Annotated in this window: 56 protein-coding genes and 2 pseudogenes (2 of these 58 cut by a window edge); 39 read left to right on the top strand and 19 right to left on the bottom strand. The window is 50.0% G+C overall.

Annotated features, from left to right (window positions below; all coding sequences use genetic code 11):
* Positions 1–956 carry the 3' portion of a class II fructose-bisphosphatase gene (glpX, locus tag M2277_RS04785; RefSeq protein ID WP_280754275.1) on the top strand. It extends 19 nt beyond the left edge of the window, so only the last 956 of its 975 coding nucleotides appear in the window; its start codon lies off the left edge, out of view; the stop codon is at positions 954–956.
* A gap of 101 nt (positions 957–1,057) precedes the next feature.
* On the opposite strand, the gene M2277_RS04780 is transcribed toward glpX, so the two are convergent.
* The 3 genes from M2277_RS04780 to M2277_RS04770 all read right to left on the bottom strand — a co-directional run bounded on the left by M2277_RS04780 (position 1,058) and on the right by M2277_RS04770 (position 3,787).
* Positions 1,058–1,561 carry a hypothetical protein gene (locus tag M2277_RS04780; RefSeq protein ID WP_006212163.1) on the bottom strand — a complete coding sequence of 168 codons (504 nt, stop codon included), beginning with the start codon at positions 1,559–1,561 and terminating at the stop codon, positions 1,058–1,060.
* Between the two features lie 239 nt (positions 1,562–1,800).
* Positions 1,801–2,658, bottom strand: a complete 858-nt coding sequence (locus M2277_RS04775; protein WP_280754274.1) for a DegV family protein — start codon at positions 2,656–2,658, stop codon at positions 1,801–1,803.
* Positions 2,659–2,875: 217 nt separating this feature from the next.
* On the bottom strand, positions 2,876–3,787 hold the full coding sequence (locus tag M2277_RS04770; protein WP_006212161.1) for a J domain-containing protein: 912 nt from the start codon (positions 3,785–3,787) through the stop codon (positions 2,876–2,878).
* Positions 3,788–4,057: 270 nt separating this feature from the next.
* Here M2277_RS04770 and M2277_RS04765 point away from each other — a divergent pair, with 270 nt between their 5' ends.
* The 5 genes from M2277_RS04765 to M2277_RS04745 all read left to right on the top strand — a co-directional run bounded on the left by M2277_RS04765 (position 4,058) and on the right by M2277_RS04745 (position 9,538).
* Positions 4,058–4,807 (top strand): DeoR/GlpR family DNA-binding transcription regulator, encoded by a 750-nt coding sequence (locus M2277_RS04765; protein ID WP_063480411.1) that lies wholly within the window; start codon positions 4,058–4,060, stop codon positions 4,805–4,807.
* Positions 4,807–5,718: a 1-phosphofructokinase gene (pfkB, locus tag M2277_RS04760; protein ID WP_148246618.1), complete on the top strand. Its 912-nt coding sequence runs from the start codon at positions 4,807–4,809 to the stop codon at positions 5,716–5,718. The genes M2277_RS04765 and pfkB overlap by 1 nt, the downstream gene beginning before the upstream one ends.
* Before the next feature lie 83 nt (positions 5,719–5,801).
* On the top strand, positions 5,802–7,772 hold the full coding sequence (locus M2277_RS04755) for a PTS fructose transporter subunit IIABC (protein ID WP_280754273.1): 1,971 nt from the start codon (positions 5,802–5,804) through the stop codon (positions 7,770–7,772).
* A gap of 180 nt (positions 7,773–7,952) precedes the next feature.
* The gene (locus tag M2277_RS04750; protein ID WP_006212156.1) at positions 7,953–8,807 is read left to right on the top strand and encodes an MBL fold metallo-hydrolase; all 855 of its coding nucleotides are present in this window, start codon (positions 7,953–7,955) and stop codon (positions 8,805–8,807) included.
* Between the two features lie 125 nt (positions 8,808–8,932).
* On the top strand, positions 8,933–9,538 hold the full coding sequence (locus M2277_RS04745) for a YitT family protein (protein ID WP_006212155.1): 606 nt from the start codon (positions 8,933–8,935) through the stop codon (positions 9,536–9,538).
* A 51-nt stretch (positions 9,539–9,589) separates the two neighbouring features.
* On the opposite strand, the gene M2277_RS04740 is transcribed toward M2277_RS04745, so the two are convergent.
* From M2277_RS04740 to M2277_RS04730, 3 genes are all read right to left on the bottom strand, one after another.
* Entirely contained in the window at positions 9,590–10,258 is a 669-nt protein-coding gene (locus M2277_RS04740; RefSeq protein ID WP_006212154.1) for a bifunctional 2-keto-4-hydroxyglutarate aldolase/2-keto-3-deoxy-6-phosphogluconate aldolase, read from the bottom strand.
* A 58-nt stretch (positions 10,259–10,316) separates the two neighbouring features.
* Positions 10,317–11,279 (bottom strand): sugar kinase, encoded by a 963-nt coding sequence (locus M2277_RS04735; protein ID WP_280754272.1) that lies wholly within the window; start codon positions 11,277–11,279, stop codon positions 10,317–10,319.
* Between the two features lie 161 nt (positions 11,280–11,440).
* Positions 11,441–11,647, bottom strand: coding sequence for a DUF1657 domain-containing protein (locus M2277_RS04730; protein WP_006212152.1), 207 nt, complete (start codon positions 11,645–11,647; stop codon positions 11,441–11,443).
* Between the two features lie 153 nt (positions 11,648–11,800).
* On the opposite strand from M2277_RS04730, the gene M2277_RS04725 reads away from it, so the two are divergent.
* A complete protein-coding gene (locus M2277_RS04725; protein ID WP_006212151.1) occupies positions 11,801–12,661 on the top strand; it encodes a DUF421 domain-containing protein in 861 nt (286 codons plus the stop codon).
* A 169-nt stretch (positions 12,662–12,830) separates the two neighbouring features.
* On the opposite strand, the gene M2277_RS31690 is transcribed toward M2277_RS04725, so the two are convergent.
* Entirely contained in the window at positions 12,831–12,914 is an 84-nt protein-coding gene (locus M2277_RS31690; RefSeq protein WP_223260591.1) for a putative holin-like toxin, read from the bottom strand.
* A 367-nt stretch (positions 12,915–13,281) separates the two neighbouring features.
* Here M2277_RS31690 and M2277_RS04720 point away from each other — a divergent pair.
* The 3 genes and pseudogenes from M2277_RS04720 to M2277_RS04710 form a co-directional block, all read left to right on the top strand.
* Positions 13,282–13,404: pseudogene (locus M2277_RS04720) on the top strand (taurine dioxygenase); the annotation flags it as partial.
* Positions 13,405–13,451: 47 nt separating this feature from the next.
* Positions 13,452–14,366 carry a TauD/TfdA dioxygenase family protein gene (locus M2277_RS04715; protein WP_280754271.1) on the top strand — a complete coding sequence of 305 codons (915 nt, stop codon included), beginning with the start codon at positions 13,452–13,454 and terminating at the stop codon, positions 14,364–14,366.
* 42 nt (positions 14,367–14,408) lie between these two features.
* The gene (locus M2277_RS04710) at positions 14,409–15,416 is read left to right on the top strand and encodes an NrtA/SsuA/CpmA family ABC transporter substrate-binding protein (protein WP_280754270.1); all 1,008 of its coding nucleotides are present in this window, start codon (positions 14,409–14,411) and stop codon (positions 15,414–15,416) included.
* Positions 15,417–15,509: 93 nt separating this feature from the next.
* Here M2277_RS04710 and M2277_RS04705 read toward each other — a convergent pair whose 3' ends face one another.
* From M2277_RS04705 to M2277_RS04685, 5 genes are all read right to left on the bottom strand, one after another.
* Entirely contained in the window at positions 15,510–16,631 is a 1,122-nt protein-coding gene (locus M2277_RS04705) for a GerAB/ArcD/ProY family transporter (RefSeq protein ID WP_006212148.1), read from the bottom strand.
* A 29-nt stretch (positions 16,632–16,660) separates the two neighbouring features.
* Positions 16,661–16,864, bottom strand: a complete 204-nt coding sequence (locus tag M2277_RS04700; RefSeq protein WP_006212147.1) for a hypothetical protein — start codon at positions 16,862–16,864, stop codon at positions 16,661–16,663.
* Between the two features lie 14 nt (positions 16,865–16,878).
* A complete protein-coding gene (locus tag M2277_RS04695; protein ID WP_006212146.1) occupies positions 16,879–18,048 on the bottom strand; it encodes a Ger(x)C family spore germination protein in 1,170 nt (389 codons plus the stop codon).
* 2 nt (positions 18,049–18,050) lie between these two features.
* Complete coding sequence (locus M2277_RS04690; protein WP_063480405.1) at positions 18,051–19,508, bottom strand: spore germination protein; 1,458 nt, start codon at positions 19,506–19,508, stop codon at positions 18,051–18,053.
* Positions 19,509–19,696: 188 nt separating this feature from the next.
* On the bottom strand, positions 19,697–20,230 hold the full coding sequence (locus M2277_RS04685; protein WP_036643416.1) for a DUF2062 domain-containing protein: 534 nt from the start codon (positions 20,228–20,230) through the stop codon (positions 19,697–19,699).
* 236 nt (positions 20,231–20,466) lie between these two features.
* Between M2277_RS04685 and M2277_RS04680 the strand changes: the two genes are divergently transcribed.
* The 13 genes and pseudogenes from M2277_RS04680 (at position 20,467) to M2277_RS04620 (ending at position 31,836) form a co-directional block, all read left to right on the top strand.
* Positions 20,467–20,823: a PadR family transcriptional regulator gene (locus tag M2277_RS04680; protein WP_040680952.1), complete on the top strand. Its 357-nt coding sequence runs from the start codon at positions 20,467–20,469 to the stop codon at positions 20,821–20,823.
* The gene (locus tag M2277_RS04675; protein ID WP_148246624.1) at positions 20,820–21,500 is read left to right on the top strand and encodes a permease prefix domain 1-containing protein; all 681 of its coding nucleotides are present in this window, start codon (positions 20,820–20,822) and stop codon (positions 21,498–21,500) included. The genes M2277_RS04680 and M2277_RS04675 overlap by 4 nt, the downstream gene beginning before the upstream one ends.
* Positions 21,497–22,072: a DUF4825 domain-containing protein gene (locus M2277_RS04670; protein ID WP_148246625.1), complete on the top strand. Its 576-nt coding sequence runs from the start codon at positions 21,497–21,499 to the stop codon at positions 22,070–22,072. The genes M2277_RS04675 and M2277_RS04670 overlap by 4 nt, the downstream gene beginning before the upstream one ends.
* A gap of 8 nt (positions 22,073–22,080) precedes the next feature.
* Entirely contained in the window at positions 22,081–22,272 is a 192-nt protein-coding gene (locus M2277_RS04665) for a hypothetical protein (protein ID WP_148246626.1), read from the top strand.
* Between the two features lie 176 nt (positions 22,273–22,448).
* A pseudogene (locus tag M2277_RS04660) lies at positions 22,449–22,568 on the top strand (aldo/keto reductase); the annotation flags it as partial.
* 160 nt (positions 22,569–22,728) lie between these two features.
* Positions 22,729–23,577, top strand: a complete 849-nt coding sequence (locus tag M2277_RS04655; RefSeq protein WP_280754310.1) for a helix-turn-helix transcriptional regulator — start codon at positions 22,729–22,731, stop codon at positions 23,575–23,577.
* A gap of 292 nt (positions 23,578–23,869) precedes the next feature.
* Complete coding sequence (gene bglS, locus M2277_RS04650) at positions 23,870–24,640, top strand: beta-glucanase (RefSeq protein ID WP_280754269.1); 771 nt, start codon at positions 23,870–23,872, stop codon at positions 24,638–24,640.
* A gap of 189 nt (positions 24,641–24,829) precedes the next feature.
* Positions 24,830–25,708, top strand: a complete 879-nt coding sequence (locus M2277_RS04645; protein ID WP_006212135.1) for an AraC family transcriptional regulator — start codon at positions 24,830–24,832, stop codon at positions 25,706–25,708.
* Positions 25,709–25,842: 134 nt separating this feature from the next.
* Complete coding sequence (locus M2277_RS04640; protein WP_006212134.1) at positions 25,843–26,796, top strand: ABC transporter permease; 954 nt, start codon at positions 25,843–25,845, stop codon at positions 26,794–26,796.
* A 22-nt stretch (positions 26,797–26,818) separates the two neighbouring features.
* A complete protein-coding gene (locus M2277_RS04635) occupies positions 26,819–27,712 on the top strand; it encodes a carbohydrate ABC transporter permease (protein WP_006212133.1) in 894 nt (297 codons plus the stop codon).
* Between the two features lie 72 nt (positions 27,713–27,784).
* A complete protein-coding gene (locus M2277_RS04630) occupies positions 27,785–29,452 on the top strand; it encodes an extracellular solute-binding protein (protein ID WP_063480537.1) in 1,668 nt (555 codons plus the stop codon).
* Between the two features lie 102 nt (positions 29,453–29,554).
* Entirely contained in the window at positions 29,555–30,547 is a 993-nt protein-coding gene (locus tag M2277_RS04625; RefSeq protein ID WP_280754268.1) for an N-acetylglucosamine kinase, read from the top strand.
* The gene (locus M2277_RS04620; RefSeq protein WP_280754267.1) at positions 30,532–31,836 is read left to right on the top strand and encodes a 6-phospho-beta-glucosidase; all 1,305 of its coding nucleotides are present in this window, start codon (positions 30,532–30,534) and stop codon (positions 31,834–31,836) included. The genes M2277_RS04625 and M2277_RS04620 overlap by 16 nt, the downstream gene beginning before the upstream one ends.
* A 109-nt stretch (positions 31,837–31,945) precedes the next feature.
* Here M2277_RS04620 and M2277_RS04615 read toward each other — a convergent pair whose 3' ends face one another.
* Positions 31,946–32,974: a LacI family DNA-binding transcriptional regulator gene (locus M2277_RS04615; protein WP_148246633.1), complete on the bottom strand. Its 1,029-nt coding sequence runs from the start codon at positions 32,972–32,974 to the stop codon at positions 31,946–31,948.
* Between the two features lie 328 nt (positions 32,975–33,302).
* Here M2277_RS04615 and M2277_RS04610 point away from each other — a divergent pair, with 328 nt between their 5' ends.
* The 5 genes from M2277_RS04610 to M2277_RS31685 all read left to right on the top strand — a co-directional run bounded on the left by M2277_RS04610 (position 33,303) and on the right by M2277_RS31685 (position 36,407).
* Positions 33,303–34,352, top strand: a complete 1,050-nt coding sequence (locus M2277_RS04610; RefSeq protein WP_280754266.1) for a 2,3-butanediol dehydrogenase — start codon at positions 33,303–33,305, stop codon at positions 34,350–34,352.
* A gap of 265 nt (positions 34,353–34,617) precedes the next feature.
* Entirely contained in the window at positions 34,618–35,073 is a 456-nt protein-coding gene (locus M2277_RS04605; protein WP_280754265.1) for a MarR family winged helix-turn-helix transcriptional regulator, read from the top strand.
* Positions 35,074–35,136: 63 nt separating this feature from the next.
* Entirely contained in the window at positions 35,137–35,520 is a 384-nt protein-coding gene (locus M2277_RS04600) for a DoxX family protein (protein WP_006212125.1), read from the top strand.
* On the top strand, positions 35,517–36,014 hold the full coding sequence (locus M2277_RS04595) for a VOC family protein (protein WP_280754264.1): 498 nt from the start codon (positions 35,517–35,519) through the stop codon (positions 36,012–36,014). Before M2277_RS04600 ends, M2277_RS04595 begins: the two co-directional genes overlap by 4 nt.
* A gap of 177 nt (positions 36,015–36,191) precedes the next feature.
* The gene (locus M2277_RS31685; protein ID WP_327196586.1) at positions 36,192–36,407 is read left to right on the top strand and encodes a VOC family protein; all 216 of its coding nucleotides are present in this window, start codon (positions 36,192–36,194) and stop codon (positions 36,405–36,407) included.
* Between the two features lie 280 nt (positions 36,408–36,687).
* Here M2277_RS31685 and M2277_RS04590 read toward each other — a convergent pair whose 3' ends face one another.
* Positions 36,688–36,831 carry a hypothetical protein gene (locus M2277_RS04590; RefSeq protein WP_006212120.1) on the bottom strand — a complete coding sequence of 48 codons (144 nt, stop codon included), beginning with the start codon at positions 36,829–36,831 and terminating at the stop codon, positions 36,688–36,690.
* Positions 36,832–36,969: 138 nt separating this feature from the next.
* Here M2277_RS04590 and M2277_RS04585 point away from each other — a divergent pair, with 138 nt between their 5' ends.
* The gene (locus M2277_RS04585; RefSeq protein ID WP_280754263.1) at positions 36,970–37,734 is read left to right on the top strand and encodes an exodeoxyribonuclease III; all 765 of its coding nucleotides are present in this window, start codon (positions 36,970–36,972) and stop codon (positions 37,732–37,734) included.
* A gap of 100 nt (positions 37,735–37,834) precedes the next feature.
* Here the strand turns inward: M2277_RS04585 and M2277_RS04580 are convergent, their stop codons facing one another.
* A complete protein-coding gene (locus tag M2277_RS04580) occupies positions 37,835–38,734 on the bottom strand; it encodes a LysR family transcriptional regulator (RefSeq protein ID WP_006212118.1) in 900 nt (299 codons plus the stop codon).
* A 144-nt stretch (positions 38,735–38,878) separates the two neighbouring features.
* On the opposite strand from M2277_RS04580, the gene M2277_RS04575 reads away from it, so the two are divergent.
* On the top strand, positions 38,879–39,628 hold the full coding sequence (locus M2277_RS04575; RefSeq protein WP_036643402.1) for an SDR family NAD(P)-dependent oxidoreductase: 750 nt from the start codon (positions 38,879–38,881) through the stop codon (positions 39,626–39,628).
* A 217-nt stretch (positions 39,629–39,845) separates the two neighbouring features.
* Positions 39,846–41,036 (top strand): enoyl-ACP reductase FabV, encoded by a 1,191-nt coding sequence (gene fabV, locus M2277_RS04570; protein WP_063480392.1) that lies wholly within the window; start codon positions 39,846–39,848, stop codon positions 41,034–41,036.
* A gap of 363 nt (positions 41,037–41,399) precedes the next feature.
* On the opposite strand, the gene M2277_RS04565 is transcribed toward fabV, so the two are convergent.
* Positions 41,400–42,092, bottom strand: coding sequence for a GyrI-like domain-containing protein (locus M2277_RS04565; protein ID WP_280754262.1), 693 nt, complete (start codon positions 42,090–42,092; stop codon positions 41,400–41,402).
* Positions 42,093–42,189: 97 nt separating this feature from the next.
* On the opposite strand from M2277_RS04565, the gene M2277_RS04560 reads away from it, so the two are divergent.
* The 3 genes from M2277_RS04560 to M2277_RS04550 all read left to right on the top strand — a co-directional run bounded on the left by M2277_RS04560 (position 42,190) and on the right by M2277_RS04550 (position 48,673).
* Positions 42,190–42,693 carry a GyrI-like domain-containing protein gene (locus M2277_RS04560; protein ID WP_280754261.1) on the top strand — a complete coding sequence of 168 codons (504 nt, stop codon included), beginning with the start codon at positions 42,190–42,192 and terminating at the stop codon, positions 42,691–42,693.
* A gap of 205 nt (positions 42,694–42,898) precedes the next feature.
* Entirely contained in the window at positions 42,899–45,526 is a 2,628-nt protein-coding gene (locus M2277_RS04555) for a winged helix-turn-helix domain-containing protein (protein WP_280754260.1), read from the top strand.
* Positions 45,527–45,691: 165 nt separating this feature from the next.
* Positions 45,692–48,673: an S-layer homology domain-containing protein gene (locus M2277_RS04550; RefSeq protein ID WP_280754259.1), complete on the top strand. Its 2,982-nt coding sequence runs from the start codon at positions 45,692–45,694 to the stop codon at positions 48,671–48,673.
* Positions 48,674–48,870: 197 nt separating this feature from the next.
* Here the strand turns inward: M2277_RS04550 and M2277_RS04545 are convergent, their stop codons facing one another.
* Together M2277_RS04545 and M2277_RS04540 are read right to left on the bottom strand one after the other, a co-directional pair.
* The gene (locus tag M2277_RS04545) at positions 48,871–49,725 is read right to left on the bottom strand and encodes an AraC family transcriptional regulator (protein ID WP_280754258.1); all 855 of its coding nucleotides are present in this window, start codon (positions 49,723–49,725) and stop codon (positions 48,871–48,873) included.
* 137 nt (positions 49,726–49,862) lie between these two features.
* A complete protein-coding gene (locus tag M2277_RS04540; RefSeq protein WP_280754257.1) occupies positions 49,863–50,978 on the bottom strand; it encodes a DUF3626 domain-containing protein in 1,116 nt (371 codons plus the stop codon).
* A 243-nt stretch (positions 50,979–51,221) separates the two neighbouring features.
* Between M2277_RS04540 and M2277_RS04535 the strand changes: the two genes are divergently transcribed.
* The 4 genes from M2277_RS04535 (at position 51,222) to M2277_RS04520 (ending at position 55,738) form a co-directional block, all read left to right on the top strand.
* Positions 51,222–51,983, top strand: coding sequence for an SDR family NAD(P)-dependent oxidoreductase (locus M2277_RS04535; protein ID WP_280754256.1), 762 nt, complete (start codon positions 51,222–51,224; stop codon positions 51,981–51,983).
* 180 nt (positions 51,984–52,163) lie between these two features.
* The gene (locus M2277_RS04530) at positions 52,164–52,556 is read left to right on the top strand and encodes a VOC family protein (RefSeq protein WP_006212107.1); all 393 of its coding nucleotides are present in this window, start codon (positions 52,164–52,166) and stop codon (positions 52,554–52,556) included.
* A gap of 218 nt (positions 52,557–52,774) precedes the next feature.
* Positions 52,775–54,181: an MBOAT family O-acyltransferase gene (locus M2277_RS04525; protein ID WP_036643393.1), complete on the top strand. Its 1,407-nt coding sequence runs from the start codon at positions 52,775–52,777 to the stop codon at positions 54,179–54,181.
* Between the two features lie 12 nt (positions 54,182–54,193).
* Positions 54,194–55,738, top strand: a complete 1,545-nt coding sequence (locus M2277_RS04520) for a copper amine oxidase N-terminal domain-containing protein (protein WP_280754255.1) — start codon at positions 54,194–54,196, stop codon at positions 55,736–55,738.
* A gap of 103 nt (positions 55,739–55,841) precedes the next feature.
* Here the strand turns inward: M2277_RS04520 and M2277_RS04515 are convergent, their stop codons facing one another.
* The gene (locus M2277_RS04515) at positions 55,842–56,579 is read right to left on the bottom strand and encodes an MORN repeat-containing protein (RefSeq protein ID WP_280754254.1); all 738 of its coding nucleotides are present in this window, start codon (positions 56,577–56,579) and stop codon (positions 55,842–55,844) included.
* A 311-nt stretch (positions 56,580–56,890) separates the two neighbouring features.
* On the opposite strand from M2277_RS04515, the gene M2277_RS04510 reads away from it, so the two are divergent.
* Positions 56,891–57,671 carry the 5' portion of a diaminopimelate dehydrogenase gene (locus M2277_RS04510; protein WP_006212103.1) on the top strand. The gene runs 203 nt beyond the window's last position, so the window shows 781 of its 984 coding nt (coding positions 1–781); it begins with the start codon at positions 56,891–56,893; its stop codon lies off the right edge, out of view.

Here is a 57,671-nt window from a genome sequence, read left to right as displayed (position 1 = left end):
TGGAGCTTGTAAGAGTGACGGAGGAAGCGGCATTGCAATCCGCCCGGTGGACAGGAAGAGGAGACAAGAACAGTGCTGATGAAGCCGCTACGGTCGCCATGCGCAAGCATTTTGATTCCGCAGCGATGGATGGGGTTGTTGTCATTGGGGAAGGCGAGATGGATGAAGCGCCCATGCTGTATATTGGAGAGCGCGTAGGGAACGGCAAAGGTCCGAAGATGGATGTGGCCGTCGATCCTCTCGAAGGAACCGAAACGGTAGCAAACGGGCTGAATAACGCCCTGTCTGTGATTGCAGCCGCTCCTCAGGGAACCCTTCTGCATGCGCCTGATATCTATATGCATAAGCTTGCGGTAGGACCTGAGCTTGCAGGCAAGCTGAGTTTGGACGATCCCATTGCGGTTACGCTTCAAAAGGCATCTGAGCTGTTATCAAAACCGCTGTCGGAGATGACGGTCTCCATTCTGGATCGTGAGCGTCACAGCTCCATGATTCGAGACTTGAGGGAGTCCGGGGTAAGAATCAAGCTGCTGAGTCATGGCGATGTCATGGGTGCGATCGAGACCTGCACCGACAGCGAGGTGGATCTCTATGTGGGTTCCGGAGGAGCACCGGAAGGTGTGCTTGCCGCTGCTGCCCTGAAATGTCTGGGCGGAGAAATCCAGGGGCGGCTTATACCGGAGACACCGGAGGATTATGTAAGATGTCAGGCTATGGGCTTGAAACATCCGGAGCAGCTGCTGTCGATGGAGGATATGGTAGGGCGGGAAGGCGTACTGTTTGTAGCTACCGGCGTTACGGCCGGGGATTTCCTGCGCGGCGTTAAATATATGGGTCAGCGTGCCGAAACGCATTCGGTCATGATGTATTCCGGCACAAGAACCGTTCGTTATATCCGCAGTGTTCATCATCTGTTTCAGAGTAATGAAACCTTAGCAGTGGCAGCGTCTTCATAATCACTCAAGGCTGAATAGACCAAGGGCACTCGAAGGGATTTAACCTTTCGACGTGCCCTTTTCTGTTTGTTTATGAGTGGTACATGCAGATCCGACTCGATTTATCCGTGTCTCTTCCGTCCGAGAATCAGCCAAGTTCCTCCCAGCACAAGCAGCACGGCAATGACAGGCTGAACGAATGACAAGTAATTCAAGATCGGCCCGATGGAGAATACAACGAAGAACAGCAGCGACAAGACAGTGAGAATGTTGATGGGGATTAGCAGCCACTTGTTGCGCGACCCGAACCAGTAGAACTCGAACAGCCCGGCGGCTACGGCGAGGATGAACCCAGGCCACATGGTTTGCCATGAGTCGAACAAGGAAGCGATCTGGCTGACAATGCCGGCTGTGAGGAGGATGCCGCCCGGGATCAGCAGCCCGATGCCCTGTCTTCCTACCAGAGAGAAGTACATCCAGTGAAAAAACAGTCCTAATGGTATGACAAACATGGTGGGCCAGAATGTGGCGAAGATGGAACCGGCGCCTACCGAACCGCCTTGGTTCAAGAGTAAGTAGGCGCCGAGCAGAATTAGCAGCGGTGCCAAGATTGTACGTTTCGTCATACAAACTTCGTTCCTTTCCTATGTAAAATGATTAATCCAAGAATACCATGCGAAGGATCAGGATGTCCTCGGTCCGGGGGGAATGTTTCACCTAGACTTTAGTCTAGGATGTAGGGTTTGGCCGGAGGACATGCCGTTTAATAAGGACATAAGCTGCCGTTAGCCATGGAAAACAAGAAAAGACAGTCCCGCAGCTAAAGCAACACAGCAGAACTGTCTTATGATGAACAAAATGTTATTTAAGAAGGCTTCTTCGTATACATGAGTCCGACGGTTTGAGGACCGCAGTGGCTGCAAATGACACAACCGGCTGTAGAAATGCTGACTTGCCTAGCTCCGGTGTTCTCCTGCAGTTTTTTCTGAATGAAGCGGGCTTCCTCTTCAGCCATGGTATGTACAATAACAATCAGATCGTTGTCCATGTTATCCACTTGAGCGAGGGCATTCTGGATCATCTGGTCCAGCGCCTTCTCTTTCTTGCCGCGAACCTTGTAAGCAGGCGTCATGCTGCCGTCCACGACTTTGATAACCGGACGGATTTTCAGCAGACTGCCAATGATATTTTGCATGCCGGAGCAGCGTCCGCCTTTGTGCAAATATTCCAGTGTATCAACAACGAATTCGCATTCAACTTCGTTCACGGTGCGGTTTAACAGCGCAACGATTTCTGGAATGGACAAGCCTTCACTCGCTGCATGTACAGCTTTCATGACAAGCAGTCCAATGCCGGATGACAGATTGCGTGAATCGAAGACCGTTACCCGGCCTTCCGGCAATTCGTCTGCGGCTATCAACGCATTTTGGTAAGTGGAAGAAAGCTCGGATGAAATGCTAAGGAACAGGATATCTTCGCCTTGCTCTATGGAAGGTGTGAAGGCAGCAATGAAATCGGATGGAGAGGGCGCCGCAGTTTTGGGCAGGCTGCCAATCTGATCTACCCTGGCATATAATTGTTCAGGAGTAATGTCCACTCCGTCGCGCAGGGATTCTTCTCCAAACACAACATAGAGCGGGATAATGCCGATATTATATTCTTTTATCCACGAGGGTGGTAAGTCGCAGGTACTGTCAGCAAAAATTCTAATTTTTCCAGGCATGAACATCTCCCTTTATCAACTATTTGAATCTGTACTACTAGAATAACCTGTTTAATGAGAAAAGGGAATGCTCTTGCCATATTGGGCGCGAATTGGACGCGTAAAGACCAATTGTGAATCGATAAAGCCGCAAAAAAAGCTCCCGCTGTTTGGCTCGCAAGGCCAAGCAGCGGGAGCTTCCCTAGTTTATACATCAGGAATGGGCCAAACCCGATGGTTATTTGGACGACTCCAGATATTGCTTAATGAAGAGCTGGGCGTTTGCATCGCGTTCCGTGCCTTCACGAATCCCGGCAAACATGTCTTTCTTCAGAACAGGGAGCTCCTCGCTCATGGTGCTGCCTAAAATATCGACGGCATACACATGCTCCGAGCCGTCTTCCTCATTCGTACCCTTCACGAGTTGTTCCGGGGTCAACAGATCCTTCCATACGCCTTCCACCTCGGCTTCAAGCGGTCGCACCATTCCTTGATTACCCACCCAATCATAGGCGGTTTGATCCATGATGTACAGGTCCGGCCGCTCGGTGGACAACACAAGCAGAGCCTTCTGCAGCATGGCTGCATCCTGTGGGTTGTTGGAATCCAGAGGAGGGACGTAATTCATGGTAACGGTTACGCGTTTCCATTCGGGAAATTGTGCCAGAATCGCATCTTCAATCGGTGTGAGGTCCTGTCCGCCATCCTTGTTCATATAAGAACCGAGGAACATAACTTCCAGGTCAACCGGCGGCAGGCTGGCCAGCCGTTCTTTCTCGGCCTGATGGTTGAAAATACTAATGACGATATAAATGAGTACTCCGATCAGAGCAATGCCGCCGAGTACATGAAATTTATAATAACGGAAGAAATGATCGGTTTTCTCCGCTGTCCCGGCAAATTTCTTATATTTACCATATCGTTTCTGGTTCATCTCTTCCAAAGATTTGCGGGTCTCTTCTTCAAGGATGAACTTGTAGGCTTTGGTGATTTCCGAAAATTCGGCTTCGATCTCCTCCGCTCGGTCGGGCTCCCGCCTTTGATGTGAACGGGTTTGGCGCATGAGCAGGGTATACCGGTCGTCGAGCTGCTCCTTGGTAGCATCCTCAGGCAAACCCATTCGCTCATAGGCTTCTTTCATTTGGTCCATTCATGTCACCTCTTCTATACTGTGAGAGTTTCCTAGTTACCAGTATATAGTGTAAAGGCTATCGGTTACAAACGTTTACGTGATGTTCAAATGATTGCCGGCTTACGATTAAGAACATAATCACCAATAACAAAATAAACGGCCAGGATCTACCATCAGGCAAGGTGAACGATTGAAACTTTTGATGAATGTTTTTGAATGATTTTGAAATGTTGTGATTGTTTTTTGTGCTGATTATGTTACTATAGGTTCTAAAGGGGTGGATTCATTATGCTGACGGAAGAAAGATACCGGATCATATTAGAACGCTTACAAGAGCGCGGTGTTGTGAAACTGCAGGAATTGGTGGAACTTCTTGAAGCTTCTGAATCAACGGTAAGACGGGATCTGATCGATCTGGAAGAACGACAATTATTAAAGCGCATTCATGGGGGAGCTGCTCTGCCAAGTCCCAAAATGCAAGAACCCGGCATCGAGGAGAAAACCTTCAGAAACATTCAACAGAAAAATGCCGTTGCCCGGTTGGCGGCAGCCCAAGTGGTGGATGGAGAAAGCATATATATCGATGCGGGAACGACTACGCTGGCGATGATACCGTTCATTGAAGCGAAGGACGTAACCGTGGTTACGAATGGCTTATCCCATATCGAAGCATTGGTAAGCAAGCGAATCAAGAGCTATCTTCTGGGCGGAATGATGAAAATTCATACCAAGGCCGTCATCGGAAGCATCGCTCTTCAAAACATGGACAACTTTCGCTTTGACCGGTGCTTTCTGGGCACGAACGGCGTGGATGTTGAGATGGGTTACACCACGCCTGATCCGGAGGAAGCCTTGATTAAGCGTCGAGCGCATCAGCTGTCCGCGTCAAGTTATGTCCTGGCGGATTCCAGCAAATTAGGCGAGGTCTCCTTCGCCAAATTGTTGGACCTGAACGAAGCGACGTTGATTACGGAATCCTTGACTCCATCTTGGCGGAAGTCCATTTCACAGAAAACCAACATAATTGAGGGATCATAATGATATATACGGTAACGCTGAATCCTTCCATCGACTACATCGTGGAAGTTGAGTTTATAGAGCTGGGCGGTTTGAACAGAATGACTCGGGATATGAAGTTTCCGGGCGGCAAAGGAATTAATGTATCGCGGGTGCTCAACCAGCTTGGAGCTGAAAATACTGCCATCGGCTTCCTGGGTGGCTTCACCGGACGATATATCGACGAGACGCTGAGTAGGGAAGGGATCCGCACTGATTTTGTAAATATCGCGGATGATACCCGGATCAACGTGAAACTTAAGCACGGTGACGAGACGGAGATCAACGGCCTTGGACCCGTCATCCGTCCAGAAGAAACGGACGCGCTGCTTCATAAACTGTCACAGCTTCAGGCGGGAGATATCGTTGTGTTGTCCGGCAGTGTTCCACCATCGCTGGGACCTGGCTTCTATGAGCGTCTGATCGGAGCGTGCCGCAAGAGCAGTGCCGAATTCGTAATGGATACAACGGGGGAGGCCCTGATGAAGGCGTTGGTCCACAGGCCGCTTCTTGTTAAACCGAATCATCACGAACTTGCGGAATTGTTCGGCGTGGTTATCGACTCGAACGAGCTGCTTGTGACCTACGGCCGGAAGCTGCTTGAGGAAGGCGCCCAGCATGTGCTGATCTCCATGGCCGGAGAAGGTGCACTGTTGATTACAGCTGATCAGGTTTATCACGCCAATGTACCGTCAGGCACAGTCCGAAACTCGGTCGGAGCTGGCGATTCGATGATTGCGGGTTTTGTCGGCACGCTTGCTCTTGGCAAGGATTTATTGGAGGCGTTCCGAACCGGGGTTGCATCCGGCAGCGCAACCGCGTTCTCTGACGACCTGGCTGTTAAGGAAGCCATTGATCGGCTTATTCCGCAAGTTAACATCACGAAGTGGTGAGCCGCTGTATATCTGAAGAAGGCAGCCTGCGGAAACTTGTGCCCCAGCAATAGTCACGATTGAAATCAAGGGAGTGATCCAATATGAGAATTACAGATTTGATGATCCAGGATACGATGATCATGGATCTGAAGGCAGTCACGAAGGAGGCGGCCATCGACGAACTGATCGCCAGTTTGGCCGCTAGCGGGCGAATCAATGACCCGGTCCTGTTCAAAGAGATGATTCTGAAGCGTGAAGCTGAATCGAGTACCGGCATCGGAGGCGGCATTGCGATGCCCCACGCAAAAACGAAAGCGGTTAATGAACCGACCGTTGTGTTTGCCAAGAGCAGCAAGGGCGTGGAGTTCGAAGCGCTGGATGGTGAGGCAGCTTATGTATTCTTCATGATCGCTGCGCCTGAGGGAGCCGGGAATACGCATCTCCGTACGCTTGCCGCGCTTTCACGGCTGCTGATTGATGCCGAATTTATCGGGAAATTGATGGACACGAAGACGCCCGAAGAGGTAACGGAGTTATTTGATACCAAACAGGCTGAAGAGGAAGCGGTTAAGGCAGAGAAGGAAGCAGCCCGGATCCGGGAAGAGGCTAATAAGGAAACGGAAAAGCACGAGGAATCCGGCAGCCATTCCGAGGCAGCCATTTCGACAGGTGCTGACGGAAACGAGAATGCTTTTGTTGTGGCTGTAACAGCGTGTCCTACCGGTATTGCTCATACCTTTATGGCTGAAGATGCGCTTAAGAAGAAGGCCCAGGAAATGGGCGTTGAAATCCGGGTGGAGACCAATGGCTCGGAAGGTGCGCAAAACGTGTTGACGGAGGAAGAAATCCGAAGAGCGGCCGGTGTCATCATTGCCGCAGACAAAAATGTGGAGATGGCCCGTTTCAACGGAAAGTCTGTGCTGCAGCGGCCTGTAAGCGATGGCATCCGCAAATCGGAGGAGTTGATCCGCAAGGCGGTAAGCGGTGATGCGCCGATCTACCGAAGCGAAGGCGGAGCTGCTGCAACTCAACCGAAAGACGCAGAAAAAGGCGGCATCGGCAAAAAAGTATACAAAGATCTGATGAATGGTATTTCTCATATGCTGCCTTTTGTTGTGGGTGGCGGGATTCTTCTGGCTATCTCCTTCCTCATCGAGCAGCTTGCCGGAGAGGACCATCCGCTATTCCAGCTGCTGCAGACGATTGGCGGCGGAGACGGTGCTTTCCACTTCCTGATACCGGTCCTTGCGGGATTTATTGCGCTCAGCATAGGCGACCGTCCGGCTTTAATGCCCGGCATGGTCGGAGGTCTCATGGCATTGAATTCAAATTCGGGGTTCCTTGGTGGTCTGGCGGCAGGATTCTTGGCGGGTTATGTTGTCATCCTGCTGAGGAAAGCGTTTGCCGGTCTTCCGCGAACGCTGGACGGCTTAAAGCCAATTCTGCTGTATCCGGTTGTGGGCCTTCTTATCACCGGTACGGTCATGTTCTACCTGTTCGATCCGTTCTTCAGCTGGATCAATCTCGGTCTGGTTGATATTCTTAACAATTTGGGTACCGGAAATGCGGTAATTCTAGGTCTTATCTTAGGCGGGATGATGTCCATTGATATGGGCGGTCCCTTCAATAAAGCAGCCTATGCATTTGCGATCGGCGTATTTACGTCCAGCGGCAATACGAACGGAGCCATGATGGCTGCGGTCATGGCCGGAGGAATGGTTCCTCCACTCGCTATTGCACTGGCCACAACATTGTTCAAGCACAAATTCACGGAGCAGGAACGAAAGTCCGGTCTGACCAACTATGTGATGGGTCTTTCCTTCATAACGGAGGGCGCGATTCCGTTTGCTGCCGCTGATCCGCTGCGCGTGCTGACTTCCTGTATTCTCGGTTCGGCGGTTGCCGGTGGATTGACGCAGCTGTGGAGCATTAACGTTCCTGCACCTCACGGAGGGATATTTGTTGCCGCGCTTGCCAATCATGCGCTTCTGTTCCTGCTGGCAGTTGTAATCGGTGCGGTGCTGTCAGGCATGCTGCTGGGAATGTGGAAGAAGCCCCTTGAGCGTAAATAGATTTCAAGTTAAACATGACTATACGGGTTGGGACGGGCATCTTTAGATGCTCGATTCCAGCCCGTTTTGTCCTCGTGGGCTTCCACAGCGGCTGCCGTCGGGATAAACAGTGACACATTCTCAGCTCTGCAGCATGTTATAATCGAATGAAATACGGATAACGGAAGGAGAGATCGAGGGATGAAGGAGCTTGGACAAGGTAAGGATAGGAGCCCGGAACAAATCATAGAGGAAATCAATCAGACTTCCACCTCTTACGGGATGGCGGCGGTTTGGTTTCTGGGACAAGAGAGCGTTGTCATCAAGGGTGGCGAGGTCGTCATTTACATTGATCCTTATATGTCGGATGAACTTGAGCGCAGGGGCGGATTCCAGCGAGCATTTCCCGCGCCGCTGCAGCCGGAGCATATTCGGAACGCGAATATCGTGCTGATTACCCATGAGCATGATGATCATATGGATCTTGCCACCATCTCGGTGATAGCCAGGCAGAACCCGGACACATGGTTTGTTGCACCGGCTCGATGTCATGAAGCGATGCAGGGGGCTGGTGTAGCGCCTGAAAGGCTGGTTGCAGCGGTATGCGATGAGTGGCAGCAGCTCGACGGTGTACGCCTGATGGCGATTCCCGCTGCCCATGAAACCTTGGATGAAGACGAAGTGTACGGACATCGTTTTGTCGGATATTTGATGGATATCCAGGGCGTTCTCATCTACCATGCGGGAGATACCGTAGTATATCCAGGCTTGGTCGAGAGGCTGCAGGCACATTCGATTGATATCGGTATGGTGCCGATCAACGGGGGAGATGCGTTCCGCCGGAAGGACGGAATTGTAGGGAATATGGGCTTCCGGGAGGCAGCCGAGCTTGCAGCAGCGTCGGATTTCGAGCTGACCATTCCGATGCACTACGATATTTTCCCTTGGAATGGGGAGAAACCGGGTTACTTTGTTGATTACTGCTATGAGAATTATCCCTATATGAAAACCAAGGTAATGGCAAGAACAGAACGCATGTTTTATGTAAAAGGTTAGGCATCTTCCAAGCATCAGAAATGTTGGAGTGGAATTTTTTTTCAAATGTGGGACAACGAGTTCGCAATTTTTCGGAATGACAAGCATATGAATTAGACATGCCCTTATAGATGGAGATGTCGGAAATGGTGTCATTTCGAAAACATGTCATAATCGTGATCGGCAGCTTTCTGATCGCGATGGGGACGAACTTTTTCCTTGTCCCGCATAAAGTTCTGGACGGTGGAGTCATCGGCATTGCGTTAATTGCCAACTATGTGTTTGATCTACATATTGGATTTGTCATCATTCTGTGCAGTATCCCCATGTTTATTGCAGCCTGGATACTAAATCGTGAAATATTTTACAATAGTTTGTCAGGCATGCTGATCTCTTCTTTTGTCATTGACCTGCTATCACCACTGCGAGCTGATTTTTTGCAATTATTTGCCCCGAATGTGATCTTTAGTGCAGCCATTGGCGGGGCGCTAATTGGGACTGGCCTTGGATTGATGCTGAGAAACAATGCAAGCACAGGGGGAACGGATCTGCTGGCACATTTCTTGGCAAGGTACCTGCCGCTTAATGTAGGGGTCATTATTCTGCTAATGGATGCCATCATCATTGGGGTGGGCGGACTCCTGCTGTCTGGAAGTACATTCGTTTATTCCGTGCTGACGATTATCTCGGGCGGCTTTACCACAGGGATGTGTACGCAGCGGCGGTGGGCGAGGAGAAAACGAAATAAATAACAGGCCTAACAAGAATTGATTCTTGTTAGGCCTGCTGTCATGATAATGAAATTATGACGGGGAGTGGGCTTTTTTGAAGGCATTCATGTAAGCGCGCGCCTTCTCCGTAATGAGGTTATAATCCCCGCTCTTGAGTGCGTCCTTGGTCAGATCGGATCCGATTCCGACAGCAAATGCTCCGGCCTTAATCCATTCGTGAAGGTTGTCCAGGTTCACGCCGCCGGTCGGCATAATGTTGGCTTGCGGAAGCGGGCCCTTCATGGATGGAATAACCGATGGAGAGTACAGGTTCCCCGGGAAGAGTTTAATGACATCGACACCGAGCTCTAGCGCGGCGATCATATCATGAACGGTGACAGCGCCCGGCATGACCGGTATCCGGTAGCGATTGCAGAGCATAATGGTATCCCGGTCGAGGCTTGGGGACACAACGAACTCAGCGCCAGCCAGTATGGTGATTCGGGCCGTTTCGGAATCGAGGACGGTGCCGGCACCGATGATGGCATAATCATCAGCTTGCGGATCCTTGGAAGAGTACATTTTGGATAGCGTTGTAATGGCTTCCGTAGCAAAAGGTACGGTCATCGTGACCTCGATCACTTTAATGCCGCCTTCAATGGCACGCTTGGCGATTTCCACTACTTCTTCTGGAGAATCTCCGCGCAAGACAGCTACAACACCGGCTTGATGAATCTGTTCAATCAGTCTTAGTTTTTTCATGCTACACAGCTCCTTGTCGTATGATGAATGAATTAGGGATTATAGCTTATGAAAAGGTCTAGCGCTCGATATGAGCCGAATGGCCGCGCCGCTGCTGAACCTCATCCCATGTCGGAAGCGCTTCCCAATCACCGGGAGCTTGGATAACCAGCGAGCCGGTTAAACCACCCAGGGATAAAGCCTCTTCCGGTGTCCAGCCTTTGGCAATACCGGCAAGGAAACCGGCACAGAAACCATCGCCTGCCCCCACGGTATCCACCACTTGCTCTACGCGTTCAAACGGAAGGGAGTAGGTTACATCCTGGTGAACCATTACGTTGTTTCCGTTGAAACTCTTGATAATGGACATTCCAGGCAGCTGCCGCAGACGGTTGATGATGACCTGCTCATCCTCGGTTTCAAATAAAAGCTTGCATTCATCGTAGCCGGGGAGGAAATAATCGCAGGCTCCGGCAAGCTCCAGCAGAACAGGGCGGGCTTCCTCTATATTCCATAACTTGAGCCTTAGGTTGGGATCAAAGCTGATCAGAACGCCATGCTCCTTGCACACAGAAATCACATGCCGAATCGTATCCAGGCAGCTGCTGCTCAGCGCTGCCGTAATGCCGGTGAAATGAAGAATACGGGCATTAGCTATGTATTCGGAATCCACGAGATCCGGCGTCATTTGACTGGCCGCTGAGCCTTTGCGGTAGTAGTACACGGAGGACTGACCGCGTACATTCTGTCTTAGCATAAGGCCGGTCGGCGCGGCATCGGTTTGCCTGGCGCGTGAAACATCGACCCCTTCTCCGCGAAGCGTTTTCAAAATACCGGTTCCGAGCGGATCGCTGCCCAGTTGACCAAACCAGCCGCTGAAGCAGCCTAGCCTGGCCAGGCCAATGGCCAGATTGCTCTCGGCTCCGCCGAAGGATTGCGCCAAACTTCCGCCTTGACCAATTCCCCGTGTGCCTTCCGGATATAACAATCCCATGGACTCGCCGAATGTGATGACATCCATGGACTGCGTACCATTCTTCATAGAATCTACCTCCTTGTAGTCCGCCTTTTGTTATTACCACTTTACCCTGATGTAGAGCATAACTCAATAACAATTCACACAATATAAATAACCTCCTACCAGGGAATGATAGGAGGCGAACTTGGGTTTTACTCGCAGTTAGAACAAAAGTGCAACGAATATTAGAAGCCTTTATACTGAGGCTCTTCCTGTTCAAGCTGCTGGACTCGCTGTGCCACTTGGTCTACGACTTGTTGTGTCTGTTGTGCGGCAGTGGTAAACAGAGTTTTAGCATTTTGGTCTTGTGTAGACAACGCAAATTGCTCAAGGCTGGCCTGAGCGCTTTTCAAGGATGAGAGACATGTTTTTACATCGGATGCTACAGTCATTTTTATCACTCCTTTCATGCATCATAATGTACTCATTTTCTCTCAGATCATGCATGATGGGGGAACAGGAAAATAATGGTGTAATTTCTATGCGTAAATTTGACAATAATCTATAAGGTGATCATTGAACAAAAAGATGGAGGAGGGTCATTTATGCCGCAATGGCTTGAAATTGTACTTCGTACATTATGTGCCGTAATTGTGCTGTTTCTGATGACAAAATTGCTTGGAAAACGTCAGGTCACACAATTGTCTTTTTTCGAATATTTGACCGGAATTACCATTGGTAGCTTGGCTGCCTACATATCCATGGATTTAAATACGAACTGGTATTTGGGACTGATCGCGTTGGGGGTATGGGTCTTATGCTCTCTTGCTATCGAGTTTTTGCAGATCAAGAGCAAGAAGGCACGTGATTTCATAGACTTTAAACCAACCGTGCTCATACAGGGTGGAAAGATTCTTGAGGAAAATATGAAAAAAGAGCGCCTGTCCACTGATGAGATCATGCAGCAGCTTCGAAAAAAAGATATTTTTCAACTGGCTGATGTGGAGTTTGCCATTATGGAATCCAGTGGGGAGATCAATATCCTGCAGAAGCGGGAGAATCTCCCGTTAACCCCTAAGCATTTAGGCATTACGGTGGCTCCGGAGAAACCGCCGCAGGTTGTTGTTATGGACGGGAATATCATGGATGAGCCCCTGCGAGTTATGGGTTTTGGCCAGAATTGGCTGCTGGATGAGCTGGATAAAATAGGAGCCAAGTTGAAGGATGTTTATTTTGCCCAGGTTGATACGTACGGCACACTTACCGTGGATTTGTATGACGATCAGATTCAGGTTCCCCAGAATGAGGAGCGCAAGCTGTTGTATGCAAATTTAAAAAAATGCCAAGCAGATTTAGAGCTGTTCAGCCTTAGTACCAAAAGTAAAAAGGCGAAAAAAATGTATGAAGAGAGTTCAAAGCAGATCGAGCAGATTTTAGCTCAAGTGACGCCGATTCTTAATACTTAGTTGCATCCCAGAGTCATATTTGCGTAAAAATCGGAATAGGATATTTTGTGTATCACAAAAGGAGCCGGTTGCCGCCGACTCCTGATACAGCGGACTGTTGCATGCAGGGCGGATGATTGCTTGCTCCAACCAGACGTAAGAAATAGATTCATCTGTACAAGGGACGGGTCTATTTCTTATTATGGAAAGCAAGGATCGAAACGACCAGAGTGGCGAACGAAATCATCAAAGCCAATGCCTCATTCACGCCCATGCCTATCACCTCCTAGATGCCACCCTTGCCAGCTGGTCTACTGTACTATATAATATGCCAATTGCTTACAATAAAAGAACCTTTTGTAGGAAGCGCTTTCACAAAATTTGGTTTTTTGTTGGAAACTTTGATAATAAAGCTGAAAACAGATCTTCTCAGAAAATGGTTGACATGTATTGGATGGGAATATATTATCAAATACACAACAACAAGACGTGAAATTCAGTAGTTCATACGAATAAAGGGTATTCGGGAATCGACTGGGCCTCCGGAGATTCAACGGATTTAGCAAATCAGCTAAACCGTTGGATCTTTTTTTATTCCCTAAACACCTACTATTCACATGAGAATTATGAAATTTGATGAATGGAGTGGATGCTCATACGCGTTCTGGGACAACCGTTCGACTCAGCACTATGCTGTAAATGACTATTATCCGAACCGCAGGGTGGCTGAGCGGGTATCGATTATCGGCGACCGGCCTTATTAAAATCGTGTTTCATGGAATGAAAACTATAAATAAGGAGTGCAGAGTCTATGAGTATTGGGGTTAAACAAGAAACAGATACATTAGAGGTACGGCCGATTGGCGGCCGCGTTGGAGCCGAAGTGAAGGGGATCACACTGGGTGGAGATCTGGATCAGGCTGCGGTCCAGTCTATTCGAGCGGCCCTTCTTAAACACAAGGTGCTGTTCTTCCGAAATCAACAGCATCTGGATGATGAGGGACAAGAAGTCTTCGCGGATCTGCTCGGTGAGCCCTTCGCACATCCTACGGTGAAGACCAAAGAGGGAAGCCGTTATATCTTGGAGATCGATTCGCATCATGGCGGACGCGCCAATGCATGGCACACGGATATTACATTTATCGATGCATATCCCAGCATTTCTGTACTTCGTTCAGTCGTAGTGCCTTCTTCCGGTGGAGATACCGTATGGTCCAATACCGCAGCTGCCTATGACAGTCTGCCGCAAGAGCTGAAGGAGCTGGCAGAGAAGCTGTGGGCGGTTCACACGAATCTGTATGATTATGCCGCAAGACGTCCGGAAGCCTCGGAGGACAGCGTGAAGGAGTATCAGCGCACATTTGCATCCACCGTCTATGAGACCGAGCACCCCATCGTTCGCGTTCACCCGGAGACCCGGGAGAAATCGCTTCTACTAGGGAGTTTTGTCAAGCGATTGCTTGGAGTATCCGCAGCGGAATCGTCCCGATTATATGAGCTGTTTCAAGGCCACATCACCAGCCTGGAAAATACGGTGCGTTGGCACTGGGCAGCAGGGGATGTAGCCATCTGGGATAATCGCTCGACCCAGCATATCGCTGTTAATGACTATGGTGAACAGCACCGCATCGTTCGCCGCGTTACGCTTGCCGGAGAAGTGCCGTACAGCGTGGACGGCCGGCAGAGCAAGACCTATCTGAAAACGCCTAACATCCAGGCTCAGTAGAAGCAAACGTCCAGCTGGATATAAACAAGGAGAGAAGCAGCCATGGTCCTGATGAAGTCATCACACTTTAAGTTCATGATAGTCCTCTTATTCATGCTGACACTGCTGATATTTGCAACAGGGTGCAGCAGCAAAGCCTCGGAGGCGGGGGAGGGGGAGAAGGAACCGATCGTTGTCCAGCTGGCGATTAATGGGGGAACCAATTTATTTACGGTCATCAAGGAGAAGGGCTGGCTTGAAGAGAGCTTCAAGGCTCATCACGCAACCGTGAAATGGAGCGAATTCCAGAGCGGTCCGCCGCTGCTGGAGTCACTGGCAGCCGATCGAGTGGATATTTCACTTCTTGGTGACGGAGCAGCTCTGCAAGGCCAATCCGCAGGCCTTCCTTTTGTTAATATTGGATTGATCAGTAATGGAGCGAGACTGAATGCCATACTGGTGCCAGCGAATTCGCCGGTGCAGCGTGTGGAGGATCTGAAGGGCAGAAGAATTGCCCTAGCCAAAGGGACGACCTCCCATGTGTATCTTCTGAAGGTATTAGCCAAGTATGGATTATCCGAGCAGGATCTGGAGATTGTCAATTTACAGTTTACCGACGCACTGCCCGCTTTCACTACGGGGAAAGTAGATGCATGGGTTGCTATTGATCCGTTTACGACTCAGCTGACACGGCAAAAAACAGCTGCTATTGTGGCGGGTCCCGAACAGGGAATTCTCGCGCCGGTCGCGCTGATTGCACGTACCGGTTTTGCGAAGGAGCACCCGGAGCTTGTGACGGAGTTTCTTCGGGTGTATAAGGAGGCGATTGTCTGGCAGAATGAGCATTTTGATGAAATGGCCCAGATGTTTGCCGATGAGAAGAAGATACCGGTCGAAATCCTGAAGGAGGTATTCAGCAACCAAAATGCGGAGCTTACACCGATCACGCGGGATGCTATTGCAACCCAGCAGGCTTCGGTCGAGATTTTGGAGGCAAGCGGATTCCTGAAACAGCCGATTCAATATGAAAAGTATGTTGATAACTCGTATATAGAGAGGCTGGGGCCTTGACAGGTCATATTAAGGAAGGAGAGAGCGGCATGATTGCCGCTCTCTTTTATGTTTCATTGCCAAGCAGGGACTACGGATTGTCGAGCAGTAGTTTTAAGCAGGCTTTTGTTTCTGTCTGGGCTTCTGTCTAGCCTTATGTTTATGTCCACGTCTGCGAAACAGGGAGGCTATCCAGTAGAAAATGGGGATGAACTCCATCAAAATAAAGAACACCGCCATCCCGAAGGAATTGAAATCCCCCATAAATCGGATCGGATTCTGCGAATACTGATATGCGATTACGATAGCGGTTCCCCCGATGATGGCAATCAAGGGACCGTCCATATGGTTTAATTGAAACAGCTTGGCAAGACATCTTGCACTGATATGGATTAAAAAAGCGCTGTGCAGGAACATGGAGCTGCTCCACAGACCGATCATCAGCGGATCCGAATTTCCGAGGAATCCACTGGCTGCCCGCATTAATTCAACGAGCGGATACTGAAGCTCACGGCCCAGATAAGGGCCGAAATTCAACAGCGTGGATGCCCATTGGAGCAGCATGCCGATGGTTACCAGCAGCCCGGCTGCCGCCAGGTTTCGAAACGATCTTCGATCAAACTTGAGGTAGGGCGCGAGAAAGAGGAATACGATCCATTCCGCAAAAAAGGAGAGGCAGAACAGGGCATCCTTAATCGTTGATCCGTAATTGTGATGTCTGACCATCGCAATGGCCATATCGAAATGAGCTTCCTTGAAGAAAAACATATTCATAAACACAATGGCAATCACAATCACGATAAACAACCCATCGGATATATAGATCATGGTTTCCAGGCCCCAGCGTGCGGATATGGTTACGACCAGGCCCACGATAAGGAGGACAAACCATTGCGGGGTTTCACGCATGTAATTGGTGTCAAAGAATAACGTGAAACCTTCTATATCCATCCCGATATAATTAATGGCCCAGAACATTACCAGGAAAACAATCGGAAAGTGAATCCACTTGCTAACCAGCTGGCTGCCGAAGTCGAGCCATGGCTTATGCGGATCCCAGAGCCCGACCTTTACGGTAAACCACAGCAGAATCAAACTCAAGGCATAGCCCCCCAGTATGGAAGCCCAACCTAAATAGGCTGAATTCCACAGTATGGGACTGATCAGAAAGCCAGTGGGTATGGCGTTGAGATAAACAAATCCGAATCGGAACAGCTGCCAGGGAGTATTACGCATGAGGATTCTTACATCCTTTCCGTTTTTTCTTATAACTTATCAAGCCAGCCAAATAACCAGATGATCAGATGGTTTGGGGTTAGCCATTCGTGAAAATAGAGGGCGATTACGTTCCAGGTCGTAAAGGCCGCAATAAGAACAAGCATCGTCCATTTTTCACGGGGGGCTTTTACTTTATTCTTCGCAATGAACCATTCAACCAGGGCATAAGCTAAGAATAAGAGTGCCAGCATTCGGACGTGCCTCCTTATTTCGGTTTCATTTTGAGCGTTGTACCGAAGTTGCGGACCCGAATGTCCGTGACGACCTGGATCTCAACCTCGTTCTTGTAGTAATTCGCCCATTCGGAGCGAACCTTTTCCCAATGGTCAGGATAGTTCCAGTCTACCAGCATGCCTAACTGCAGAATATCGGAGCCCACCCTTTGCGAAGTCCTGAGCGCTTTTTGCAATTCGCTTTTGACCATGTCATTGAGCTCTCGCTCGATAATTCGTTTGGCTTCCAACGTGTCCAACTGCTTCTGGTTCCGCTTGTAGATGACATCTCCGATTCCCAGCAGCTTAATCGTGAATACCGGATGACCAGAGACCATGCGGACGGATTTCTTGGAGTTTGTCGAGATGAGAAATACGCTGGCTCTTCCGGCTCCTTCATCCCAGGAAACGGTATACAGCGGCCCTTTCACTTCGTTTACGGCCCAACTGACAGCCAAGGACTCCTGCATGGGGAGTGTGGTGAGAAGCTTGTGGTTATGAAAAATGGCTGTGCCTTGAATCCCGGTCCAGGGCTCCAGCTTTTCCTGGTCGGCCACCATCGGTTTTTTTTGCGCTGCCAAATAGGTCAAGGCATATCCCTGGTTAGCGGATTCAGCATACAGGCAATCCTTCAAGGTTGTATTGATCATGTTATGTTGAGTAGCAAACCGGATGAGCACTTCGGAAGGCATTTGCTCAAACACCGGTGTCAGCTCCGCGACTTTTTTAGCATCGCCGGGTGCAACCATTAAGTATGTACGCAGGTTTGTTGTTGGTTCCCGCTGAAGCCAGTCCATCAGATCCTCAAGTCCCGCCTCGGCATAACTTTTGCCAACGACAACCACTTTGGTGTGACTGAAGTCAAACCGGCGGGAGAGATCCCGTTGAATAAGATGCAGGGTATCCTGCACGGTGGTGGACGTTTTGGTTACCATGGCATAAGGATCTCCACCGCCATGTCCTCCCGCTTGTCGACCGGATGTGAGACGGTTCGGCAGGGGGGCGCTGATGGTCACCTCAACGGTTCCCTTTTGCTTGCCCTCATTGATGTACATGGCAAATACGAAGGTTTGTTCATTGATTTCAACCTTGGACAGGCTGAAGCCGCAGCCTGTCAGCAGAATGAGGGGAAGCAGAATTTTGAACAATTTGAGTAGAGGCATGCTCACTTTCGTCTCCTTAAATTGTTGGATGATGCATAGGCCTTTGGCCTGTTCTTCATCAGCATGGATGGTGCCCGCAAGAAGGTATCCTTCCATTCGGATATTACGAGTGGCGCCACTGGCTGCAGATACGGCGTGTTAAACGACTTCAGCGAAGCCATGTGTCCATACACGAGAAAGGCGGCGGCAAATACACCGATGAGGCCGAGGGTTCCCCCAAGAATCAGTATCGGAAAGCGCAGCAAGCGAAATGCTAGCCCAAGCTCGAAGTGCGGGATAATATAAGAAGCGATGCCCGTTATCGATACCACGATGACCATCGGATTGGATACGATACCTGCTTCAACCGCAGCTTGTCCAATGACGATGGCGCCGATAATGGATATGGTCTGTCCAACAGGCTTGGGAATCCGTGTTCCGGCTTCTCGCAGCGCTTCAAACGTCAGTTCCATGATCAGCGCTTCGGCCAGCGCGGAGAACGGGATATTCTCACGGGATGCCGCAATGGTAATCAGCAGATCGGTTGGTATGATGGATGGCTGAAACGTCGTGATCGCGACATACAGAGAGGGCATTAGCAATGATATAACGGCGAACATGAACCGGATAATCCGTATCCAGCTGGAAGAGAAGAAGCTGTGGTAGTAGTCCTCAGACGACTGCAGCAGCGAAAACAGCGTCACGGGCACGATGAGTGCCGAGGGTGTCCCGTCCTGCATGATGCCAACTCTTCCTTCAAGCAGGGAGGCAGCTACGGAATCCGGTCGTTCCGTATATTGAAACTGCGGGAAGGGGGATTTCACGCCTTCTTTCATCTGCTCCGACAAGGTGCTGATCCCGAAAGTCCCGTCAATGGATATGCTTTTCAACTGACGATCTACCTGGGATACGATTTCGGGTTTGCATAAACCGTCCACGTATACCATATATACGGCTGTCTTTGAGTAATCGCCGATTTGATAACGGATGGTTTTTAAATCGGTATGCTTGATTTTGTGCCGCAGCAGCGATAAGTTCGTGCCGATATCTTCAATAAAAGCTTCCTGCGGGCCATTCACCACCAGTTCGTTCTGCGATTCCGAAACCGCTCGTTTCTGATACAAAACAATATCAAACAAATAGCTCTCGGTCAGCCTCTCGACAATCAGTACGGCTCTGCCTTCTACAATCATGTTGGCAATGTACTCGGCCGAGGCTGAGCGCTCAAAAGGAACCGAAAGTGTATCTCCGCGATCCATACAGTCAATGAAGTTATCGAAATTATGCTGTACCTGCGCGGCTTCCTTGATAAGGGGTTTAACAATATGTTCGTGCAAGGTGCTGATGTCCACAATCGATTCAATATAGATGATGGTGCATGTCGATCCATGGATGCGTAAGGATTGATAGATGACATCTTCGCAATTCTCAAGACGGTTCTTGACGTTAAGAAGGAGTTCGTCCTGTACTTTCGATTTCATCCGTGCTTTCCTCCCTTGCTGGTAAGTAGTGAAGGCTCATCCTCTTTAGAATGCCGTACTCTTAGCAACTTATACCGAAATTTCCAGAGAATTTGTCAAGGGGGCTGGATTTGGTCAAGGCACAAACAAGGGGATTTCTATATAAAAAAGCGCCGGAGTGGAGTTCCGGGCGCTTATACATGAAGGGTTCATCTTATAATTTTGGATTTACCTTTTCGAATGGATTGCTTGATTTTCTGAAGCAGGGGTTTGCGGTAAACCGAGAGCATGATGCGCAGCAGAATATAGAGGATCAACGTAGACAGGACGCTGTTGATGAGGGCGCCTACAAGGAAGTTAACACCCATATGCCCTAATCTGCCAAAATGATCGGTCTCGATAATATAATCCGTTTCAGGTACCGGAACCGTAAGGGCATCTTCAATTTCAAATGTTTTGGGAAATGTGGTGAACAGATGCACCAAGACCCCGACTCTGTAGTTTAAATAGAACAGGATGGGCCATAGAACGGACCCGGCCGTGGCTGCAAGGAAGGCCGAGGGGATATTACCCCGTACCAGACGAGCGAGCAGCGGGGCCAGCAGCAGATCAATGCCAAAAGTTGGATACCAGCAAGGAAAGAAGCCAACGGCAAAGCCGAGGGCAATCCGATGATCGCTATTTTGCATGCGGAGGGTTCGGAGTATATAGTATTTCAGTCGTCGAATGTATTTAAGAAGCACAACCGTCTCCTCCTGCAGATACTGATACGATAAAGAAGTGTTTCGATATCATATATAGCATGGAATGGATTCTATTTATAATAGGAAGAACTTTCATGAATTATATAGCAGGTGCTTGTAAATCGTCAATCTGTAGAGCATTCATTCCGTCTATATACATGTGTGGAATATTACTTTGACACGCATAGTAATATGCGTTATACTATACCTATTCCGCCAGTGGGAGGTTCAGGAGCTTGATGGAGTCATTACATAACAGTGATTTGATACGAGGAAATATTGATACATTTATTCTGTGCGTGTTGTTGGACGGAGATAATTACGGCTATCAGATCATCAAGGAAATCTTATTGCGAAGCGGGAACCGGTTTGAGCTCAAGGAACCCACCTTGTATTCCAGTCTGAGAAGGCTGGAGAAGCAGGGCTTGATACGTTCCTATTGGGGGGAAGAAACCCAGGGGGGAAGGCGTAAATATTACAATCTTAGTCAGGATGGACAGGAGCGTTTAACACAAAATCAGGAAGAGTGGAAGGCTGCACGGGAAGTAATCGATGTTCTGATCGGTAACGGAAGGGAGCTGAGACAGCAATGACAAACCGGCATGATCTTGAGATCTTTGTCGACCGCCTATTTGCGAATCAACGTAGAACCAAAGAGGTTGTAGAGCTGAAGAATGAGGTTCTCAGCAATTTAGAGGCACGGGTGACAGATTACATGGAGAATGGTATGAATTATCAATCAGCTATCAGCCTGGCTATTGACAACATTGAGGATATTGAGTTCTTAATTGACGATAATCAGAAGATATACAGCTACCGCTACCGTTACGATTTGGTTCAGAGCGCCTTGATTTATTCCTTGCTGGCCTGGATTGCAAGCATCCCTGCCCGGATTCTGCCGAGTGGTATAGCGGTGAATGGATTACTGCTTTGTCTTGTTGTGCTGAGTGGGGTGGTTTATCTCTCCATGTCACGACATTTGAAAGTATATGAGAAGCAGACGGCGGTCATTAACGCAGGCAAGCTGTTCAAATGGAGCAAGGCAGCGTGGGGACTGTGGGGGATTTTTGTCATCGTGGTTTCGGCTTATTCCTTTGCGATGCAATTCGGAAGTGATGTATGGTTTGGAAGGGAATTGCGGATAGACGGCCCGTATTCTTTTTACGTTACTGTTCTGCAATATGCGATTCCATTAACGTCGATTTTCATTCCACTGCTGATCCATAAAGCCTGTAAGCTGACGATTAAACATGAGGTGAATGTGCAATGAGTAGAAAGAATATGCTGATTATTGTATTGCTGCTTATTGGCATAGGGGGCATGATTGCGCTGGAAGGATATATCAAGCCTCGGGCGCATGCCCAGGCCATCCAGTACGAAGCAGAACAGAATGATCCGATGACGCATGATATTCGTAATTCATTAAGTTTTGCCAGTCCCTATATGGGGAATGCAGGGAATTTCATAAATCTGAATGCTTCGCTTCCGTTGCGCGAGATTGGGCGCACCTTCCAGCTGTACCCGGAGGAACGGACGGCAGAGCTGCGTTTTCAAGCAGGTGCCAGAGCTCTGAAGGAGGAGAAGCTGAAGGAGTTTCTCCTGTATAACTCCACTGCAAATTTTGTGATGATTGATAATCTGGAGAAGCTGATTTTCGCATTCGAGGACCAAGTCTTCAGCATTTCCAGGGATAAAGTAGAGACATGGTATGGCAGCACGGGAAGTCTTGCTTCATTAAGGGATGCTAAGACGTGGGAGACGGAGGTGCAATCTCGTCTGCAGGATGCAGAGTATGTCAGCGATTACGTAGAGAAGCTGGTCGAGCAGCAGGAAGCATTGTAAGAGATCGGATGAGTGAGTTGAGGGGCAGAGGAGCTTATGATGGATTCAACATTATGGCTCCTTTGCGTTTGAGGCGGACCTTAGCCGTTTATGGAGCGTGTTGTACCGCTTCTCCAGCAGCGCTGGTGTTTGCGGGAATTGTCTTTGGAGCGGACGGTAAGGAGACATCCCAGATTGATCTGGCCGAGAATCCAACATGAAAAATAATTGACGACAAAAATAGACGATGCTATAATCCTACTTAACATATCGGAAATAATATAATTAAGGAATTCTTCATCTACCGGACAACCGGAGATGCATCCTTGGATCATCATGATCCAAGGTGTGTCTCCGGTTGTTTTTGTATACCAGACAATACAAGGAGGCTGTAACTATGCAGTACAGGACGTTTGGCAGAACGGGAGTGAAAGTGTCGGAGGTTAGTCTCGGGACCATGGCGTTCGGCCGACGGATCGATGAAAGGGCCTCGGCTGCCGTTTTGGATCAGGTACTCGGGATCATAAACCGAGGTTTGTCGACCAGATCACTGGAGGCACGGCAGGTGGCGCTGTGCCTCTTTGTTGTTTTTCCATAGATGAAGGCCATGGAGTCTTGCCAGGGCTCCGCATCATAGGAAACATTTTTTGTGACGGGAGGGATATCAGGTGAAGGAAATGGCCTTTGAGTATGTCGACATGAAGTACTGCATTCCTTCAGATATGGAGAGAAAGAGCGGAATATGGATCCTCCGCACGGGTCGGAGCATTGCCAAATCCCATTATTATGTTGGTCCCAAGGTATCGGAGAACTATTCGCTGCATTTTGTTCTAAATGGAAAGGTCTCACTGGTCTATGGGGAGGAGGAGGTTACCTTGTCAGAAGGGGACGCCTTTTGTTTGTTCCCTCATATCAGGTACAGCTACTGGGAATCGAATCATCATCCGGAATTTCCGCTCCGTACACATTCGGTCACACTCAACGGAGAGTTTGCGGTCAGCGCTTTGAACCGAATTGGTCTGCATCCGCATAAGCCCTTTATTCGCAACGCGATGAAGGCAGAGCTGCCGGGGGTGTTGAATCAAATCTACGAATGTGTGGATGACGATACGCTTGGCAGCGAGTTTGCACGCCAGAAATGGGTGTATCATCTGTTTGAACTGCTGTCTGGCGCCCCGGCCAAAAAGGGGACCAGATCGAACTGGCTTGAGCAGAGTCTGCATTATATGGATTCCCATTACATGGAGGGCATTGCGGTTACGGATGTTGTTGATCATGCGGGCGTACACCGAACGCATCTCTATTGTGAATTCATCCGGGTACACGGCATCAGTCCAAGTCATTATCTAATGAAGCTGCGGATGGAGCGGGCGGCGGCGCTGCTGACAGAAACGGATGTATCCGTCACCGAGGCGGCTTTTTCGCTGGGATACTCCAATCTGCATACGTTCTCGAGAGCGTTCGCTAAATACCATCACACGTCACCAACGGCTTATCGGCAGCAATATGTTCTGGTGCCAACCTAGATATGCTTCTTGAGGTGGCTGTATAAGGCTGTGACAGGGGGGATCAAGCGACCTGTGGCAGCCCTTTTTCGCATGTCTGACTGAGGATAACCGTTAAATAGTGCAGTATTATCATTGAAATGGCTAGGATTTACTAAATATTTACATGTAGGATAAAGATGAACAACCAATAAGTTACACCCATATCAACTATTTTAACGAAAGGGGGCCTGTTTTCCTTCAAGATTCCCGGAAGCATAGAAGCATCGTACTTGTATTCTATTCATTACATTTCAAGGAAGAGGTGTTGTTCATGAACATGCTAATGAATTTCAGAAGGAACATGACGGCCGTGCTTACGGCAGGTACCCTGTTATGCGGATTGCTGTTACCTATTCAAGCGTCGGCTGCAGATGTGGCTTTTAACGAACCGCTGAATGGAACGAACCCTAACCTGTTCTATACCTCCGATGGATGGGGAAATGGCCCGGATTTCGGTGTCGGCTGGAAAGCGGCTAACCAGGAATTCTCGAATGGCATTATGGCTCTGCGACTCGACAAGGCAGGCTGTCCTGCCAGCTGCTCAGGGAAAAATTATGCTTCCGCCGAGTACGCAACAAACGTCAAGTATGACTATGGCCGGGTCGAAGCGCGGCTGAAAGCAGCCAAGGGAACGGGACTCGTCACGAGCCTCTTCACGTATTCCGGACCAGGGACCGGCACGTCCAACGACGAAATCGACATTGAAATCCTGGGGAAAGACACCACGAAGATGGAAACCAATTATTTTACGAATGGCGTAGGTCAGCATAGCACCATTATCAACCTGGGATTTGATGCCTCCCTCGATTTTCATAACTATGCGTTCGAATGGTCGCCAACGTCCATTAAGTGGTATGTAGACGGCCAATTGGTACACACGGAGAACGGCTCGCGCGGTGCGCTGCCGACAAGCCCGGGCCATATTATGGTCAACTTATGGTCAGGTGCGGGGCCAGCTGAAATATGGACGGGGAAATTCAATTACCCGGGCACTCCGGTACGCGCTTACTACGATTGGATTAAATTCACCCCGGCAAACTAACGTTCCGCAGATGGGGGACGATGAAAGCTAACTCGGAAGTTTTTGGTGTCAATAAGCTGTTCCTTGTCAGGAATGACATTCGGGACAGCTTTTTTTATTTACAACTATGGAATGTGGATGATAGAGTCTTTGACAAACAATGTATGTGTGCAGCGCTTACATAAATAAACGATTGCGGAGGGGTTTAGGATGCCGTCTATCATGCGGGAAGAAGCGATTCCAAAAGAAAAAGTAAAATTAGCTAAGAATTATCCGATTTTTGTCGTCGATACGATTGGCGTGACGAGCCCCTATCAGAAGCTTCATTGGCATAATGTTCTGGAGATTAATTATATTAAAGCCGGGACGGGCTACTACATCATCAACGGGCAGAAATTTGAGTTTCAGCAGGGCGACGTGCTGCTTATCAACTCCAATGACCTTCACTGCGCCTATGAGACCCAGGATCTTGTCATCACGGTCATTACGTTCGATTCGACCTGGTTTATCCATAACCTCCGGTTCGACCCGGAGCTGTTCAGTCCGTTCCGCGAGATGGGCAAGCATTACACGAATCTGATCCACCGCGACCATCCGGCCATGGACAAGCTGCATGCACTTCTGTTTCAGCTCCAGGAGGAGCATGAGAGGGAGCAGCGTTCCTATGCTACGGTTGTTTACGCGCTTCTGCTGCAGTTTCTGGCTACCGTAAACCGGGAATGCCGGCAGGTGGGGGACAACGGAGGCGAGCCCAGCATCAGCGAGCGCCAGCTTGAGAAGATGCGCCAGGTCATCATGGTCATGGAACAAAATTTCGCGCATCCCTGGACACTGGAGGAGCTGGCATCACTCGTCTACCTCAGCCCTTCCAGGTTCAGCGAAATATTCAAACGCGCGGTTGGCATGCCGCCGCTGCTGTACCTCATCCATATTCGGCTGGAGCAAGCCGTCATGATGCTGGAGGCAGGTCATATGAAAGTAATGGATGTTGCCCTGGAATGCGGCTTCCGCACGCTGACCAATTTTAATCGGCTGTTCAAAAAGCACATCGGCATGACGCCGAAGGCTTCACAAAAGCAAAATTCCTAAAAACCAGTGATATAGTGCTGGTTTTTACTCGTTTTAGCAGAGAAATGAGCCTGGTGCAGGCGATACAATGAAGTGGCAAGCATCTCAGAGTTATGTCAATAAATCTAACACAAAGTTAAAAGGGGGAGATGCCCATGCCGCAAGCCGAGATCCATCGCAAGGCAGAGCCGCACAGGAAGAAGGGCCGCCTGCACCGCTTCCTGAAGCAATGGGATATTCAGCTCATGGTGCTTCCGGCTATGATGTTCATTCTTGTCTTCAGTTATATTCCGATGTATGGCGTGCTCATGGCATTTCAGGATTACAGTTTGTTCAAGGGATTTTTGAATAGTCCCTGGGTGGGCTTCAAGCATTTTGACATGTTTTTCGGAGCGCCGGAGTTTTGGACCATTATGCGGAATACCCTCGTTATTAGTGTGCTCAAGCTGTGCATCGGGTTTCCGGCGCCGATTCTGCTCGCGCTGATGCTGAACGAAGTCGGGAGACGGTCCTTCAAAAGAATCGTCCAGACCATCAGCTATCTGCCTCACTTCCTGTCGTGGGTCATCGTATCGGGCTTTGCGATCTCCATCCTGTCTACGGATAACGGCAGCCTGAACATCCTGCTGCAGAGTCTGAATCTGATCGACGACCCGATTAACTTTCTGTCGGAGCCGAAATATTTCTGGAGCATCTTAACCGTGACCAACGTGTGGAAGGAGATCGGTTTCTCATCCATCGTGTATTTAGCGGCTATCGCGGGCATCAATCCCCAACTGTATGAGGCAGCCTCGATTGACGGTGCAAGCCGATTGAAGCAGATCTTCTCCATTACGATTCCGTCCATTATGCCGATCATCGTTGTATTCTCGATTCTGGCCATTGGCAATTTCCTGAATGCAGGCTTTGAGGATATCTTGCTGCTGGCGGGCAATCCGGTATTGCGGGATGTCAGCGATGTGCTGGACACGTATGTGTACCGGATTGGCATTCAGAACAGCCGATTCTCCTACGCGACCGCGGCAGGCCTGTTCAAGGCCATCATCAGCGTAGTGTTACTGGCCGGGGCCAATTACTGGGCCCGCCGATCGGGGAACAGCCTATGGTAGGGAAGAAGGGGGAGAGATTCATATGAGGCTGTCGAACGGAGATCGGTTGTTCGTTGGCATCGTCTACGGCTCGCTGGCTTTGCTTGCATTTATTGCGCTGTATCCATTCTGGAACGCCGCCGTCATCTCGTTTAACTCGGGGACCGATACGATGCAGGGCGGGATTACATTCTGGCCGCGCGAATTCACGCTTGAGAATTATCGTGTGGTGTTTAAGGATGAGCGGCTGATTGACGGGTTCATCATCTCGGTGTTTCGCACGGTAACGGGCACCCTGCTCTCCATTGTGGCAACCGCCATATTTGCCTACGGCATTTCGAAGCGTGAATTAATGGGACGCAGCTTCTATATGGTAACGTGCATCGTGACTATGTATTTCAGCGGCGGTCTCATTCCGAACTACCTGCTCATTCGGGAGCTGGGTCTGATGAACTCGTTCTGGGTTATGGTCATACCCGGCATCATCAGCGTATGGAATATGATCATCTTCCGGACGTTCTTTAAGGGCATCCCGCCCGGACTCGAGGAGTCGGCTCATATCGACGGTTCATCGAACTGGGGGGTATTCTTCCGAATTGTGCTGCCGCTCTCAGGTCCGGTCATTGCGACGCTGTCGCTGTTTACGGCTGTATACCACTGGAATGACTGGTTCGCTCCCAGCATTTATATATCCAATGCGGATCTGCTGCCGATCCAGACGAAGCTCCAGCAGATACTCAATGCCAATATCATGATGGAGCAGATGCAGAATATGGACGCTGCTGCGCAAGGCCGAATGAGCGCAATGAAGGCCGTGACCACCAAGTCGTTGTCCATGGCTACCATGATGGTGGCAACCGTTCCGATCCTGTGCGTATACCCGTTCGTTCAGAAGTATTTTGTTAAGGGCGTATTGATCGGTTCTTTGAAGGAGTAGTTCAAGCCAGCCAACAGGAGGGTTTAAAGCGACAGCTTTGACCATAGATGAATCGTGAAGGGAGCACTGGGAATGAAAAAAGGGGAAAAGAAGCTTCTGTCTGCCTTGTCAGTCACACTTGTCATCGTCATGGCTCTAATGGGATGCTCGGGTTCAGGTGGCAATACCGCAAGCCCGAAGAGTGATAGCCCAAGCTCGCAAAACAATGAAACACCAAGCACGGGGGATGCCTTTGTGCTGGGGGAGAAGCCGCTCGAGTTCTCGTTCTACGGCCATTATGACTGGTATACGATGCCGGATTGGGGTGCAGATCTTGCCACGAAGTGGATCCAGGAGAATAAAAAGGTCAACGTCGTGCCTGTCAGCTCCGGTGGTGTTGCCAAGAACAAACTCAGCACCATGATTGTGTCCGGGGAATTGCCGGATGTCATCTGGATGGAACCGGGAGCGGAGGTCGAGAAGCTGCGTTCCGAGGGAATGCTGGTGCCGTTCGATGATTATTTGGATAAATATCCAAACTTAAAAAAATGGGCCGGAGAGTCCACCCTCGAATTGCTTCGTTCTCCGGACGGGAAGCTGTATCAGTTCCCGAACTGGTATACAACGCAGCCCAACGGCAACGCCGGTTATCTCGTCAATAAGAAGATTTACGAGGAGCTGGGCTCGCCAAGCCTGGAAACGCCGGATGATCTGTATGCTTATCTGAAGCAAGTGAAGGCAAAATATCCGGATGTTGTGCCGCTGGAGGTCGGTCAAGCGGCCGCGGGTGTGGACATCATGGTTTCCGCATTCGCAGAGAATCGTCCTTATACGTTCAACAGCATGATTGCCGTACCGCAAGGGGATCAACTCGTATCCTTGTTCACGGACCCGGTCTATCGGGAGCTGCTGCAGTATATGGGCCGTCTGTACCGTGAGAAGCTGGTCACACAGGACGCCTTCACACAGAAGCTGGAGCAGGTTGAGCAGAAGATTCTGAATGGCAAAGTGGCGGTTTATGTGGCATCCAGCCCGACGGAGTTCGGCTCCAAGGGCAATAATCTGCTGAAAGCGCAGGACCCGGATGCAGGTTACATTATGGTATGGCCTGTACACAAAGCGGAACTGGATCGCAATAAAATTTACCCGGGCGATTACAAGCAGCTCGGCTGGAATGTCAGCGTCATTACGAAAGCGGCCAAAGATCCTGAGGCGATCTTCGCGTTCCTGGACTGGTTCACAGGTCCGGAAGGCCAGCGTACGATCATGTGGGGGCCTGAAGGGCTGTACTGGGATGGAACGGATGAAGAGGATATGCCGCTCTTCACCGATAAATTCACCAGCGATGCGAAAGGCCGCGATGAGCTGATGAATGCCACTGTCAACTTCCAATGGAGCGGCAACACGGTGTACGTGGACAACTCCAAGATGAAATTCGAGTCCACGCTGCCGCCGGAGAAACGGAACTTTGAGACGTATTGGCAATCCGAGATTACCTGGAAGACGCAGATGAATACAACGGAATACGTCAACCTTGATCCTGCAGGCGATTCGGAGGAAGGCATCATTGCACAGCGTGTGTTCGAAATATATGAGCAGGCCAGAGCAAAAGCGATTAGCTCAACGTCCTCTGATCAGGAAGTGCTCTCGCTTCTGGACAAGGCAGAGGCGGATGCACAGAAGGCGGGTTACGACAAGCTGTTGAAGTACAAAACAGCGAAATGGCAAGAGAACAAAGAGAAGATGGCAGTATCGAAATAAACGTCATGGCAGGAAGCCGCCTGATTTGAAGGATCCCAGGTTGACGGCCGGGAGGCTTGGCGGGACGGCTTCCTCAGCCTGGCAGCATAGGAGAGATCATACTTGAACTATTACTTGGGAGTCGATGGCGGAGGGAGCAAGACCCTGGCTGTCGTGGCGGACGAAACGGGACGAATTGCAGGGAGGGGCATCAGCGGCTGCGGCAATCATCAGCTTGGCGCCGCCCTCGCGGAGCGAAGTATAAGACAAGCCGTGGATGAAGCACTCGCACAGGCGGAGCTGGAAAGAGAGAGCATTACCTGTGCCTCCTTCGGGCTGGCAGGAGCCGACCGCGAGACGGATTTCCGCATCCTGCGGCCTATGATCAGTGGCATGGGTTTCAAGAAACATCAGATCGTATGCGATACCGTCATTGCGATGAGAGCCGGCACGAGACAGACGGACGGGGTCGTTCTTATATGCGGAAGCGGGACGAACGGTTATGGTGTGAATGCGGCGGGAGAGGAGATACAGATTGGAGGATTCGGTTATGCATTCGGCGATTTCGGCGGAGGCGGTGATCTGGCCGTCGAGGTGTTTCGCACAGTCGTTCGTTCATGGGAAGGCCGGGAGAAGCCGACTTCATTGACTTCGCTCACGCTGGATGAACTTAGCTTCGGCAGCGTGGAGGAGATGTTCCACCGCTTTTTGGACGAGGGCAGAAGGGCGCCGCACACGCTGGCAAAGCTGTTGTTTCAGGCGGCGCCGGCAGATGAAGCCGCCAGAAAGATACTGGCGAGGCAAGGGCTGGAGCTGGGAAAGGTCGCAAGTGCAGTTATTCACAAGCTGGGCATGCGCCATGATGCCTTCGACGTTGTGCTGGCAGGCAGTGTGCTGACCCGCGGCGAAGGGGATTATGTCGTTCCGTATATCGAGGCCCAGGTGAGTGCAGCCGCACCGAAGAGCCGATTGCGCATATTGACCCTTGAGCCCGCTGCGGGTGCCGTTCTGCTCGCAATGGATGGGAACGGCGTCGTACCGGACGCCGCCGTATATGAGCGATTGCATCACGAACTTGCTGTAAAGGGGAGGAATATGGAATGGGCACTGGATTGAAAGTGGCTGTTATTGGGGGAGGCTCGTCCTATACGCCTGAGCTGATCGAAGGTTTCATTCAGCATTACGAGTCGTTTCCGGTGACGGATATCGTGTTGGTGGATATACCGGTGGGTCATCATAAACTCGCCATTGTTGGCGGGCTGGCCCAGCGGATGGTTGAGCGAAGCGGACTGCCGATTAACGTTTCCTTAACCCTGGATCGCAAGGAAGCGCTCAAGGATGCGCATTACGTGTCGACCCAGATGCGTGTAGGGCTGCTCGAGGCAAGAGGCTGGGATGAGAAAATCCCGTTAAAATACGGAATGCTCGGGCAGGAAACGACCGGAGCCGGCGGCATGATGAAGGCTCTGCGTACGATCCCGGTGCTCCTGGATATATGCAGGGACATGGAGGCATTGTGTCCAGACGCTTGGCTGCTTAATTTTACGAATCCGGCCGGTATGGTTACGGAAGCAATCATGAAGCATTCGAGCATCCGCTCCATCGGATTATGCAATTCCCCGATCGCCGCTTACAAATGGCTGTCTGGACTGTATCAGGTGCCTGCCGAACGCATCTACTGTGAGTTTGCCGGATTAAATCATCTGCACTGGATCAGCCGGATCGAGATTGATGGAGAGTCGAAGCTGGAGGAGCTGTTGGAGGCAGGAGGAAGCTATTCAGCGAGCAATGTACCGCAGCTTGCCTGGAATGATACACTCATTCGGGCAATCGGCGCGATTCCGTCCTATTATCTGAAATATTATTATCTCCACCGTGAGATGCTCGGGGAGCAGCAGGCTACCGCGGCCAGAGGTGAGACAAGAGCCGAGACGGTCAAGCGTCTTGAGGATGAGCTGTTCGAGATTTACAAGCGTCCGGAGCTTGCGGAGAAGCCGAAGCAGCTGGAGCAGCGCGGCGGTGCTTACTACTCTGAGGCCGCTGTCAATTTGATGAAGGCTATTCATACGGACAGCGGCGAAATTCAGACGCTGAACGTTATGAACGGCGATACGCTGGAATTTTTGCCTGCGGATGCCAGCATTGAAGTGAACTGTGTTGTCACGAAGAGCGGTGCCGTTCCGGTCCCGATTAAGCGAGTGCCCGCTGCTGCCGTCGGCCTGATTCAAGCGGTGAAGACCTACGAAAGCCTGGCCATTGAAGCGGCAGTGACGGGAAGCAGGGAGAAGGCGCTGCTTGCGCTAAGCAGTCATCCCCTTATCGATTCCGTTAGTGAAGCGGAATGGATGCTGAATGAAATGCTGGAGCGGAACCGTTTGTATTTGCCGCAGTTTTTCAAGGTATAGAAGGCGAGTGCGCAGTAAATTGTGGATTCTTAATGTGACTCCGAAGTAAATATTCGCAAGAAAAGAGCCTGGAACTTCGCATCCAGGCTTTGTTTATTGTCCGGCAACCCTAGTCGGTTGTCGCGTTTCGAATGACGGAAATGCTGGATTCCCTCACGATGAGCCGCGGTTCGAATTGCACACGCTCGTATTGGCCGGACTTTTGCTCGCGAAGGCGCTTGAGGAGCAGTTCCGTAGCCAGACGCGCAACTTCGTCCCCCATGATGGAAACCGAACTGATCTGCGGATTGGTAACGGTTGTCCAAGCATTGTTATCGATGCCTACGACCGCCACATCTTCGGGAATCCGTATATGCAGCTCCTTAAAGCGATTGACAATGCCGATGGCGACCATGTCGTTAACCGCATAGATGGCGTCCGGCATATGCTTCAGTCCATAAAAATAGTCTGCTGCACGAACCCCCGTTTCAAATGAGAAATCCTCCCCGAAATAAACGAGGGACGGATCGACCTGCTTCAGCGACTGCTCATATGCCCAATACCGCTCTTCGATTTTATCTTTGGGGGCTCCGGCATAGGCGATTCGGGTTCGTCCGATTTTCAGCAGATGCTCCATGACAAGTCTGCCCTCCTGGCGGGCAAGTCCGACAATATCGGCCTTATACTCCTCGCCTAACTGCTTCCCGTAATTAATGATGGAGACGGGCAGGCTGGATTTATTGATTTGCTCGCCCAGTGTTTTGGGATAGGCCAGCGGCATAATAATCAGACCATCCACGTGCAGCTTCTTGATATCCCTCACAATTTCAAGCTCGTTGCGGGCGTTGCCAGCTGTATTGATCTGAACGACACGATATCCATGCTGCTTGGCGGTCTGTTCGACCGACCAGGCGATTTCCGGGATAATGGCATTCCGGATGTCCGGCACGGCCAAGGCAATTTGATTCGTCTGGCGAACCTTCAGGCTTTGAGCTGATGTATCCGGACTAAATCCGATTTCCTCGATCACTTGCAGGATCCGTGCTTTTGTTGCGGGACTGATTCCCTTGCTGTTGTTGATCGCTCTGGACACAGTGGCAATACCGACGCCCGCTTTTTTAGCGACATCTTCAATTGTCACTTTTTTGGGGTTCACCATATTCGAAAAAGTCCTCTCTATATCGGAAACGTTTCCTGTTCTGAATGTAATTTGGAGAATAAATCGAGCCATATCTATATTATAACATTAAGAATGTACTTAAATCATGGTACTCATGTAAGACGAAGAATACCGAGATTGTTTCATCGGAACAGTTAGCTTTATCGCCTTGTAAAATAAAGAGTAAGCACAATCGTAAGTTGTCCATGACTTTTCATACATTTGGGGCTGCGGGGTTTGACAGAATGTCAAAACTGTGACATATTTGATTTCGGAAACGTTTCCTATTTCATTCTTATTTTTTCGAACTCATAAGGAGATGAAGACAATGCAAGCATTGCGCTGGCATGGCGTGAAGGATCTGCGTTTGGAGACGATAGCGGAGCCTCAAGCAACGAATGGAAAAGTGAAAATCAAGGTTGAATGGTGCGGCATTTGTGGCAGTGATCTCCATGAATACGTGGCCGGGCCTATATTTATACCTGAGAATACACCTCATACGCTTACAGGAGAACAGGCTCCCGTCGTTATGGGCCATGAATTTTCCGGCCAGGTGGTAGAGGTTGGCGAAGGCGTTACGAAATTCAAGGCTGATGACCGAGTGGTCGTTGAGCCTGTATTTTCATGCGGAACATGCGACGCTTGCCGACAAGGGAAATATAATCTATGCGAAGAAATGGGCTTTCTTGGGCTTGCCGGCGGTGGCGGCGGATTCTCCGAATATGTGGCAGCCGATGAGCATATGGTTCATAAAATTCCAGACGGTGTCTCTTATGAACAGGGAGCCTTGGTAGAACCTGCGGCGGTCGCGCTGTATGCCGTGCGCCAAAGTCAGCTGAAAGCCGGGGATCGAGCTGTGGTCTTCGGAGCCGGGCCAATCGGTCTGCTTGTGATCGAAGCATTGAAGGCAGCAGGCGCTTCTGAAATCTACGCGGTGGAACTGTCCCCGGAGCGGAAACAGAAAGCCGAGGAGTTGGGTGCCATTGTGTTGGATCCGAAAGCCCACGCTGTGGTGGATGAGCTTCATCGCCGCACCGGTGGTGGAGTCGATGTGGCATTCGAGGTTACGGGTGTCCCTCCTGTACTGAGCCAAGCGATCAACTCCACGAAGATCGGCGGACAGATTATGATTGTTAGCATCTTCGAAACCTCCGCGCCCATCGTGCCGAATGATGTCGTGATGAAGGAGCGGAATATTACCGGAATCATCGGTTATCGCGACGTATTCCCGGCTGTCATTAGCCTGATGGAAAAAGGATTCTTCCCTGCGGATAAGCTGGTAACCCAGCGGATCAAACTGGACGAGGTGATTGACCGGGGCTTTGAGGCCCTGCTCAAAGAGAAGAACCAGGTGAAAATCCTGGTAAGTGCTCACTAAACGCAGTACTGCCTTTGTACATGCTTTAGCGCATGACACAAAAGAACGGTGATTTCCTCCTGTAATACCGGGAGGTAATGGCCGTTCTTTTGTTATACCCGTACAACTTCATCCTTGATCAGCAAATAGATAAAGTAGGGCGCTCCGAAGCAGGAGACGACCAACCCAACCGAAATCTCGGAGGGGCCATCAAGTTGACATCGGAAGGGGAAATTGCGTAATATAATAATTAGAATTCTAACTATAAGATCGAGGCGATGCCGTAATGAAGCTCGAAACACAGCAACATGAATGGAAGTGGGATCAAGGGCCGATCGGCCGTTTGGTCAAAAACAGTTATATTACGCTTCGGCGTGAAATGGAGAAAGAGTTGAAAGCGACAGGGCTTACCCATACGCAGTGGAGCGCACTTGGGGCAATCCGCCATTTTCCGGGTATTACCTCTTCCGAGCTGGAGCTGGTTCTGATGATTGAACGACCTAGTGTGACCAGCCTGATCAACGGTTTGGCCGCCAAAGGACTGGTTATCCGCAAAGATCATCCGGAGGATGGGCGCTATAAACGGATATTTCTAACGGATGAAGGCTTGCGGTTAGCGGAGGAGACCCAGCATCTGGCGGCAGATGTAGACCACCATGTCAGGGAAGGGATGACGGAGGAAGAATTTGAGACTTTGAAGAAGCTGCTTGTGAAAATGGTCGGTCTGTTTGAAAAAGAGTGAGGAAGGTGCTCTTTTTTTGAGAAAATAGTTAGAATTCTAATTACTTGTAGAGGAGCAATCGTAATGAACAAATGGCTGATTGTTATCGGCTGGACTGTCGTTTGGGGTACCGCTTTGTTTTTTGCTCAGAACGGCATTCAGAAGTTGATGGGGACGGGGCGAATGGTTGAGATGTTTCATGAATTAGGTTATCCGGCATGGTCAAGGATCGCGGTGGGAGTGCTTGAGGTTGTGGGCGCCATTCTGCTGGTCATTCCTCGAACAACATCCTATGCAGCGGCGGGCTTGACCTTGCTAATGGCGGGAGCGGTTCTATCAGAGTGGAAGGTAGGCCAAACTTTTGAAGCATTGCTGGCTGGCCAGTGGCTCGTCATATTCATTTTAATGTTGTTGTTCCGTTATCGATTCGTCTATAAATCCAACAAAAAGGAGCTGGATATGCCATGAGTCGTCCGTCTGAGAATATTGCGTATGAAGAGTTGCAATGGCAGGGGATCCATCACATCGCTTTGGTTACTCGTGATTTAGAGGCCACGCTTGATTTTTATGTGAACTTGCTTGGCATGCAGGCAGGGGAAATATTTCCGGCCGTTAAAGGCCGGGGTAGACATTGTTTTGTGAAGCCCGGAGACACGAAGACGTGGGGGGTACACTTTTTCGAATACAAGGAGGCGCAAATATTCCAAAGCGCAGAGACGTTAAAGCGATTATCAAAGGAGCCGATATCTGAGGATTTATACCGTTTCTTACCGGGGGCGCTCCAGCATATCGCGTTCGCCCTGCCGTCGGAGGACAATGCACTGGCTTTGCGGGATAACCTCCGTCTACACGGTGTTGTTATGACTGATATTTATAATCTGGGCAGCATCCGCAATTATATATTCATCGATAATAACGGCATTCAACTAGAGGCAGCTTGGCCTAGCAATCAAACCGGGTAGCACAATGTAAAAGAGGAAAACAACGGCTCCCATAGAACTAGTTAGCGAGGTGGGAACCAATATGTCAGAACATAAGTTGGATCTATCCGATTTACAAACTAAGCTGCACCGATACTGAGCGATGGTTGTTATATTGCTTGCAGATGTATTTGATTTCAGAGCGAGGGAAATCGCTGAATTTCTATCGATGACGGAAGGAGCCGAGGACACAAACATGGAAAAAACGATTCTTGTGTAGGCATCTTTGTTCCGGTAAGTAATTTGAAGCGATCTACGGACTGGTATATCGATAAGCTAGGATTTGAGATTACACATCGAGACGAACCGGAAGCAATCGTTATGAAACTGAACGACGAGAAGGTGATGTTTGTCTCGTTCGGTCCGATGAAGTGACGCAGCCTAAGTTTCCCAAAAATAATTATGGAGTGGGACAGTATTTCAACATTCATACGACAGATATCCAACGCATTTTATGACCGGCTGAAGAAGAAGGGAGCAGATGTCGGGGAAATCGAGCAATTCGATGGATTCCAAGGTTTCGCGCTGATCGATCCGGATGGTAATCATTTCGGTGTGACAGAATAGGAGCCCAAAGATATGCAAAAACACACACCCTAGGAAAAGCAGGTGTGTGTTTTTTGATGCCGACCAAGGAACGGCAGAGGTTCATCCGTCAATCCTGGTCCCTGCAATGCTCTTCTGCAGCCGATGTAAACTCCTCTTCGTTCTCTGAAGCGAACTTGTCGCCATATTGATCCAGACGCTCCGGATTGCTGGATGGACCATCGTTCTTCGGTTTGCTGTTTCTGCCTGTCAAAGTGTATCCCTCCTTTTAGTCATTTAATGTTGTTCCTGATTCGGCAGCGGTTTATTCATGAAATCTTGTCCGTTAACCTATCACGTGCTACCATTATAGAATTTAGTAGCTTACGAATCATTATGGAGGTTTATGAGTATGAAGCTGGTATCATGGAATGTCAACGGCCTGCGGGCCTGCGTAACAAAGGGTTTTAACGATTATTTTCAACAGGCGGATGCCGATATATTTTGCGTGCAAGAAACGAAGCTGCAAGCCGGACAGATTGAACTGGATCTGGGGCCTGAATATCAGCAGTATTGGAACTATGCCGAGAAGAAAGGGTACTCGGGGACAGCGGTATTTACGAGAATTGCCCCTTTGTCTGTACGATATGGCTTGGAGGAGGACAGCGAACCGGAGGGGAGAGTGATTACGCTGGAGTTTGAGGGCTTCTATCTGGTGAACGTGTATACACCGAATGCCAAGCGGGACCTGAGCAGGCTTCCTTATCGATTGGAATGGGAAGAGCGGTTCCGCCATTATCTGCTTCAGCTTGATGAACGCAAACCCGTCATCGTATGCGGAGATTTGAATGTGGCCCATCAGGAGATCGACCTGAAAAATGCCAAATCCAATCACGGCAACTCCGGCTTCACGCTGGAAGAACGCGGCAAAATGACCGATCTGTTGGCAGCGGGCTTCATCGATTCCTTTCGATTCTTCTATCCGGACCGGACAGATGTATACAGCTGGTGGTCGTATATGGCTAAGGTCAGAGAGCGGAATATCGGCTGGCGCATCGACTATTTTCTGGTGTCTGCCCGTTTGTCCGAAAAGCTCAAGGATGCCGAGATTGACTGCCATGTGATGGGAAGTGACCATTGTCCGGTGAGTTTGACACTTAGCGAGTCATTACGTTAATACAGATTTTTCTGAAAAAGCCAACCGGAAGCAGGGGACTGGATAACGGTCACGACCCTACTTGTCGGTTGGCTTTTATATTTGGGAGCAAAGGCTGCGTTCATCCTATCTGATGCTTCAGCTTGTCCAGAAAGATCGAGGCTGGCTTTGACAGATGGTGGGTTCCGGGCTGCACCCAGCCGAATGAAGAAGCAGCGTGGCCGGGGGGCATCTCCAGCTCCAGCGTGACGATGTTTCCCGAAGGTATGGGAGTGAAGCTGGAGAAGGACAAATCAACCCCCACCGTAACCGCTACATTCTCTTCGACGACCTTCTGTATGACCCTCGTCTGGTTGGTTGAGAAGAGCAGATCCATTTGCCCGTATTGTTCCTGGAACTGATCCATAAGCTTCAAGAGCTGATCATCCTTATAGAGGACGAGCGGATATTTGCACAGCTCCTCAGGCGTAATGGACTGCCTCATTGCAAGCGGGGATTGACGGCTGACCCCCACGACGAATTTACTTACCAGCAGCTTGCCGAAATGCAGTCCGCGGTGTTGATGGATGATAGCGTCATCGACAAAAATCAAGCCGATATCGGCCTGGTTGTGTTTGATATCCTCAATAATATCAAGTGTCGCTTTCTCCGTGATTTCGAGTTGGATCTGGGGAAAATCTTTCTTGAACTGAATAATCGCATCAATGGATAGTGTTAACGGTACGGGTACGGTGGCAATCCGAAGAGATCCGCTCAGCAGGTTGGAATATCCTTCCGCCTCTGATTTCAGATCCTGAAATTGTTCCAAAATGGCATAGGCTTTCTGGAGGATTCGCTGGCCCTCGGCTGTAGGTACGGCGCCAAGCCGTGAGCGGGTGAACAAGGAGAATCCGAACTCGGATTCCAGACTGGACACCGCTTGACTGACGGCTGACAGGGTAACGTTGCAGTTTTGGGCCGCCTTCGTTAATGATCCTGTCTTGGCGGTTTCCACGATATATTCCAATTGCTCCAGATTCATGTGATCGCATCCTTAATTTGAATTTAAGTAATATTAATTATGTTTAAATTTACTTAAATATAACGCATCGTTACAATGAACACAAGGACATGGACACACAATATTCAAGAAATAATGCTATTTTACCCTAGGAGGTCATTGATAATGTCAGAACAACGCGTAGCGGTAATTACCGGTGGAGCGAGCGGCATCGGCCGTCAGGTTTCTCTTAAATTTGCTAGAAAGGGCGACCGTGTTGTTGTTGCCGATTTTAACGAGGCTGCCGGACAAGAGACGGTGGATATGATCCAACAAGAAGGCGGCGAAGCGTCTTTTGTACAGGTTGATGTTTCCAAACCGGAAAGCGTTGAAGCGCTTGTTGATAAAGCGGTTGAGTTATATGGCCGTATTGATGTCATGCACAACAATGCAGGCATTGGCGGAGCTGGACCGGTCCTTGAGCAGAACATGGATCTCTATCACCGTACCATTAACGTGAATCAACACGGGGTAGCTTACGGCATTATCGCAGCAGGCAGAAAAATGAAGGAGCTTGGCATTAAAGGGGTTATCATCAATACGGCATCCGTATTCGGATTCCTGGCTTCGCCGGGTACGTTTGCCTATCATGCCACAAAAGGTGCGGTCATCATGATGAGTAAATCTGCCGCCCTTGAACTTGCACCTTATGGCATCCGTGTTGTGGCTGTTGCTCCTGGCGCAGTAGACACACCGATTATCCAGGGCTATAAAGATTCAGGGCTGCTGGATTCCATGCGAGCCAAAGTCATGGGCGGGGAATTAACCCAGCCTGAAGTTGTCGCAGATACGGTTTACCTGGTATCCCTAGACGAAGCAGCCGCCATTACAGGCAGTGTGGTCATGGCTGACCAAGGCTATGCTTCATTTAAATAATGCGGCGGCTATAGAATCGAATCCGAATAGATGACAAGAAGAACCTCTCTTTTAATTGGATGGAAGGCGATGCCCTCCGTTATTTAGAAGGGAGGTTTTATTGGTTCTTCAGTCAAAAGATTTCCTCTCTCCATGAAAAACAGTTAAAATAGAAAGGAATTCAAAAGACCATACATATGGTGTCAGACGACGAATACTGGAAGAGAGGTATATAAATATGATTATTAAACCTAGAACCCGAGGATTTATTTGTACCACATCCCATCCTGTAGGATGCGAAGCACAAGTACAGGAGCAGATCGATTATGTATTGAAGCAGCCTGGAATCGAAGGTCCGCGTAATGTGCTGGTCATCGGCGCCTCGACAGGGTATGGTTTGTCGGCAAGAATTGCTGCGGCATTTGGCTCCCGGGCGAATACCGTGGGAGTTTACCGTCCCAGCCAGGCCACCGAGAAGCGGACGGCTTCCGCGGGCTGGTATAATTCAGCTGCATTTGAGAAGGCGGCAGACGCGGCAGGCTTGAAATCGTTCAGCGTGACAGGGGATGCTTATACACAAGAGACAAAAGCCAAGACGGTTGAGCTTATCCGCAAGGAACTGGGCCAAGTTGACCTTGTGGTGTACAGTGTTGCCTCGGCGCGCCGCACCCTGCCTGAAACCGGCGAAACGGTCAATTCCGTATTGAAGCCGATCGGACCTGCCTACACCAACAAAACGGTGAATTTCCATACCGGTGAAGTAACGGAGGTTACGATCGAGCCCGCTACGGAAGAGGAAGTGAAGAACACCGTTGAGGTGATGGGCGGCGATGATTGGGAGCTGTGGATGAATGAGCTGGCTGAAGGCGGCGTACTGGCTGAAAAAGTCACAACGATTGCGTTCTCCTACATCGGCTCCGAGATCACCAAGGCCATTTATCGGGATGGATCCATCGGACAAGCCAAGGATCATCTGGAGGCAACTGCGCTGAAGCTGAACGAGAGGCTTGCAGATGGAGGCGGACGTGCTTACGTGACTGTCAGCAAAGCGTTGGTTACCCAGTCCAGCTCGGCGATCCCGGTTGTTCCGCTGTACGTATCGGCGCTGTACAAAGTTATGAAGGAAAAAGGACTCCACGAGGGCTGCATTGAGCAGATTTACCGTCTCTTCGCGGATCGTCTCTATAACGGACAAGAAACGCCCGTGGATGAGAAGGGCCGTATCCGGATTGACGATTGGGAGCTTCGCGAGGATGTGCAGTCTGAAGTTGCGGAATTATGGAGCAAGGTTACAAGCGAGAACATCGAAGAATTGACCGACCTTGCAGGGTATCGCCGCGAGTTCTTCCAGCTGTTCGGCTTTGAAACCGACGGCGTGGATTATGATGCGGATGTAAACCCTGTGGTAGACAATCCGAAAGCCATTTAATAATGGAGCCCCGGCCAACGTGAGCCGGGGCTTGTTTTTTAACTTCGGAAGGAGCGTTGACGTTTCGCTTCTCCTCTGTATCGATCGGGAGTCGGCGGACCGTATAGCCACAATTTGTGCATGAAACCGTGTTTTGGAGCAAGAAGCGGACTCAGGAGACGTTATCTGCTTAAAAACATCCGTTTTTTGCAAGGATTCCTATACTTAGCGTCTCCTGAGTCCGTTAACCTCCTAAATAGCCGGATATATCAAAAATAAGGCCTGTGGAGTCCGCTGCTCGTATACACTGTCGATTAGTTCGCTTGAACGCAGTGTAAGTGGGCAAGCATTGAATGAAGTACTGATTCTGGCTGTAAGCCTATTTTATACGGTTAGAGGAACGTAAATTTGAGCCAAAGAAGCATGAACGGAGGCTCTCAGCTCCAGGCAGTAGCGTGTCGGGTTCGGCGTAAGACCGCGTTGTTTCAGCTGCTGGAGAACATAAGCATAGGATTGATCAGTATCCTCCCTGTTGGAATGCCCTTCATGCGTATACATTGCATACTCCTGCGTTGGCAGGGTTAGACTCACCATCCGTTCTGGCATATCACGGATCGTTGTTACCTCCATCCCGGCCACATAATGATAGATCTGCTGCCGGTTTAATACAGCGGCGACATATTGGGGTTTCGATGTTCTCCGCAAATATGGAATTTCAGCCTTACGCTGCTCAAGCTCTTGCCACAGCTTGGGTTTGAGGGCATGCGACATATAATAAGCCGTGAAAGGGATTTTCATTTCCAGGCCAACAATCAGGGTCTGCGGCTTGATAATCCGCTGAATGGACTCCCCCGTTTGCTCCGTGCGCGCTCGCTGCTGGCGTGTGTTCAGGATCGAATAACCACCGTTCTTTCCCTCATGGGCATACAGGGGAACACCCAGATGGGACAGCTCATGAAGGTAGCGGAGCATTGTCCGATACGAAACCGAGAATTCCCCAGCTAACTCGCCTACCGTGAAGTTTTGCCGTTCATATACCCGCTGCATGACCTTAAGGATTCGTTCGGTTTTTGGCATGACCCTGCTCCTTTGATTATTTTTTATACTGTGACAGTTTTTGACATAGTTCAAGTATATAATGAATTTAAAAAATATGAAAAAGGAGCATATCCCCATGACAATCAATCAACGAAACGAAGCAAAAATCATGAGCAAGGAAGCCTTCCAAGCAGTTGGACTGAAGTGGGAAGGGACGTTTGCCGAGGCCGGTGCCGGGGGGATTCGCGCGATTCATCGGATGCTGCAAGAGAGGCTGCCGGAGATCCCTTATGCGATACATACCGATACGCTGTTGGGGCTGTCGTATCATGCGTTTCCTGATGGAGAAGGATTTATCCATTATGGGGTCGTCGAAGTGGAACGGATCGAGGTAATTCCGGCAGGAATGGTTTCATTGTCCGTACCTGCACTTACCTATGCAGCCTGTGAGCACAGCAGGCAGCACAGCATAGAGCAATCCTATAATAATATTTACAGCTGGATTCACGAGCAAGGCTATACGGAATATAATCCGGATCATTTAACCCACTTCGAAAAATATCCGATGAGTCAGGATCCGTATGCGGATAACCCTGAATTTATCATTATGATTCCCGTCCAAACCGATCAGGGGAAATAACAAGTATCCTGGAGCCGCTCTGATAGTGAGCGGTTTTTTTCTTGGACAGATGAACTTTGTCTACTTGATTGACCGGTTGACGAAATTGAAGCTTTATAGCTCAGATTATGGAATGGTAGAATAGTACAGAAATGATGGATTAACACGTCTGGGCCATGCCATCAGGTTAAGTCCCAACGTCAAATTCGAGGTGATACGGAGGCGTATGATGATAAATGGGACTGAACTCGGTGCACAAGAGCCGCTGCTGCACTCGAAATTAACCGTTCCAAGAACGGTATCCACCTTGATTCCCCGGCCGCGTCTAAGTGAACGGCTGATGGATGCCATGTCGGGCAATGTGACACTGATCTGCGCTCCGGCGGGATTCGGGAAAACGACGCTTGTCAGCGAGTGGCTGCTGCAGCATGGGAAACAGGCCGCCTGGGTGTCGCTGGATTCCGGGGATAATCAAGGCTCCCGCTTTTGGAGGTACATATCGGCTGCGATAGCAGAAGTGTTTCCCGCTTACTGGGAAGAGGTCAAACCTGTGCTGCCGCTGCTGCATACGGAAGGTTATGAGCAGGGGCTCATCGTGTGCTTGAATACGCTAGGCAGGCTGAACGAGGAGCTAATCCTCGTGCTGGACGATTTCCATGTGATTCAGAACGAAATACTATCAGCTTCATTTTCGTATTTTGTCGACCATTTGCCAAGGGGCATCCATGTTTGCCTGATCAGTCGTACAGAACCTGGTTTCTCTGTAGCCCGTATGGAAGCAAGACAGCTCGCCAGCAGACTCCATACCGAGGACATGCGGTTTACAGAGAAGGAGGGTGCGCAGTTCTTCCAGAGCACCGAGCTATTGCTGAACGAAGAGCTGTCCTCCGCACTCGTCAGAAAAACAGAGGGCTGGATTACCGGCCTCAAACTTGCATCTATTGCCATGCGGCGGCAGGAGAATAAAGAACCGTTTATCCGCCATTTTGCAGGGGACAGCCGCGAGGTGAAGCAATATTTGTTCGAAGAGGTGTTCTCGGTTCAGAACGATCGGATGAAGCATTTTCTGCTAACCAACTCGATCCTGAAGCGGTGGAATGTATCCCTGTGTATGGCTGTGTCTGGGTTTGAGGATAGCCGGGAACTAGTCGAATTGATAGAGCGTTCCCACCTATTCGTAGTGGCACTGGATGATAAGGGAGAGTGGTTCCGATTTCATCATTTATTCTCGGAATTTTTGCAGAGACGACTGGAACAGGAGAAGGATATTCATAAGGAATTGCTATACAAGGCAGCCGGTGATTGGTGCAGTGAACAACGCCTTGCGGAGGAAGCCGTTGAGTATTACTTGCAAGGTCAATATTATGAGCAGGCCGTGTTGCTGCTGCGCGAGATGACTTCCCGCGTCGTGGATTGGGAATGGTCGAATCTGCAAAAATGGTTATCCGTGATTCCCAGCGATATTTTGCTTCAGCACCCGGTTCTCTTTTTCTCCTATGCCAACTCGCTCATTGCCGAGGAGTCGGGGGATATTACGGAGGGAGAGGAGCTGCTGCATCAAGCGGATGCCTGGTATGCCGAATTCTCTGGAGCATTGAGCGAGGTGCTGCGCCATGAATATTTGGCAATGCTTCACTATGTGCGCGGGACGTTAATGGTGTTTGGGCGGAATGATCTGAAGCTCGCCAAGGAGGAATACGAGCAGGTTGTGCGATATGCCCCGAATGGGATCAAAATGTTGTTCGGCCAACCGGAGAAACCGCTGCAGCCGATCACGGTAAAAACTTATAAAATCGGCCGCGGTCATGCCTCAAAGGCCATTGCAGCACCGTACACCATGCAGATGGCAGAGGTGTACCAGGCCGTGAATCCGATTTTTCTGGGAAAATTATTCCTTAATCACGCGGAAGTGCTCTACTACTGGAATGATCTATCGGCGGCAGCCGATTATGTTTCCAAGGCGATGACGTGGATCGGACAAAATCCAAACCGGCCCGAGCATGACCTTGTGGCGAGCTGGATTCTGCAAGCGAAACTCAAGGCCGCCGAGGGTCATATGCTCGAAGCTCTGGAACTGCTTGAAGGCGGGCAGCGGCGGATGAAGTGGATGGATATTCCCCGGGGGATGGAAATTTTACACCTGGAGGGCATACGTCTCCAATTGCAATACGGCGATCCGGCGGCTGCACTGGCTTGGGGCGAACAGTGCCAATTATCGAGCCGGGACAGGGTGTCTGTCTTCGAATTATTTGATTATCAGCTGTTTGCCCGCGTTCTTGTTCTGCAGGGCAGATGGGATGAAGCCGAAGAGCTGTTGGATCGGCTGCTGTACCTTGCGGAGAGTGAGATGAGACCGATCGATGCTGCTGAAATATTATGCATTACGGCCGTCATGTTACAGTCCAGGGAGGAGCATCGGAAGGCGCTGATCCAGCTTGAAGAGGCGCTGCAGGTATCGGAGGCCAATGATTTTACCCGGATTTTTCTCGATGAAGGAGCTCCGGTTATAGAGCTCCTGCACGAACTGATCCGCGCGAAGCAGCAGGGGCGATATCGGGGGAAGGATTCCGCATCCCTTTCTTTTATCAGATCGATTCTTGCCTCAGTGGACGGAATGGCCGAATCGGTGAATTCCCCGCTGGAGGCTCTGCTCACGTCAAGGGAGATGGATGTTTTTCAGGGATTGCTGGACCATCTGAGCGGAAGGGAAATTGCGGAGAAACTGAATGTTACCTACGAAACGGTGAAGACGCACAGGAAACGGATCTATAGCAAACTGAATGCAGCCAATCTCAGTGAGGCGATTGCGCAGGCCGAGAGGCTGAGCGATCCCAAGAAAACGAATAGACCCTGAACTTGATACGATTCATCATTTTATCACCCCTCATCTATCCCCCTTCAGGGGGATTTTTTGTGCTACGTGTTGTCTTACAATGAATTCGGAGCGCACAAATAAAAAGGCAGGTCTATTTAGTGAATGGGAGGTTAGAAGTTGAAGTCGATGTTCAGGAGAAATTTTATGAGTATTCCAAACGGCTATAAATTCATGATGATACTGCTATGCAGTCTTTTGCTGCTGCCGCCGAGTGCCTATGCGGCTGTACCGGACTATGAGAATAAATCCGAGATCGCCCAGCTTAGCGGTAAGGTGGTAGATTTAAAATCGGGTGATTTCAACCAAGACGGCCATTTGGATTTTGCGGCCATAACGGATGATGGGAGTGTCCATGTATTCTATGGCCAGGGGGATGGAACATTTGATCCTCTCCCACAAAGCCTGCAGGTTCTGGGGGTGCCGCATACACTAGAAATCGATGATTACGATCAGGACGATCACTTGGACTTACTGATCGGAACGCAAATCGGAACGTTTTTATGGTACGGGGAAGGTGACGGTACCTTTCGTGATACGAGGCTGCTTTCATTGCTGCCTTCTCAGGATATCGTAGCTGCGGACTTTGATTTGGATGGTAAGAGAGACATTATGATTATTAATTTCAATCAGGTTACCATTGTTCACGTTGCCGCAGATAGAACTTTTACAATGCTCCCCATCACTTTGACACCAGGCGGCAATAGAGCGACAACCATCACGAATGGAGCCATAGGCACGGTAGATTTGGTTGTGGCCAGTCCGATGCTGGGTCTGCAGCGGTATAAGGGAAATGATTATACGCGGAGCGAGATCTTTCATATGGTACCAGGCAATACCGTGGATCTCATATCCAGGGATATTGATGGTGACGGACATATCGATATTATGGCGCTGAATGATATATTAGGCGTTTTCTTCTATATGAATTTTGGGGACAATACGTATAATCTTCAGCAGCAGCCCCTGGTCACGGTTCCTCAAAAAGTATATGCAGAGGATGTAAACGGGGATGGCCAATCGGAAATAATCGTTGCGACGGGAAAAGGCGTTGATTTGTATTCCAAGGAGTATGCGTCAGGCCAACTGAATTTACTGTGGCAAACGGAATTGGTCACTCAGGGAAATGGAACGCACCGGGCGCTTGTCGGGGACTATGCCGAGGACGGAACGCCGGACCTTATTGTATCTTCTAATCAAGCCCTGTATATCTACAAGGCTATTGTTGTGCAACCCGAACCGGGAACGATAAGGCTGGAGGCGGCTGATTACGCGGTTTCGGAAGACGGGGCCGAGGTACGGGTGAAGGTGATGCGTGAAGGAGGCAGCCACGGTGCTGTCGCTGTCACTTATCATACTGCGGATGGAAGCGCTAAGGCTGACAAGCATTATAAGCCAACTTCAGGGACGCTCTCTTTTGCCGATGGAGAGCTTGAGAAATGGATTGAGATCGAAATTCTAAATGATGATATCCATGAAGATGACCGTGAGTTTTATTTGAATATTGCTGCAGTGCCAGGTACAGTCGTTGGCAGCCCAATCCAGGCGGTTATCACGATAACAGAGGATGACCCGCAGCCAGACACGGAAGGGCCGTTATGGCCTGCGGCTGCGGAGCTGCTTGCATCCGACATATCCACCGACTCCCTCAAGCTGTCTTGGCCTGAAGCCACGGACAATGACGAGGTTGCGGAATATCGCATTTTTAATGGGAATGATGCCACGCCGGCAGCAACCGTGACGGGTGCCACCTATTCCTACGAGATGAACGGTTTGGCGGCCGACACATCGTATACGCTTAGCGTCCGTGCCTATGATCGGGCCGGCAATGCGAGCGTTCCGCTCCAGACGACGGTTCAGACGCTGGAAGATCCGAATTCAGGCCCTGATCCGGATCAGGAAGCTCCGGTATGGCCTGATCTCGGACAACTGACGATATCTGACATCAGCACAACCTCGATGAGATTATCCTGGCCGCAAGCGTCGGATCATGAAGAGGTTTCAGCATATCGGATATACCGCGTAGATACCGCAGATACTCTGGTAGCAACGGTAACCGGCAGCACGTATTCCTACACGATGGACGGTTTATCCCCGAATACGTCCTACACGTTTCGGGTAAAGGCATATGACCCTGCCGGAAACGGTAGCACACCGCTCGAGGCAACAGCGAAGACACTTCAGCTCCCTGCGCCTCCAGCTCCAAATCCGGGAGGCAATCCAGATCCGGGACCGGCGAACCCGATCCCGTCTACACCCACGATTCCTTCGGATAATGCCTTGCTTCATACATTCTCTATTGGAGCTGGGGAAGCCGGGAATGCGTTGAAGCTGAGTCCCGACTTCTCGCCGAACGTGTTCGCGTATCGTGCCGAGACCGAGGCATCAGAGATCCAATTCGATCTCACTGCCGCCCATAACAAAGCAAGCATTACGGGACCCTGGGACAAAGACGGAAGGATCACATTAAAACCTGGGGAGAATGTCATAGAGATTAAGGTAAGCGCTGAAAGCGGCAAGGTGAATACGTATACCCTAACCATTGTCCGCACTGTGCCAAATCCTGAGCCGCCGATGAGACCTGAGCCACCTCAGGCTGCGGAAGCTTTTCGTGATACGGAAGGACACTGGGCGCAGGCAGCGATTGACGAACTGGCAAGCCGAGGGATCGTCAAGGGTTATGCTAACGGATCGTTTAAACCGGATTCCTTAATTAGACGAGATGAATTCACGGTTTTGCTGGTTAGAGCGCAGGGGCTGCAAGGTGAAGGCCAATATCCATTTAAAGACGAATCCGACATCCCGGAATGGTCAAGGGAAGCGGTAGGGCTTGCAGTAGAGGCCGGGATGATTCAGGGATATCAGGATGGGCGATTCCAGCCTGCAGGTGTGATCACAAGAGCGGAGTTAACTGTCATGCTGGCCAAAGCGTTAGGTTTAGAACCGCTTCAAGGTGACCCTGCCAAGTTTGCAGACTTGGCGAGTTTTCCAGCCTGGGCAAAAGGTTATATCGCCGCCGCATATGCAGAAGGACTGGTTAGCGGTCGGAGCGGCGGGAAGTTCGAGCCGGATGCCCCGGCCACCCGGGCAGAGGCTGTGGTTATGCTGCTGCGTTTGCTGAACAAGTAACATCCACGACCTGGTCGGTTAGGGTTAAAGACATGAATTTCGATATAAAAGCCGCAAGCTTGTGATATCACAGAGCTTGCGGCTTTTATCGGCTGGATCATGATGTTGACGGAATGGCTGGAATGTCCGCTGAACCATCGGCATGGATATACTGCTCATTGGTTTTGCATTATGGGTCGGTAGGCGGGGAGCCCTGGTTAAGCCTTTCTAATGACAGGAATCCATAACTCATTCTTGTTCTCATCCGGTGGAAGGTAGCATTCAATAGCAGGTATCGGTGCGAGATCATACGCATGGGATGGAACCCATTCGGTATATAGACGCTTCCACATATTCGCTATCCCGCTCGGGTCGCCCTCCATTTCGAAGACGGCCCAAGTGGCTGCGGGAACATGCCGCCGCACCATCGGATCCGGGGGCGTGTGCTGGGAGACCACGGACATGATGTAATCAAAATCTTCGTTTTTCCCATAGTCGCCGTCCGCGCAAACCCCTAGTATCCCCCGAATCGGATGGTCATCCTGACGATAGTTCCACAGCTTATCGAATATTCCTTCCGCATGGGCGTCCTTCCAGAGGAGGGGGACGTCTTCATAAGCTTGCTGTGTTCGAATTTGCTTCTGGAAGCCAACAATGGAGAAACCCTTCATTTCCTCAATTCTATAATTCATTTCTGCAGCTCCTCGCATGGAAAATTGAAAGAAGATGCGGGGATAGGCCTTCAGCTTCGTACCGGCTTGGCGAGCTGCCGTTGGCGTTGTGCCATGCATATTCTGGAACGCGCGCGCGAACGCCTCCGGCGATTCATAGCCATATTTGAGTGCAAGGCTGATGACTTTGATATCGCTGTTCTGCAACTCGTAAGCAGCCAAGGTCAGCCGTCGTCTCCGTATGTATTCAGATAGCGAAACATCCGTAATGTACGGGAACATGCGCTGAAAATGGTACACGGAGCAGCATGCAATCCGTGCAGCTTCCGCGCAATCAATCTCCTCGGTCAGGTGCGCTTCCATATAGCCTATGGCCTCATTCATTCGCTGAATCCAATCCATCCGGTCATCATCCTTTCTAAAATCAATATAAAGAAGCTGTGATCGATAAGCCTAGCCGTTGCTGCACGGATCCGGCTAGCCTGGTTATTTCCAGGTGAACGATCAACCGATCAACTGTACTGGGGCAGGAATGCGGCCTAGCGGCTTGAAGTATTCGGATTCGGATATCCATACTTTACGAGCACGTGCCACAGCTGTTTGAGATGCTGAAAGGTTTCATCATAGGTTCCCCAATCGCTCCAATGGTCTGGTTGATGATACAGCTGTGCTGCTGCTTTGCCGATAACAGCGGCGTCCAGCACGCCTTGCGAATCCGCAAATTGCCGGTCGATCCTCTGGGCCAGCGGCGGCATGGCGGGTCCCCGAAAGTCATCGGGTACATCCTGTACAGCAAGGCAGAACCCGGGATGCCAGGATAGGGTAAGGTTATATCGTTCACACAATTCTTGAAACAGCTGACCGGTTCGGGTATTCCGGTAAGATGGATCGGCAACAAGCGCTTCCACATCGCTGGACAAATCGATAACGTCATGAATCTGCGCTTCAATATAATTATCCAGGCTGCGACCAACAGGTCCGGAGTGACTGGTATAGGATGAAGGCAGGTGAACAAGCTGCTCCACCATAGATGGAATATTCATGTGGGGGGTGCCCAGGGCTGACCCCGTGGACTCGATTTCAAGCAGAAGGGCTGCAAGAACGGAATCCCATTGCTTTATGGTACCTGTAAATTCAGGTCCTGCATGACTGTCCCCGAAAGTAAACGTGCAGCGGCTCAATATGGCCGGAGACAATACAAAAAAACAAGAGCCAAACCGGGGAGAGGCGCCGTCCGCATAGTTCATGAGATTAAGGGCCCCGTATTTGGGCCGCTCCTCATTATGAACGCCAGGCTCTTGGTAGGCTCCGCCAAACAGAAGCTGTTCCCAGCGGTCACGCTCACCGCCCGGATAGGCGGTACGGCTTCCATTCGTCACGCTTGTGATGAACTGGTTATGGTAACGGCCCTCTGTCAGAAGGCTTTCTATTACAGCGCGGTTGGTGGTGGGCAGTACCCGGTCAGGATGGAAATTCAACGTGACTCGGGCATTCTTTCGGATACAGGTTAATAGCGAGTGGATTGTCACAGCGCCTAAGCCGTTACGTTCTAAAATGCGCTCTATGATGTCTATGGCATGCTGTTGTGCCCGTTTCGCCGATGAGCCGACATGAAGAATCGCCTGCTGTTGTGCTTCGGATAACCATTCGCTCATATCGTAACTCCTTCCTCCATAATTCCTTTATGCTTCCTTCATGCTTTCATGACGGTGCTGCTTTCTCATCATTTCTAGCCGAGAGGCCATGACTCCTCCATTGCGTTTCGGTAAATTTCCTTTCCGGTTCTAGGGTTCCAGCCTCCTGCCGGACTTCAAATGATCTGGTAAAGATTGCCTCGGCTTTACCGCCATGATTTAATGTAACTACATATACGAATAAAAATCATGGAGGTTTTACATATGCAGCCTAATTTCAGTATTGAGGGTAAGGTCGCCATTGTAACCGGCGCAAGCAAAGGCATCGGGTATGGTTTGGCCCAATCGCTTGCAGCGGCAGGGGCTAAGGTGGCGGTCATGGCACGGAGCAAGGAGGTGCTGGATCGATTAGTTGAGGACATATCCCAAGCGGGAGGTCAGGCCAAGGCCTATGAACTGGACGTCCGGAACGTGGAACAGATCCGTGCTGCTTTTGCTCAGGTTGCCAAGAATTATGGCAGACTGGATATCGTGGTCAATAACGCTGGCTTGGGAGAGGGGATGCTGGCCGAAGACATCACAGAGGACTACTGGGATGAAATGATGGATGTTAATTTGAAGGGCGTATTTTTCTGCTGTCAGGCCGCCGGCCGCATCATGCTGGAGCAGGGTTATGGCAAAATCATTAACGTCAGCTCACAGGTCAGTGTCGTTGGCATTACCGAAGGTGCAGCTTATTGCGCCTCCAAGGGAGGCGTGAATCAGTTGACGAAGGTGCTGGCGCTGGAGTGGTCCAGTCGCGGTGTAAATATCAATGCGGTGGGCCCGACATTCATTCATACGCCTGGAACGGCCGAGCGTCTGGACTCGCCGGATTTTCGAGATGGCGTATTGGCGCGTATTCCGGCAGGAAGGATCGGCACCATTGGAGACGTGGCGGGAGCCGTCATTTATTTGGCCTCACCGGCGTCCGATCTTGTTACAGGTACTTTGCTGCTTGTGGATGGCGGCTGGACAGCACAGTAGTGCTGCATTCATTAGAAGATTCTATCGCTTATATACTAGGAGGCTTTCAAAGGTCCTCTCTGTAACTCCTTAAATCTAGCAATGCATAAGAAAGATAGCATGAGGCCTTTTGCTAAACTGTATTGTGATTGATGAGGTGAAGCCAATCAGGACTGCACCTAGATAAAGGAGGAGAAAACGATGATTACGTCTGCTATTCAAGTTACTATTTTCGTGAGAGATCTTGACGAAGCCAAAGCCTACTATACGGAGAAGCTGGGGTTTCATGTTGTAGCAGAGGAGGAGTTTGCACCGGGTTGGCGCTACCTGACCGTTGCACCCCAGAAGCACAATGAGTTGGTTCTGGAGTTAACTGAAGCGGATACGCCAGAACGAGAGGAACTTATAGGTAAACAAGCAGCCGATCAAGTTCTTATCATGTTTGCATCGAATGATATCGACCAAGATTATCAGGATTTGAAAGCAAGAGGCGTCGTATTCCACGGAGAACCGAAGCCTGTTCCAGGTGGCAGAGGCGTAGGTTTTGAGGATTTATACGGTAATCAGTTCGACTTATATCAAGTTCTCCGATAATGCTTGGGGCACCTGCCGATTCCTAAATTTCTTGGGTTAAATACTTCAGTTATACTTCAGTTTATATGGAAATTGTTCGATATAAATCATAGAAAGCAGTTGCAAGAAAATTATTTCTCAGATGTAAAATATATGATACTATTGAGAAATCGTCGTCTAAAAACGACATAAACCGAAGCGAAATGTGAAGTCAGGAAGTCGGAGGTGCCTGTTCAGGCATGTTGTTTAATTCTTATCCTTTTATTTTTGTGTTTCTGCCGATTACGGTGCTTGTTTATTTTATGCTGAACCGGCTTCGTTACGGATTGGCCGCTAAATGCTGGCTGGCATTATCCTCGCTATTCTTCTACAGCTGGTGGAATATCAGTTATTTACCTCTTCTTCTCGGCTCCATTGCCTTCAATTATGCCGTGGGACGGCTGCTCCAGGCACGTCAAGCTCATTCCCTAGATCAAACCGCTTCCCGGCGCGGTGCAAAAGGCATATTAATCGCCGGCATATCAGGGAATGTATTGCTGTTAATCTATTACAAATACGCTGATTTCTTCATCGTTAATATTGGAGCAGCGACAGGGTGGGAAGTGCCCCTTCTCAATCTGGTGCTGCCGCTCGGAATCAGCTTTTTTACCTTCACCCAAATCGCCTATCTGGTGGATGCGTACAAGGGGAAGGCTCGCGAATACAATCTGGTCAATTATGTGCTGTTCGTGACTTTCTATCCGCATCTGATCGCGGGTCCGATCCTGCATCATGGCGAGATGATGCCGCAGTTTGATCGGGTTCGGGGCAAGCTGTGGGATTGGGGGAACGCCGCAAACGGCATTTTTATATTCTGCATCGGTTTGTTTAAGAAGGTAGTCATCGCGGATACGCTGGCGGTTTATGCCAATACAGGTTTTGATACTGCTTCGGGCTTTGTTGATTCCTGGGTAGCTGCGCTATCTTATACGTTCCAGCTTTATTTTGACTTCAGCGGTTATACCGACATGGCTATCGGTGCTGCGCTTCTGTTCAATATCCGGCTGCCGCAGAATTTCAACTCACCTTATAAGGCGGTGAATATTCAAGACTTCTGGCGGCGCTGGCATATGACACTGAGCCGATTTTTACGGGACTACATTTATATTCCGCTGGGAGGCAACCGCCGTGGTGAAGCGATCATGCTGCGGAATCTGGTGCTGACCTTCCTGATCGGCGGACTGTGGCATGGCGCAGGCTGGACGTTTCTGTTCTGGGGCCTCCTGCACGGTGTCGGACAGGTCATTCAACGGTTATGGGGGAAGCTGGGCATTACGATGCCCCGTGTGCTCGCTTGGGCGATCACCTTCGTTTTTATAACGGTGACCTGGGTCTTTTTCCGAGCGGAAAGCTGGGCTGATGCCATGCGGCTGATGAAGGGAATGAGCGGTCTATCGGGTATTCATCTGAATTTGGACACTGCCCTGTTAGAGCCGGTCGCGATCATGATCCTCATCGCCCCGATCGTGTTCTTCTGTCGGAATTCCTCGGAGCTGTCCGTATCCTTCCGGCCAAACTTCAGACAGGCAGTAGTATGTGCGGTACTGTTTGTGATCTCTTTGATGTACATTACTCGCATTAGCGAATTTCTGTATTTTAATTTTTAGGAAGGGCGGCTAATGAACATGCCATCCACATCAACAGCCGCGAAGTCGGCGCCATCCAAGAGGCATGCCGTGGCAGGTCCCCAACCTGCGCGAGCTTCTCGGAGAGCCGGAAAAAGGATGCTGATTCAGTTTGCTCTCGTTTCCATCGCAGCTGCGCTGCTGATCAGTTGTATGACATTTGTGCTGGACCCTTTTCAGTTCTACCGCAAGGCAACCTGGTATTCTCCTGTATTCACCGGCGAGCAGCGATACCAGAACCCTGGTCTGGCCCGCAATTATCCCTATGATACGATTATTCTGGGTACATCCATGACGGAGAATTTCCTGCCGTCTGAAGTGGGGGAGGCCCTGGGAGGTCAAGCTCTCAAGCTGTCCATGCGAGGATCAACAGCGGATGAGCAGTTTAAGATTGCATCGCTGGCGCTTGAGACTGGGAAGGTGAAGAGAGTCCTGTGGGGACTGGACTATTTTGCACTCAAGAATCCGGATGAGGGCACAGATGCTAATTTTCCTGATTACCTTTATGATGACATCTGGTGGAACGATTACAAGTATTGGTTCAATTACTCCGCTTATGAAAACTTTGCAAGAGGGATTGCCAAGTCGCTCCTGGGTGGAACACCCCAAAATATCGAGTATCTGTATAACTGGAACGATGAAGCGTCCTATGGAAGTGATCAGGTGATGAATGCCTACGATCGCGCAAGAAACACGGAACATTATTTTGGCGTGAATGAAGAGCCGCTCGAAGAGGTGCAGCATCATTTCAACACGTATGTCTTGTCTTTGGTCGAGGCATATCCCGAAGTTGAATTTATCGTTTATTCTCCGCCATACAGCATTCTGCGGCAGAAGCTTTGGCAGGATTCAAACCCGGCCCGTTACAGCAACCAGTTGGAAATGAAGACCTGGATGTTCCAGCAGTTCAACCGCTATCGCAACACGCAGGTATATGACTTCCAGGCTGAAGCGGACTGGACCTACGATTTCTCGTTATTCAAGGATCTGTCGCATCATTCACAGGACATAAACTCCCGTATAACTTGGGCAATCAGTGAAGGGGATGTCCGCTATAAGGTGACGCCGGATAATGTTGAGGCATTCACGGAACGGCTATCCAGACAGGTCGACACCGTGCTTATTACGGGGAAGGAAGCCAGAAATGTCGAGGTCTTGATAGACGGGAATGGGGAGCCCATCTCTTTTACAAGCCGGAAGATGCCCGACGAGACGGAATTGATGGTGCCTGTGAAGGAAGCGGTTGAAGCACTGGGGATATCGGCTGCGTATGATGCGGGGATCGTGATATTATCAGGCCGAGGTCCCGCAGTCGAGCTGAAGGTGGATTCAACACAGGCATGGGAGTCCAGAAGCAAAGAGGACAGGAAGAATGGAGTGGCCAAAAGCGAGGTTACACTTCGACATGCTCCTTATGTTTCGGGCGGGAAGACCATGGTTCCCCTTCTGCAAACCGCCGAGTTATTGGGCTATAACGTAGTCATTGAGAAGCCGGATTACTATACGCTTCGTTATGTACTCGATCGGCCTGCTTCATAACATCGACGGAGTTCAATGAAAGAACCCACCAAACATTCAAAAGAACCCCGATTCTTGTTTTTTGCAAGATGGGGGTTCTTTTTTGGGTTTGTTTGAATCCGGGTTATTTTAACGGGACCTGCTTGGACAATGCCTCAAATTGCAACAGATGAGGATTTATTTTGTTTTGTATGCTCTTTAAATATTTTTTCGCGGCATCATTTTGACGTTGTTCTGCAGCCGTGCTGGCCGGAAAGATCGAATAGGATTTGTTGACGGAGCCGTTTTTGTATTGGACACTGAACATGGAGGCAGCTGCCCAGGCTTTTTTCATGTTTTGGTTGCTTCCCATAATCGTCAGCAATTCCTTGCCATTCTTGTAAGTGAAGCTGTAATCCGGGTCCGCTACGGCATGAATGACATCGTAGCCGCTTTGGAATACGCCTGCCTTGAATGTCCCCTTCCGGAGCTGGTTCCATCTGACGGTCCCGTCGGGGAGCGTGACTTTGTGTGTCTGGAGGCCTTCGCCATCCATCTTATCGTCCGTCCAGGAGCCGTTGTACACCACTTTATGTTCTTCATCATCTGCTTGGTATTGGTTCATGTATTTACCGGTGCCCGTGCGTTTTCCGTTTACGAAATCGCCGGAATACTGTTTGTCTTCACCCCATTTGATAGTGCCTCGCCCGTGGGGCTGGCCATGGGCTGTCTCACCGTAATAAGATGTCCGTGCGGATATTTGGATCCATTCCTTGGCGGAGGCGGCATTGGCATCTGCTGATGCTGGTGCTGGAACGAGAGAAGATGCAAAGAGCGATAAAGCACAAGCAAGAGTTATGGATAACAGCTTTATTTTTTGCATGATAACATGTCTCCTTTTCTCGGGTGATCTTAATATTTACTTCTCTTAAGCTTCCATAAATCCTCTTATGGCTGCAAAATTATGGGTCCTTCGTGTTGAAATAGCAAGAACGAAGTCAGAATACCGGGGCTACGTTTCACAAGACAACAGGCAAGATTATTGTGGATAAAATATGAACGAAACAGATAGAAAGGATTTCCTCTCAACATAAAATAGTTTACATTTGTTGTGATGTCTATATACTTATACTTTAAAGCAGTACATAAACATCATGCCAATGGAAGTATGGTCTGGCAAAGGGAGGATAAACATTGAACGCATCTATTAAAGTAGGAATCGTAGGTTATGGTAACTTGGGTAAAGGGGTACAGAAAGCGATCGGACAGAATCCGGATCTGGAGCTGGTGGCTATCTTCACGCGCAGAGACCCGCAGCAAATGCCGGCAAATTCCGGTGCACGCTTCGAGCATATATCAGCGGCAGAGCAATATATCGGCAAGATTGATGTCATGATCCTCTGTGGCGGTTCGGCTACGGATTTGCCTGAGCAAACTCCACAGCTTGCCAGTATGTTCAATACGGTAGACAGCTTTGACACACACGCGAAAATCCCTGAGTTTTTCCAGGAAGTTAACAAAGCAGCGATGGGCGGAGGTCATGTGAGCGTGATCTCGACAGGCTGGGATCCGGGGCTGTTCTCCATGAACCGTCTCCTCGCCGAAGCGATTCTGCCTGAAGGAAAAGACTACACGTTCTGGGGCAAGGGCGTAAGCCAAGGCCACTCGGATGCGATCCGTCGAGTACCCGGGGTGAAAGCGGGCGTTCAATACACGGTTCCGGTAGAAGAGGTTATCGACCAGATCCGTTCCGGAGAAACGCCGGAGCTATCTACTCGCGAGAAGCATCGGAGAGATTGCTTTGTTGTAGCGGAAGAAGGAGCGGACCAAGAACAAATCCGCCAAACCATTGTGTCGATGCCTAACTATTTTGCGGATTACGATACAACCGTTACCTTTATTACGCAAGAAGAGCTTGAGGCTGAGCATGCCGGGATGCCTCACGGCGGATTTGTCATCCGCAGCGGGATCACCG

It is taken from the genome of Paenibacillus sp. LBL, assembly GCF_029893715.1.
In the GTDB taxonomy this organism is placed as follows: Bacteria; Bacillota; Bacilli; order Paenibacillales; family Paenibacillaceae; genus Paenibacillus_AQ; species Paenibacillus_AQ glucanolyticus.
This window is presented reverse-complemented; position numbering and strand designations above follow the sequence as displayed.

Coding starts and splice junctions, on each gene's coding strand:
- M2277_RS04515 (WP_280754254.1), bottom strand. CDS start 56,579: ATGCAAAAAATAAAGCTGTTATCCATAACTCTTGCTTGTGCTTTATCG.
- M2277_RS04555 (WP_280754260.1), top strand. CDS start 42,899: ATGATGATAAATGGGACTGAACTCGGTGCACAAGAGCCGCTGCTGCAC.
- M2277_RS04640 (WP_006212134.1), top strand. CDS start 25,843: ATGCCGCAAGCCGAGATCCATCGCAAGGCAGAGCCGCACAGGAAGAAG.
- M2277_RS04610 (WP_280754266.1), top strand. CDS start 33,303: ATGCAAGCATTGCGCTGGCATGGCGTGAAGGATCTGCGTTTGGAGACG.
- pfkB (WP_148246618.1), top strand. CDS start 4,807: ATGATATATACGGTAACGCTGAATCCTTCCATCGACTACATCGTGGAA.
- M2277_RS04725 (WP_006212151.1), top strand. CDS start 11,801: ATGCCGCAATGGCTTGAAATTGTACTTCGTACATTATGTGCCGTAATT.
- M2277_RS04525 (WP_036643393.1), top strand. CDS start 52,775: ATGTTGTTTAATTCTTATCCTTTTATTTTTGTGTTTCTGCCGATTACG.
- M2277_RS04705 (WP_006212148.1), bottom strand. CDS start 16,631: ATGCGTAATACTCCCTGGCAGCTGTTCCGATTCGGATTTGTTTATCTC.
- M2277_RS04730 (WP_006212152.1), bottom strand. CDS start 11,647: ATGACTGTAGCATCCGATGTAAAAACATGTCTCTCATCCTTGAAAAGC.
- fabV (WP_063480392.1), top strand. CDS start 39,846: ATGATTATTAAACCTAGAACCCGAGGATTTATTTGTACCACATCCCAT.
- M2277_RS04675 (WP_148246624.1), top strand. CDS start 20,820: ATGACAAACCGGCATGATCTTGAGATCTTTGTCGACCGCCTATTTGCG.
- M2277_RS04535 (WP_280754256.1), top strand. CDS start 51,222: ATGCAGCCTAATTTCAGTATTGAGGGTAAGGTCGCCATTGTAACCGGC.
- M2277_RS04635 (WP_006212133.1), top strand. CDS start 26,819: ATGAGGCTGTCGAACGGAGATCGGTTGTTCGTTGGCATCGTCTACGGC.
- M2277_RS04540 (WP_280754257.1), bottom strand. CDS start 50,978: ATGAGCGAATGGTTATCCGAAGCACAACAGCAGGCGATTCTTCATGTC.
- M2277_RS04735 (WP_280754272.1), bottom strand. CDS start 11,279: ATGAAGAATGGTACGCAGTCCATGGATGTCATCACATTCGGCGAGTCC.
- M2277_RS04600 (WP_006212125.1), top strand. CDS start 35,137: ATGAACAAATGGCTGATTGTTATCGGCTGGACTGTCGTTTGGGGTACC.
- M2277_RS04595 (WP_280754264.1), top strand. CDS start 35,517: ATGAGTCGTCCGTCTGAGAATATTGCGTATGAAGAGTTGCAATGGCAG.
- M2277_RS04580 (WP_006212118.1), bottom strand. CDS start 38,734: ATGAATCTGGAGCAATTGGAATATATCGTGGAAACCGCCAAGACAGGA.
- M2277_RS04745 (WP_006212155.1), top strand. CDS start 8,933: ATGGTGTCATTTCGAAAACATGTCATAATCGTGATCGGCAGCTTTCTG.
- M2277_RS04655 (WP_280754310.1), top strand. CDS start 22,729: ATGGCCTTTGAGTATGTCGACATGAAGTACTGCATTCCTTCAGATATG.
- M2277_RS04620 (WP_280754267.1), top strand. CDS start 30,532: ATGGGCACTGGATTGAAAGTGGCTGTTATTGGGGGAGGCTCGTCCTAT.
- M2277_RS04560 (WP_280754261.1), top strand. CDS start 42,190: ATGACAATCAATCAACGAAACGAAGCAAAAATCATGAGCAAGGAAGCC.
- M2277_RS31690 (WP_223260591.1), bottom strand. CDS start 12,914: ATGGGCGTGAATGAGGCATTGGCTTTGATGATTTCGTTCGCCACTCTG.
- M2277_RS04750 (WP_006212156.1), top strand. CDS start 7,953: ATGAAGGAGCTTGGACAAGGTAAGGATAGGAGCCCGGAACAAATCATA.
- M2277_RS04520 (WP_280754255.1), top strand. CDS start 54,194: ATGAACATGCCATCCACATCAACAGCCGCGAAGTCGGCGCCATCCAAG.
- M2277_RS04565 (WP_280754262.1), bottom strand. CDS start 42,092: ATGCCAAAAACCGAACGAATCCTTAAGGTCATGCAGCGGGTATATGAA.
- M2277_RS04670 (WP_148246625.1), top strand. CDS start 21,497: ATGAGTAGAAAGAATATGCTGATTATTGTATTGCTGCTTATTGGCATA.
- M2277_RS04740 (WP_006212154.1), bottom strand. CDS start 10,258: ATGAAAAAACTAAGACTGATTGAACAGATTCATCAAGCCGGTGTTGTA.
- M2277_RS04770 (WP_006212161.1), bottom strand. CDS start 3,787: ATGGACCAAATGAAAGAAGCCTATGAGCGAATGGGTTTGCCTGAGGAT.
- M2277_RS04700 (WP_006212147.1), bottom strand. CDS start 16,864: ATGCTGGCACTCTTATTCTTAGCTTATGCCCTGGTTGAATGGTTCATT.
- M2277_RS04645 (WP_006212135.1), top strand. CDS start 24,830: ATGCCGTCTATCATGCGGGAAGAAGCGATTCCAAAAGAAAAAGTAAAA.
- M2277_RS04775 (WP_280754274.1), bottom strand. CDS start 2,658: ATGCCTGGAAAAATTAGAATTTTTGCTGACAGTACCTGCGACTTACCA.
- M2277_RS04545 (WP_280754258.1), bottom strand. CDS start 49,725: ATGGATTGGATTCAGCGAATGAATGAGGCCATAGGCTATATGGAAGCG.
- M2277_RS04755 (WP_280754273.1), top strand. CDS start 5,802: ATGAGAATTACAGATTTGATGATCCAGGATACGATGATCATGGATCTG.
- M2277_RS04585 (WP_280754263.1), top strand. CDS start 36,970: ATGAAGCTGGTATCATGGAATGTCAACGGCCTGCGGGCCTGCGTAACA.
- M2277_RS04665 (WP_148246626.1), top strand. CDS start 22,081: ATGAGTGAGTTGAGGGGCAGAGGAGCTTATGATGGATTCAACATTATG.
- M2277_RS04530 (WP_006212107.1), top strand. CDS start 52,164: ATGATTACGTCTGCTATTCAAGTTACTATTTTCGTGAGAGATCTTGAC.
- M2277_RS04615 (WP_148246633.1), bottom strand. CDS start 32,974: ATGGTGAACCCCAAAAAAGTGACAATTGAAGATGTCGCTAAAAAAGCG.
- M2277_RS04550 (WP_280754259.1), top strand. CDS start 45,692: ATGAGTATTCCAAACGGCTATAAATTCATGATGATACTGCTATGCAGT.
- bglS (WP_280754269.1), top strand. CDS start 23,870: ATGAACATGCTAATGAATTTCAGAAGGAACATGACGGCCGTGCTTACG.
- M2277_RS04690 (WP_063480405.1), bottom strand. CDS start 19,508: ATGAAATCGAAAGTACAGGACGAACTCCTTCTTAACGTCAAGAACCGT.
- M2277_RS04575 (WP_036643402.1), top strand. CDS start 38,879: ATGTCAGAACAACGCGTAGCGGTAATTACCGGTGGAGCGAGCGGCATC.
- M2277_RS04780 (WP_006212163.1), bottom strand. CDS start 1,561: ATGACGAAACGTACAATCTTGGCACCGCTGCTAATTCTGCTCGGCGCC.
- M2277_RS04715 (WP_280754271.1), top strand. CDS start 13,452: ATGAGTATTGGGGTTAAACAAGAAACAGATACATTAGAGGTACGGCCG.
- M2277_RS04605 (WP_280754265.1), top strand. CDS start 34,618: ATGAAGCTCGAAACACAGCAACATGAATGGAAGTGGGATCAAGGGCCG.
- M2277_RS04765 (WP_063480411.1), top strand. CDS start 4,058: ATGCTGACGGAAGAAAGATACCGGATCATATTAGAACGCTTACAAGAG.
- M2277_RS04695 (WP_006212146.1), bottom strand. CDS start 18,048: ATGCCTCTACTCAAATTGTTCAAAATTCTGCTTCCCCTCATTCTGCTG.
- M2277_RS04710 (WP_280754270.1), top strand. CDS start 14,409: ATGGTCCTGATGAAGTCATCACACTTTAAGTTCATGATAGTCCTCTTA.
- M2277_RS04630 (WP_063480537.1), top strand. CDS start 27,785: ATGAAAAAAGGGGAAAAGAAGCTTCTGTCTGCCTTGTCAGTCACACTT.